This window comes from Algoriphagus mannitolivorans DSM 15301, assembly GCF_000429425.1.
Classification (GTDB): domain Bacteria; phylum Bacteroidota; class Bacteroidia; order Cytophagales; family Cyclobacteriaceae; genus Algoriphagus; species Algoriphagus mannitolivorans.
The window spans coordinates 1-57,671 of the sequence record NZ_AUBV01000007.1 but is presented as its reverse complement, the minus strand read 5'-3'; the positions used below and the strand labels follow the sequence as shown (position 1 = coordinate 57,671).

Annotated in this window: 47 protein-coding genes, 2 tRNA genes and 1 riboswitch; of the genes, 19 read left to right on the top strand and 30 right to left on the bottom strand. The window is 41.5% G+C overall.

The window, feature by feature from the left end; genetic code table 11:
* Positions 1–233 precede the first annotated feature (233 nt).
* The 4 genes from G458_RS0108430 (at position 234) to dprA (ending at position 4,379) form a co-directional block, all read left to right on the top strand.
* Complete coding sequence (locus G458_RS0108430) at positions 234–2,030, top strand: DEAD/DEAH box helicase (RefSeq protein WP_026951516.1); 1,797 nt, start codon at positions 234–236, stop codon at positions 2,028–2,030.
* Between the two features lie 76 nt (positions 2,031–2,106).
* The gene (locus G458_RS0108425; protein ID WP_026951515.1) at positions 2,107–2,811 is read left to right on the top strand and encodes a 16S rRNA (uracil(1498)-N(3))-methyltransferase; all 705 of its coding nucleotides are present in this window, start codon (positions 2,107–2,109) and stop codon (positions 2,809–2,811) included.
* 115 nt (positions 2,812–2,926) lie between these two features.
* Positions 2,927–3,280 carry a MerR family transcriptional regulator gene (locus G458_RS0108420; RefSeq protein WP_026951514.1) on the top strand — a complete coding sequence of 118 codons (354 nt, stop codon included), beginning with the start codon at positions 2,927–2,929 and terminating at the stop codon, positions 3,278–3,280.
* The gene (gene dprA / locus G458_RS0108415) at positions 3,252–4,379 is read left to right on the top strand and encodes a DNA-processing protein DprA (RefSeq protein WP_026951513.1); all 1,128 of its coding nucleotides are present in this window, start codon (positions 3,252–3,254) and stop codon (positions 4,377–4,379) included. Before G458_RS0108420 ends, dprA begins: the two co-directional genes overlap by 29 nt.
* A 7-nt stretch (positions 4,380–4,386) precedes the next feature.
* Here the strand turns inward: dprA and G458_RS20460 are convergent, their stop codons facing one another.
* The 9 genes from G458_RS20460 to G458_RS0108370 form a co-directional block, all read right to left on the bottom strand.
* On the bottom strand, positions 4,387–4,821 hold the full coding sequence (locus G458_RS20460) for a Uma2 family endonuclease (protein WP_322786241.1): 435 nt from the start codon (positions 4,819–4,821) through the stop codon (positions 4,387–4,389).
* Between the two features lie 215 nt (positions 4,822–5,036).
* Entirely contained in the window at positions 5,037–6,077 is a 1,041-nt protein-coding gene (locus G458_RS0108405; protein ID WP_026951512.1) for a BF3164 family lipoprotein, read from the bottom strand.
* 353 nt (positions 6,078–6,430) lie between these two features.
* Positions 6,431–6,985: a PepSY-associated TM helix domain-containing protein gene (locus tag G458_RS0108400; RefSeq protein ID WP_026951511.1), complete on the bottom strand. Its 555-nt coding sequence runs from the start codon at positions 6,983–6,985 to the stop codon at positions 6,431–6,433.
* Between the two features lie 3 nt (positions 6,986–6,988).
* On the bottom strand, positions 6,989–7,840 hold the full coding sequence (locus G458_RS0108395; protein WP_026951510.1) for a hydroxymethylglutaryl-CoA lyase: 852 nt from the start codon (positions 7,838–7,840) through the stop codon (positions 6,989–6,991).
* 95 nt (positions 7,841–7,935) lie between these two features.
* Complete coding sequence (gene metF, locus G458_RS0108390; protein WP_026951509.1) at positions 7,936–8,886, bottom strand: methylenetetrahydrofolate reductase [NAD(P)H]; 951 nt, start codon at positions 8,884–8,886, stop codon at positions 7,936–7,938.
* Positions 8,887–8,974: 88 nt separating this feature from the next.
* On the bottom strand, positions 8,975–11,677 hold the full coding sequence (metH, locus tag G458_RS0108385) for a methionine synthase (RefSeq protein WP_026951508.1): 2,703 nt from the start codon (positions 11,675–11,677) through the stop codon (positions 8,975–8,977).
* Positions 11,670–12,725 carry a homocysteine S-methyltransferase family protein gene (locus G458_RS0108380; protein ID WP_026951507.1) on the bottom strand — a complete coding sequence of 352 codons (1,056 nt, stop codon included), beginning with the start codon at positions 12,723–12,725 and terminating at the stop codon, positions 11,670–11,672. Before G458_RS0108380 ends, metH begins: the two co-directional genes overlap by 8 nt.
* Positions 12,726–12,787: 62 nt before the next feature.
* A riboswitch (SAM riboswitch) is annotated at positions 12,788–12,886 on the bottom strand.
* Positions 12,887–12,983: 97 nt separating this feature from the next.
* Positions 12,984–14,300: a hypothetical protein gene (locus tag G458_RS0108375; protein ID WP_026951506.1), complete on the bottom strand. Its 1,317-nt coding sequence runs from the start codon at positions 14,298–14,300 to the stop codon at positions 12,984–12,986.
* 54 nt (positions 14,301–14,354) lie between these two features.
* Positions 14,355–18,659 (bottom strand): PAS domain S-box protein, encoded by a 4,305-nt coding sequence (locus G458_RS0108370; protein WP_026951505.1) that lies wholly within the window; start codon positions 18,657–18,659, stop codon positions 14,355–14,357.
* 215 nt (positions 18,660–18,874) lie between these two features.
* Here G458_RS0108370 and G458_RS0108365 point away from each other — a divergent pair, with 215 nt between their 5' ends.
* Positions 18,875–19,195, top strand: coding sequence for a YbjQ family protein (locus tag G458_RS0108365; protein WP_026951504.1), 321 nt, complete (start codon positions 18,875–18,877; stop codon positions 19,193–19,195).
* A 17-nt stretch (positions 19,196–19,212) separates the two neighbouring features.
* On the opposite strand, the gene G458_RS0108360 is transcribed toward G458_RS0108365, so the two are convergent.
* Genes G458_RS0108360 through G458_RS0108345 form a run of 4 tightly spaced genes read right to left on the bottom strand, consistent with a single transcriptional unit; the run spans position 19,213 to position 22,074 of the window.
* The gene (locus G458_RS0108360; RefSeq protein ID WP_026951503.1) at positions 19,213–19,455 is read right to left on the bottom strand and encodes a (2Fe-2S) ferredoxin domain-containing protein; all 243 of its coding nucleotides are present in this window, start codon (positions 19,453–19,455) and stop codon (positions 19,213–19,215) included.
* Entirely contained in the window at positions 19,455–20,708 is a 1,254-nt protein-coding gene (locus G458_RS0108355) for a DUF819 family protein (RefSeq protein WP_026951502.1), read from the bottom strand. Before G458_RS0108355 ends, G458_RS0108360 begins: the two co-directional genes overlap by 1 nt.
* Positions 20,709–20,767: 59 nt before the next feature.
* The gene (locus tag G458_RS0108350; protein WP_026951501.1) at positions 20,768–21,400 is read right to left on the bottom strand and encodes an NUDIX hydrolase; all 633 of its coding nucleotides are present in this window, start codon (positions 21,398–21,400) and stop codon (positions 20,768–20,770) included.
* Positions 21,401–21,402: 2 nt separating this feature from the next.
* On the bottom strand, positions 21,403–22,074 hold the full coding sequence (locus G458_RS0108345) for a hypothetical protein (protein ID WP_026951500.1): 672 nt from the start codon (positions 22,072–22,074) through the stop codon (positions 21,403–21,405).
* Between the two features lie 328 nt (positions 22,075–22,402).
* Here G458_RS0108345 and aceK point away from each other — a divergent pair, with 328 nt between their 5' ends.
* The 4 genes from aceK (at position 22,403) to G458_RS0108320 (ending at position 27,985) form a co-directional block, all read left to right on the top strand.
* Positions 22,403–24,127 (top strand): bifunctional isocitrate dehydrogenase kinase/phosphatase, encoded by a 1,725-nt coding sequence (aceK, locus tag G458_RS0108335; protein ID WP_026951498.1) that lies wholly within the window; start codon positions 22,403–22,405, stop codon positions 24,125–24,127.
* Between the two features lie 80 nt (positions 24,128–24,207).
* Positions 24,208–25,326, top strand: a complete 1,119-nt coding sequence (locus tag G458_RS0108330; RefSeq protein ID WP_051287145.1) for an alpha/beta hydrolase — start codon at positions 24,208–24,210, stop codon at positions 25,324–25,326.
* An 18-nt stretch (positions 25,327–25,344) separates the two neighbouring features.
* On the top strand, positions 25,345–26,766 hold the full coding sequence (locus tag G458_RS0108325) for a leucyl aminopeptidase family protein (RefSeq protein ID WP_026951496.1): 1,422 nt from the start codon (positions 25,345–25,347) through the stop codon (positions 26,764–26,766).
* 4 nt (positions 26,767–26,770) lie between these two features.
* On the top strand, positions 26,771–27,985 hold the full coding sequence (locus tag G458_RS0108320) for an ATP-grasp domain-containing protein (RefSeq protein WP_026951495.1): 1,215 nt from the start codon (positions 26,771–26,773) through the stop codon (positions 27,983–27,985).
* A 46-nt stretch (positions 27,986–28,031) separates the two neighbouring features.
* On the opposite strand, the gene G458_RS0108315 is transcribed toward G458_RS0108320, so the two are convergent.
* From G458_RS0108315 to G458_RS0108285, 7 genes are all read right to left on the bottom strand, one after another.
* The gene (locus tag G458_RS0108315; protein ID WP_026951494.1) at positions 28,032–28,592 is read right to left on the bottom strand and encodes a 1-acyl-sn-glycerol-3-phosphate acyltransferase; all 561 of its coding nucleotides are present in this window, start codon (positions 28,590–28,592) and stop codon (positions 28,032–28,034) included.
* Between the two features lie 12 nt (positions 28,593–28,604).
* Positions 28,605–29,399, bottom strand: coding sequence for a patatin-like phospholipase family protein (locus G458_RS0108310; protein ID WP_026951493.1), 795 nt, complete (start codon positions 29,397–29,399; stop codon positions 28,605–28,607).
* The gene (locus G458_RS0108305; RefSeq protein ID WP_026951492.1) at positions 29,389–30,228 is read right to left on the bottom strand and encodes an MBL fold metallo-hydrolase; all 840 of its coding nucleotides are present in this window, start codon (positions 30,226–30,228) and stop codon (positions 29,389–29,391) included. Before G458_RS0108305 ends, G458_RS0108310 begins: the two co-directional genes overlap by 11 nt.
* A gap of 151 nt (positions 30,229–30,379) precedes the next feature.
* Positions 30,380–31,327 (bottom strand): acetyl-CoA carboxylase carboxyltransferase subunit alpha, encoded by a 948-nt coding sequence (locus G458_RS0108300; RefSeq protein ID WP_026951491.1) that lies wholly within the window; start codon positions 31,325–31,327, stop codon positions 30,380–30,382.
* Between the two features lie 135 nt (positions 31,328–31,462).
* Positions 31,463–31,536, bottom strand: a tRNA-Asp gene (locus tag G458_RS0108295).
* Between the two features lie 30 nt (positions 31,537–31,566).
* Positions 31,567–31,640: transfer RNA gene (locus tag G458_RS0108290), tRNA-Asp, on the bottom strand.
* Between the two features lie 133 nt (positions 31,641–31,773).
* Positions 31,774–32,484, bottom strand: a complete 711-nt coding sequence (locus tag G458_RS0108285) for a 6-phosphogluconolactonase (RefSeq protein WP_026951490.1) — start codon at positions 32,482–32,484, stop codon at positions 31,774–31,776.
* A 167-nt stretch (positions 32,485–32,651) separates the two neighbouring features.
* On the opposite strand from G458_RS0108285, the gene G458_RS0108280 reads away from it, so the two are divergent.
* Genes G458_RS0108280 through G458_RS0108270 form a run of 3 tightly spaced genes read left to right on the top strand, consistent with a single transcriptional unit; the run spans position 32,652 to position 34,815 of the window.
* The gene (locus G458_RS0108280; RefSeq protein WP_026951489.1) at positions 32,652–34,103 is read left to right on the top strand and encodes an amidohydrolase; all 1,452 of its coding nucleotides are present in this window, start codon (positions 32,652–32,654) and stop codon (positions 34,101–34,103) included.
* A gap of 17 nt (positions 34,104–34,120) precedes the next feature.
* Positions 34,121–34,579, top strand: coding sequence for a DUF4440 domain-containing protein (locus G458_RS0108275; protein ID WP_157359736.1), 459 nt, complete (start codon positions 34,121–34,123; stop codon positions 34,577–34,579).
* Positions 34,576–34,815, top strand: a complete 240-nt coding sequence (locus G458_RS0108270; RefSeq protein WP_026951487.1) for a hypothetical protein — start codon at positions 34,576–34,578, stop codon at positions 34,813–34,815. Before G458_RS0108275 ends, G458_RS0108270 begins: the two co-directional genes overlap by 4 nt.
* 35 nt (positions 34,816–34,850) lie before the next feature.
* On the opposite strand, the gene G458_RS0108265 is transcribed toward G458_RS0108270, so the two are convergent.
* The 4 genes from G458_RS0108265 to G458_RS0108250 all read right to left on the bottom strand — a co-directional run bounded on the left by G458_RS0108265 (position 34,851) and on the right by G458_RS0108250 (position 38,006).
* Positions 34,851–36,518, bottom strand: coding sequence for a DUF6909 family protein (locus G458_RS0108265; protein ID WP_026951486.1), 1,668 nt, complete (start codon positions 36,516–36,518; stop codon positions 34,851–34,853).
* A gap of 69 nt (positions 36,519–36,587) precedes the next feature.
* Positions 36,588–37,172 carry a peptide-methionine (S)-S-oxide reductase MsrA gene (gene msrA / locus G458_RS0108260; protein ID WP_026951485.1) on the bottom strand — a complete coding sequence of 195 codons (585 nt, stop codon included), beginning with the start codon at positions 37,170–37,172 and terminating at the stop codon, positions 36,588–36,590.
* 18 nt (positions 37,173–37,190) lie between these two features.
* Entirely contained in the window at positions 37,191–37,454 is a 264-nt protein-coding gene (locus G458_RS20455; RefSeq protein WP_051287141.1) for a DUF3253 domain-containing protein, read from the bottom strand.
* Positions 37,455–37,463: 9 nt separating this feature from the next.
* Positions 37,464–38,006: a class I SAM-dependent methyltransferase gene (locus G458_RS0108250; protein ID WP_026951484.1), complete on the bottom strand. Its 543-nt coding sequence runs from the start codon at positions 38,004–38,006 to the stop codon at positions 37,464–37,466.
* A gap of 77 nt (positions 38,007–38,083) precedes the next feature.
* Between G458_RS0108250 and G458_RS0108245 the strand changes: the two genes are divergently transcribed.
* On the top strand, positions 38,084–40,090 hold the full coding sequence (locus tag G458_RS0108245) for an LTA synthase family protein (protein WP_026951483.1): 2,007 nt from the start codon (positions 38,084–38,086) through the stop codon (positions 40,088–40,090).
* A gap of 6 nt (positions 40,091–40,096) precedes the next feature.
* On the opposite strand, the gene G458_RS0108240 is transcribed toward G458_RS0108245, so the two are convergent.
* The 5 genes from G458_RS0108240 to G458_RS0108220 are packed head-to-tail and all read right to left on the bottom strand — an operon-like array spanning position 40,097 to position 45,873.
* Positions 40,097–41,266, bottom strand: a complete 1,170-nt coding sequence (locus G458_RS0108240; RefSeq protein WP_026951482.1) for a hypothetical protein — start codon at positions 41,264–41,266, stop codon at positions 40,097–40,099.
* Between the two features lie 11 nt (positions 41,267–41,277).
* Positions 41,278–42,498, bottom strand: coding sequence for a YaiO family outer membrane beta-barrel protein (locus G458_RS0108235; RefSeq protein WP_026951481.1), 1,221 nt, complete (start codon positions 42,496–42,498; stop codon positions 41,278–41,280).
* The gene (locus G458_RS0108230; RefSeq protein ID WP_026951480.1) at positions 42,498–43,958 is read right to left on the bottom strand and encodes a glycosyltransferase family 2 protein; all 1,461 of its coding nucleotides are present in this window, start codon (positions 43,956–43,958) and stop codon (positions 42,498–42,500) included. The genes G458_RS0108235 and G458_RS0108230 overlap by 1 nt, the downstream gene beginning before the upstream one ends.
* Positions 43,951–45,507, bottom strand: a complete 1,557-nt coding sequence (locus tag G458_RS0108225) for a hypothetical protein (protein ID WP_026951479.1) — start codon at positions 45,505–45,507, stop codon at positions 43,951–43,953. Before G458_RS0108225 ends, G458_RS0108230 begins: the two co-directional genes overlap by 8 nt.
* Positions 45,508–45,513: 6 nt before the next feature.
* Positions 45,514–45,873, bottom strand: a complete 360-nt coding sequence (locus G458_RS0108220) for a response regulator transcription factor (protein ID WP_026951478.1) — start codon at positions 45,871–45,873, stop codon at positions 45,514–45,516.
* A gap of 225 nt (positions 45,874–46,098) precedes the next feature.
* Between G458_RS0108220 and G458_RS0108215 the strand changes: the two genes are divergently transcribed.
* The 6 genes from G458_RS0108215 to G458_RS0108185 all read left to right on the top strand — a co-directional run bounded on the left by G458_RS0108215 (position 46,099) and on the right by G458_RS0108185 (position 57,336).
* A complete protein-coding gene (locus G458_RS0108215) occupies positions 46,099–47,796 on the top strand; it encodes an amidohydrolase family protein (RefSeq protein ID WP_051287139.1) in 1,698 nt (565 codons plus the stop codon).
* A 3-nt stretch (positions 47,797–47,799) separates the two neighbouring features.
* Positions 47,800–49,194 carry an amidohydrolase gene (locus G458_RS0108210; protein ID WP_035467953.1) on the top strand — a complete coding sequence of 465 codons (1,395 nt, stop codon included), beginning with the start codon at positions 47,800–47,802 and terminating at the stop codon, positions 49,192–49,194.
* Positions 49,195–49,214: 20 nt separating this feature from the next.
* Positions 49,215–50,516, top strand: a complete 1,302-nt coding sequence (locus G458_RS0108205) for an amidohydrolase family protein (RefSeq protein WP_026951475.1) — start codon at positions 49,215–49,217, stop codon at positions 50,514–50,516.
* Between the two features lie 229 nt (positions 50,517–50,745).
* Positions 50,746–52,839, top strand: coding sequence for a M28 family peptidase (locus G458_RS0108195; protein ID WP_026951474.1), 2,094 nt, complete (start codon positions 50,746–50,748; stop codon positions 52,837–52,839).
* Between the two features lie 195 nt (positions 52,840–53,034).
* The gene (locus G458_RS0108190; RefSeq protein WP_026951473.1) at positions 53,035–56,850 is read left to right on the top strand and encodes a class I SAM-dependent DNA methyltransferase; all 3,816 of its coding nucleotides are present in this window, start codon (positions 53,035–53,037) and stop codon (positions 56,848–56,850) included.
* A 33-nt stretch (positions 56,851–56,883) separates the two neighbouring features.
* The gene (locus G458_RS0108185; protein ID WP_026951472.1) at positions 56,884–57,336 is read left to right on the top strand and encodes a hypothetical protein; all 453 of its coding nucleotides are present in this window, start codon (positions 56,884–56,886) and stop codon (positions 57,334–57,336) included.
* 17 nt (positions 57,337–57,353) lie between these two features.
* Here G458_RS0108185 and G458_RS20450 read toward each other — a convergent pair.
* Positions 57,354–57,671, bottom strand: a 318-nt coding sequence (locus G458_RS20450; RefSeq protein ID WP_035467951.1) for a transposase, incomplete at its 5' end; no start/stop codon positions are given.

The following is a 57,671-nucleotide window of genomic DNA, read 5'->3' as shown; positions in this document are numbered from 1 at the left end:
CTGAGGATTTATGGAAGAAGAGCTATTTAGGATAAAGTATCCAAATATTTTTTGCTTTTCCCCCTTGAATTATAAAGAATATTCTAAAATCTTTCTGAGCAAGCTTGCTTTTCGAAATTTATTCTTCTACTTTTGCAACGTCAAAATCGACACAGCATTTTTCTGAGCCGTGAATCCTTACTGTCGCTTGTCTGGGATTTAGGAAGCATGGCAAGAAAAGTAAGGACACATTCATGGAAAACACAATCAAATTCTCAGACCTGGGGATTTCAGCTGAAATCTTACGGGCCGTGGAAGAGATGGGCTATACCCAACCTTCCCCAATTCAAACTCAAGCTATTCCTTTCGTTCTAGAAGGCCGCGATGTAATCGGTCAGGCTCAAACCGGAACTGGAAAAACAGCAGCATTTGCTATTCCGATCATCGACTTGGTTGATCCGGAATTCAACAAACCTCAAGCTATCATTCTTTGCCCTACCCGTGAGCTAGCGGTTCAGGTGGAAGGTGAAATTCATAAGCTTGCAAAATATCACAAGAAAATTTCCTCAGTAGCTATTTACGGTGGAGAATCCATAGACAAGCAGATTAGAACGCTTAAAAAAGGGGTTCAAATCGTAGTGGGTACTCCAGGCCGTGTTCAGGATCACATCAACAGAGGAACCTTAAAACTGGAAGAAGCCGGAATCATCGTTTTGGATGAGGCGGATGAAATGCTGGATATGGGCTTTAGAGACGATATCGAAGCTATCCTTCAGGAAATGCCGGAAGAAAGACAAACCGTTTTCTTCTCTGCAACAATGGCCAAGCCAATCCTGGATTTGACCAGAAAATATCAGAAAGATCCTGAAATCATCAAAGTCGCTAAAAACGAACTTACAGTTTCTAAAATCGAGCAGGTATTCTACGAAGTAAAACCTTCTTTGAAAATGGAACTGATGGCTAGACTGATGACCATCAACAATTACGCACTAAGCGTAGTCTTCTGTAACACCAAGAGAATGACAGACGAAGTAACCGAAGCTTTGGGTAGCAGAGGTATTTTGGCGGAGGCTCTTCACGGTGACCTTTCTCAGGCTCAGCGCGACAAAGTGATGAACAAATTCAGAAAAGGGCTTTGTACTGTATTGGTGGCTACAGATGTAGCAGCAAGAGGTATTGACGTGGACAACGTAGAAGCTGTTTTCAACTTCGATATCCCTTTGGACGAAGAATATTACGTACACAGAATCGGTAGAACCGGTCGTGCTGGAAAATCTGGAACAGCGATCACCTTTATCACAGGTCGACGTGAGTTTATGAAACTTAAGGATCTAGAGCGCTACACCAAGGCAACTATCACTAAGATGACTCCTCCATCTGTATCAGAATTGGTAGAGTTGAAGAAAGCTCAATTGGTGAAGGATGTGTACAGGATTCTAGGTAAAGAAGAAGATAATCAAATCTTCGAAGCCACTATCGGACAAATGTTGACCGAGGGACTTACAGCAGAACAAATTGCACTTGGACTATTGAAAATGGTCATGGGTGATGCTGTGAAAGAATTGAAAGATCAGGATTTCGGAATCGAGACCTCTTACAACGACCGCAGACGTGATGATCGTCGCGAAGGAGGTAGAGAAAGTAGATTTGGTCGTGGAGAGCGTGGATCTGATAGATTTGGCAGAAGCGGTGACCGATTTGAAAGAGGCGGAAGAAGCGAGAGAGGCGATAGATTTGAAAGAGGTAGCAGATTTGGCGATCGTAAAGAAGGCAGTAGAGACTTTGCTCCAAGAACAGAAAGAACTCGTGATGCCAATATGGCTAGATTGTTCTTAAATCTGGGCAAGAAAGATAGAATCCGTCCTAACGATATCGTAGGTGCAATCGCTGGCGAAACCGGAGTGCCGGGTAAGAGCATCGGAGGCATTGACATCTTTGACAATTTCTCTTTCGTGGATGTTCCTCAGAAGGACGCAGATCATGTGATCCGAGTGATGAAGAACAACACCATCAAAGGGAAAACTGTTAACATGGAAATCTCAAAAGGTTAATAAGGTTATAGGTTAATTTGGTTAAAGCACATTTCTTCCAGGAATGTGCTTTTTTTGTATTCAAAAATAGAAGTACATGCAGCTGTTTTTTCAGGAAAATATCACCGAACCCATCACCTACCTATCGGAGGATGAATCCAAGCATCTCATCAAGGTTTTGCGAAAAAAACAAGGAGACGCAATCACTCTAACTGACGGAAATGGGAAAATATTCGAGGCAGTAATAAATCAGGCTAATCCTAAAAAAGCGAATCTTACTATTCTGAATTCCAGAATCATAGAGCCTGATCCTTTCCATGTTCATTTAGCAATTGCGCCGACCAAGAGCCCTGATCGAATGGAATGGATGGTTGAAAAAATCACTGAAATCGGCTTTCATGAAATGACACTTTTGGAAACCATGAATTCTGAGAGAAACTTTCTCAAAACCGACCGGCTTTACAAAAAAGTGATTTCAGCCTGCAAGCAAAGCTTAAAGTTTCATACCCCCAACCTCTATCCTACAACCAAGCTTCCAGAATTCATCTCTTCCACAAGGTTTGGGGATTATCAGAAATTCATCGCCTATGTAGATGAAGGCCACACCCACCATTTATTGGACATCGCCAAGCCAAATGGAAAATATTTGATTTTAATTGGTCCTGAAGGCGACTTTGACCCAAAAGAAATTCAAGAGGCCATCGCTCATGGATTTCAGCCTGTATCACTTGGCAAAAGCAGACTGAGAACCGAAACAGCAGGATTGGCAGCAATCCAAATGCTTCAGATACTAAATCGCTAATAATTATCGTTTTTTCTGCGAATGACTTGAAGTCCAACTTGAAGTCAGATGGGTTTTTCCTATTTTAGAGGTCTCATTACTTTTCAAGAAGTCTAAAGAACAAATTTTCACTACTGTGCCGTACAAAGAGCGAGAAATAGAGAAGAAGTATTATTCCATCGGGGAGGTTGCTGATATGTTTAAAGTTGCTCCTTCACTGATCCGCTATTGGGAAGGAGAATTTGATATTATTAGACCAAAGAAAGACAAAAAAGGAAACCGCCGTTTCACCAAAGAGGACATCCAGAAAATCAGGTATGTGTACCATTTGGTTAAAGAAAAGGGCTATACCCTTCAGGGGGCCCAAGAAGTCATTGCTACAGGCAAGCAGCAAGGATTTGATAAAGTAGCGGCAGTTCAAAAACTTCAGGAAATCAAGGACTTTTTAATCAATCTGAAGCATGAACTCCAATCCAGAAAAGGAACATGAAAATCTAAGGTATCATTTGGCTTTGGCCCTGGCTCCCAAGATTGGCCCCAGCGTATTCAAAGCCATTTTAGCCTATAGTGGCTCTCCCAAAGATTTTTTTCAACTCACCAAAGGCAAAGCCTCAAAAATCCCTAGAGTCGGACAAAAACTGCTGGAACTTCAAAGACAGGCTGAATCACTTTTGAGAAATGCTGATGAAGTTATTTCCCAATGCCTTAAAAAAAATTACCAAATCCTTGTCTCTACTTCTGAATCCTTTCCTAAGAGACTCAAAGCAATTGAAGACGGTCCCATTATCCTTTTTTCCCAAGGAAAGGGAGATTTAAATTTTGAACGAAGCGTGGGTATCGTCGGCACACGCAGTGCTACTAACTACGGTAAATCCATCACTCGAAAGATCGTAGAGGACCTTGCTATTTTTCAGCCTGTTATCATCTCAGGATTGGCGTATGGGATTGATATTGAAGCCCATCGGGCTGCACTCCAAGTCGGACTTCCTACCCTAGCGATTATGGGTTCACCCTTGAACCAAATCTATCCTGCAGCTCATAAAAACACCGCCATTCAACTGCAGGATACCGGCAACTTACTCAGTGAATATGCTCCTGGGAGTAAAATGATGCCGGGAAATTTTCCAGCCAGAAACCGAATTATCGCAGGACTTTCTGATGCCTTGATTGTCGTGGAGGCCGCTGAAAAAGGCGGGGCATTGATCACAGCGGAAATCGCCTTTAGCTATGATAAAGAAGTCTTTGCCGTGCCGGGAAACCTCCAATCTACATTTTCTGAGGGCTGTAATCATTTGATCAAAAAAATGAAAGCCAGCATTTACACGGGTCCTGGAGATATTGCGGATGCTTTATTTTGGAGCAAACCGGGTGAGGAAAAGATCAAAAAACCAATATTGGATCTATCTGGAAGAAATGAGGAAGAAAAAGCCATTTTATCGCATTTGCAGACAAAAGGCGAATCGGAAATCGACCTGATCTCCTATGCTACAGAGATACCACTGGGAATTCTTTCCTCCAAATTGCTTTCTTTGGAGTTTGAAGGAGTCGTCAAATCACTACCTGGAAAAAAGTTTAAACTTTTGGTTTAATTCGGATTTATCCTTCAAAAATCTCTTCCAAATTGAGGCTAAAACCCGCTATACAAGAAGAATGGACTACATCACCTGAAACAAATAATCGTGAAGGATGATAGTGCCCTTCCTTGAGTGTATAGATCTGTAAAGTCTGTTCATTGGGATGAATCACCCAATATTCTTTCACCCCAGATTCCTCATAAATCTTGTATTTCACTTTCAGCTCCTTTCTGTTATTTCCTGTTGACAGGATTTCGACCACCAAGTCAGGTGTACCTATGGAACTTGCTTCATCCAACTTGCTTTCATCACAAATCACACACAAATCTGGCTGGATAACAAAATCGATATCCTTGTTCTTTTTTGATTTTACAGGAAGTCTAACGTCAAATGGAGCCTGAAAGACTTGATAAGGCTTCCCTTCAAAAAAATTAAGAACGCTGGTCCAAGCCTCAATGAGACTTTTTGATGACTCATACTTAGCGCTGCAGCTGCCCTTTTATACACATTAACACGGATCAATTCGACCATCTCATCCATCTGCCAGGTAAGGTCGTCAGCATAGGAATAGCGATCGTATTCGATATCGGGCTCATTTACTGTATTTAATTTGTCATCTTCTATAGATTTAAAATATCACAAATAAATAGGATTTTAAATAGACTATTTAAGTTACTTAATTATTGGAAGCTCAAATTCAACTATACCTGGATCAGGATCAGTCGAAATCCCATAAATCTTGCTTAAATCTTTATTAACTGCAATACTTTTAACAGATCTATCCAAACTGTATTTGGCAATGATTTCACCAGCAAAAGAAAAAACATACACAGTTTTAGCAATGTCTGATTCAGTTTGAATTTTGGCTTCACTTATTCCACCATAAAGGGCAAATATTCTATCCTCTGTCACAACGACATCTCTGAAGTGATAGGGAGAACTTAAATCCCAATGCACAGAGTAACCTGAAGATTCTGCGATAAGGTCAAATTTCATATATTCTTTAGGAGAGAGATAGAACCGGTCAAAAGTCAATTTATCTCGGTCAAAAATTTCGATTTTGTTAGAAAAAAGATTAGCAATTACAAAATGGGTTTTGGAAAAGTTCCCTGCGAACCAGCCCATATTCATTTGCGAAAGATTAAAGTAGTCTAAATCGGTGCGTTCAGAAAAATTTTCCAAATCTCCAAAGCCAGATAATGAATCCCCTGATGCCGAGAACTCTACCAGTCTTGATGGGGAATCAACTGTCAACCCTAAAAATGTTGAGTCACCAGATCTAAGTACTGAATAAGCTTTAAAAAAATCACCTTTTTGCTTAACTTGATGGATAGCTAAGTCAGTATTTAAGAAAGAAAATTCGCTGATCTTCTTGTCAATTGAACTATATATATAAAAAGAAGAGTCATTACTTCCAAACTCAATAGAGCTGGCATCTGAGATTTCTCCAGGCCCAAAACCAATTGTACCAAAAGATTTTAAATAAGAATTGTTGCGTGAATCAATTACATGAATTGGAGAATCCATGGCATCCATAGAAGGGCTTTCTAGCACATAAAGATTATTACCGCTTACCCGTACTTTGTCGGGGTTAAGTAGCTCTTCATACACCCTCTTTTTACCTTTGAGATCAAGCTCAACTAGCTTTTCTCCTTTTTCAGTACAGGCGCAAAAAAAAAGTGATAAAAAAAAAATAGGAAGTGATCTATTCATCGTTTTTGATATTAATATGTGATTAAGTGGCCTGGATAATTTACTCCAGGCCAAATACAACTAAAGACTATTGATTCCCACAGCAGGGAGGCAACCCTTTTATGTCTTTGGGATAAAATGTACCAAATCGATCAAAACATCCGATCGAATTTGCTTGCATACAATCCGCTGCTGATGAAATCAGCGGAAGTCCAAACGATAATCCTAAAACGAGGGAGAAGAAAAGAATCCCTTTAAAACTGGTTTTTTTCATTAAAGATAAGTTAAGATTAAAGATTTTCATATTTAACTAACTTAATTGATTTGAAAAAATAAAAAACAAACGGCATTATTTTTACATAAAAGGTAAATATTTAGTTTTTTATTTTTAAATCCCTTATCAGCTTGGGATAATACCAAAGGTAAAACCCACTGACCGCCAGAAAGATCAATCCGATCGAAATAAAAGTCGAATAGGTCAGCTTAGCCCCTTCATCCCCAGTGGTGTAGAAATCAATAATACTCCCATCATGGACCTTCTCGATCCAATCAGAATGCCTTGTTTCAATGGAAAGCACTTCTCCTGAAAATCCGTCCAATTGAACCTCGGTAAAATGAGTTTTGAAAGTAACCTTTGCAATCCCTTTGTCTGGACGGATATCAATTCGATCCACCTCAAAGTCCAAACCCTGCTTTCTCATCTCCTCCTCTCCTATTTTCACCATTTCGGATGGTAAAATCCAAATACCGTTTTCCACTTTGGTTTTCAAGGTAGGTGGCAAAAGTTCCGCCTTTTTTTTCCAGGCCAATAGAATGGAGGTAATCCCTATCAAGAGAAAAAATAAGATCAAAGGAATTCCCAGCCACTTGTGCAAACGGCGGTAAATTCGAATGGATTTTACTTTGGAAGGAATGGAGGATTCAGACATGAATCAGGGATTGAATACAAACTTGGCTAGCTTCATAGCCTCCTGAAGTTCTGATTTTTTCAAGTCCAAATCATATCCTTCTTGTTCAAGGGTCTGAATCATGAGTTCAGTGGCCATATTCCCTACCAAATCATCCTTTGCCATAGGACATCCTCCATATCCCATGATAGCTCCATCAAAGCGCTTGCAGCCCCCTTTCAAGCCGGCGATCACCTTTTCCCCAATTGCTTCCGGGCGACTGTGGAGATGTGCTCCAAATTCAATTTGAGGAAAAGCCTGGCTTTGAACCTCAAATAATTTCTGAATCAATTCTGGAGTAGCGACCCCAACTGTGTCGGAAAGTGAGATGATTTCTATCTGAAGCTGGGCCAATATTTCCACAAACTCGGCTACCATCTCTGGAGAGTAAGGGTCACCATAAGGATTCCCAAACCCCATGCTGAGGTACACCACTTGCTTTTTCCCTTTGGATTCACAAAGATTTTGAACTGCTTCTACAGTCTTTAAAGCCTCGGCTATGGAGGCATTGGTGTTTCGCTGCTGAAATGTCTCGGAAATACTCAGGGGAAAGCCCAAAAAATCAATCTCCGGAAAACGCAGCGCATCCTCAGCACCCCGAATATTGGCTACTATGGCCAATAGTTTGGATTTCGATTGGTGCAAATCCAAAAGCTCCATGACCTCTGCAGTATCCCGCATCTGTGGGATAGCCTTAGGACTCACAAAACTTCCAAAATCTACCGTATCAAAACCTACTTCCAACAATTGGTTGATATAGGCAGCTTTTATGGCGGTATCTATAAATTCAGGAATGCCCTGCATGGCATCTCGTGGACATTCAATCAGCTTAATCATGCCCGAAGATAAAAAGGCAAAGCTTCATTCTTAACCAAAAACAAAAAAACCTGCCCAAGAATGGGCAGGTTAGGGAATAGGTTAATAGGTAAGATTTAAAATACTTCTTTGGCAATCTTATAAGTGGTATCTGCCTTACTCATGGTATAGAAATGCAAACTAGGCACACCTGCTTTTACCAATTCTTTGGACTGTTGGATAGCCCAAGAGATTCCAACTTCTTTGACTTCTCCGTTGGTTTTACATTTCTCCAGTTCGTCCATCAAGGCATCTGGAAGATCCAAAAAGAAAGTCCTTGGAAGCATGGTGATCTGACCTAGAGTAGTAATCGGCTTTAATCCCGGAATAATCGGAACCTCAATTCCTGCTTCACGGACTTTTTTCACGTAGTCAAAATACTTCTGATTATCGAAGAACATCTGGGTAACAATGTACTCGGCTCCCTTATCCACTTTCTCTTTCAGCTGCTTCAGGTCAAATTTTAGGCTTGGTGCTTCAAAATGTTTTTCTGGATATCCCGCTACCCCAACACAAAAATCTGTGTGAAAATTATTCTCCGTTTCTTCGTGCAGATATTTGCCTTGATTCATTCGGATAATTTGCTCCACCAATTCACCTGCAAATGCATGCCCTTCCCGCTCTGGGGTAAACTTTTCTCCCTTTGGCGCATCTCCACGAAGTGCAAGTACATTTTCAACCCCAATGAAATTCAGATCAATCAGGGCATTCTCTGTCTCTTCTTTGGTAAATCCACCACAGAGCAAATGAGGCACTGCATCCACTTGGAAGCGGTTCATGATCGCAGCACATATTCCCACAGTTCCTGGACGCTTCTTGGTACTTACCTTTTCCAAAAGCCCATTGGGATGTTTCTTGTAAATAAACTCTTCCCGATGGTAGGTAACATCCACAAACGGAGGGTTAAATTCCATCAGAGGTTCTATTCCTTCCAAAAGTTCTTTCAGACTTTGGCCTTTAAGGGGAGGCAAAATTTCAAAAGAAAAAAGAGTCGATTTAGCGTTTGCTAAGTGTTCGGTTATTTTCATGTGATTACAATTTGCTTTTCATAGGCCACAGGGAATCTCATTTATGGAATCGATATTCCTTGTATTTGCACTAATGTCAAGCTCAATTTCATAAGGTTTGATTCGCAAGTTGATTGGAAGGTGTATAAGCCAAGTTGGGAGAAAGTAATCGTTCCGCATCTTGCAGCGAGATCCCTTTTCTCATGGCATAGCTTGCTACCTGATCTTGGGCAATTTTTCCTAAGCCAAAATATTTGGAATCAGGATGTGCAAAGTAAAATCCAGAAACGGAGCTTGTTGGATACATTGCATAGCTTGAGGTTAATGAAATTCCTATGGATTTTTCCATATCCAACAAGCTTGCAAGAGTTTCTTTTTCAGAATGCTCTGGACAAGCAGGATATCCTGGTGCTGGTCTAATTCCCTGATATTCCTCTCGGATCAAAGAATCATTGGTCAGACTCTCCTCCTTGGCATATCCCCAATAATTTTTCCTCACTTCTTCATGGAGAAATTCTGCTGCAGCTTCAGCCAAGCGGTCTGCCAATGCTTTGAATAAAATATCATTGTAATCGTCCCCTGCGGCTTGAAATTCAGCCAATTTGGATTCCATTCCCAATCCTGAAGTCACTGCAAAACAACCCAGGTAATCCTGCTTTTCAGGATGTAGGTAATCTGCTAAAGATCGGTTTGGAACGCCTTTTCCTTTTTTTCCTTGCTGACGCAAAAAATGGAATTGACCAATCTTCAACCCCGAATTATCAGGCTCAAAAACGATCGCATCATCTTCCTGCCGCTGCACAGGATAAATCCCAAAAACAGCTTTAGCGGTCAACCACTTCTCTGAAATGATTCTATCCAGCATCGTTTGGGCATCTTGATAAAGTTTTTTGGCTTCAGAGCCGACAATCGGATCTTCAAATATTTTAGGATACTTCCCGCTCAACATCCAGGTGCTAAAAAAGGGTGTCCAGTCTATGTATTTCCGAAGGGTTTCAAGATCCAACTCTTCAATAATCTGCTTTCCAAGAACTTTTGGCTTGACTGGCTGAAATGAACTCCAGTCAATTTCAACAGGGTTTGCTTTCGCTTCTTCATAGCTCACCATCTGCTTCACTGATTGCTTTGCCTCATGCTCTTCCCGAAGTTGACGGTAAGTCTCCTTGATTTGAAGTTTATACGCTTGTCGAGTTTCTTCTGAAATAGCCTCTCCTGCGATAGGTACAGACTTACTGGCATCGGTCACATGTACGACTGTCCCAGAATAAACAGGATCTATTTTGACTGCAGTATGGATTCTGGAAGTAGTCGCACCGCCAATTAAAAGTGGGATCTGCAGACCTTGACGTTCCATTTCAGAAGCTACATTGACCATTTCATCCAATGAAGGGGTAATCAAACCACTCAACCCGATAATATCTACTTTGTTTTTGATGGCTTCGTCGATGATTTTTTGAGCATCAACCATCACTCCCAAATCGATAATCTGATAGCTATTGCAAGCCAAAACGACCCCAACAATATTTTTTCCAATGTCGTGAACATCACCTTTTACAGTCGCCAGAAGAATTTTCTTTAAAGAACTTTCTTCCTGACCTTCTTCAGGCAAAGGCATGAAAGGTTCAAGGTAGGCGACAGCTTTTTTCATCACGCGAGCTGATTTGACCACTTGGGGAAGGAACATTTTCCCCTCTCCGAAGAGATCTCCCACGACGTTCATTCCATCCATCAAAGGCCCTTCAATCACCTTGAGAGGATTTACCAATTCCAGCCTTGCTGCTTCCGTGTCTTCTACGATATAATCCAATATTCCTTTGACCAAGGCATGCTCAATCCGCTTGGCAACCGGATCGGATCTCCAGGCTTCATTGGCCACCTCTTTTTTGCCAGAAGCTTTGACTGTATCCGCAAACTCCAAAAGTCTTTCGGTCGCATCCTCTCGTTTGTCGAAGAGTACATCCTCGACTTTTTCAAGTAAATCTTTAGGAATGTCGTCATAAACCTCCAGCATCGTTGGATTGACAATCCCCATGTCCATTCCATGATGGATGGCATGATACAGGAACGCAGCATGCATCGCTTCACGAACCCGGTCATTTCCTCGGAATGAAAAGGAAACATTACTAACTCCCCCGCTGACTTTGGCACCGGGAAGGTTTTCTTTGATCCATTTGGTGGCTAGAAAAAAGTCCAATGCATTCCTTCTGTGTTCCTCCATACCGGTGGCAACAGGAAAGATATTTGGGTCAAAAATGATGTCCTGAGGATTAAACTTCACCTGATCAACCAGGATTCTATAGCTTCTTTCACAAATCTGAATTCTTCGTTCATAGGTATCTGCTTGGCCTTTTTCATCAAAAGCCATCACTACCACGGCTGCTCCGAATTTTTTGATGGTTTTGGCTTGAAGAATAAACTCTTCCTCTCCGTTTTTTAAGGAGATAGAGTTTACGATGCCTTTTCCTTGGACACATTTCAATCCTGCCAGAATGATGCTCCACTTGGAACTGTCAATCATGATAGGAATTCGGCTGATTTCAGGTTCGGAAGCAATCAGATTCAAAAACCTAACCATGGCTGCTTCGCCGTCCAGCATGCCTTCGTCCATACAGACATCCAGCACCTGAGCCCCACCTCGCACTTGATCCAAGGCCACTTCGAGGGCCTCGTCATAATTTCCGTTCAATATCAGTCGGGCAAACTTCTTGGATCCGGTGATATTGGTACGCTCACCGATATTGACAAAATTGATATTAGGCGTGAAAACCAAAGGTTCAAGCCCTGATAATTTTAAATAATCCTGCTTAGGCATTGTTTTCCTCCTCTTCTAGTTCCTCTTCAATTTTTCTAGGCTGGAATTCTTCCGCCATTTTGGCCAATGCTCTGATGTGATCTGGAGTGGTTCCGCAGCAGCCTCCCAAAATATTCAGCATACCCTCTTTAAGAAAATCTCTTACCTGATCAGCCATCTCATTCGCCCCTTGGTCATATGCGCCAAATTCATTGGGAAGTCCTGCATTGGGATAAGCGGATACATAAAATGGAGATTTTTGAGACAATACTTTCAGATAGGGCCTCAACTCCTTTGCTCCCAGTGCACAATTAAGTCCAACTGAAAGTAGAGGGACATGAGAAACTGAAATCAAAAAAGCCTCTGTAGTCTGCCCTGAAAGGGTTCTTCCTGAAGCATCTGTAATCGTTCCAGAAATCATGATAGGAATTCCGCCTTCTCTCGGGTCCAAAGGAATATTTCTTTCCTCAAAAACCTCTTGAACCGCAAATAATGCAGCCTTTGCATTCAGGGTGTCAAAAATGGTCTCAATCAATAAAATGTCTGAGCCTCCATCCAAAAGACCTCTTACTTGCTCAGCATAAGCTGTCGCCAGTTGATCAAAAGTAATGGCTCGATAGCCTGGATCATTTACATCAGGGGAAATGGAAGCCGTTCTGTTGGTTGGTCCCATGGCACCTGCCACAAACCTAGGTTTATCAGGATTTTGAGCAGTGATTTGATCCGCGACTTCCCTTGCAATTTTTGCAGAAAAGAAATTGATATCATAGGCCAAATGAGACAGTCCATAGTCTTCTTGGGCGATACTGGTCCCTGAAAAGGTGTTCGTTTCTATGATGTCCGCTCCAGCTTCAAGGTATTCCAGATGAATTGCACGGATGATGTCAGGGCGACTTAAAGAAAGTAAATCATTGTTGCCTTTGAGTGCCTTAGGATGGTTTTTAAGTTCTGAGGTTCTAAAATCTTCCTCAGAAAGCGTATAGCGTTGAATCATTGTTCCCATAGCTCCATCCAAGATTAAAATTCGTCTCTGAATGGCTTGAAGTAGGGATTCCGTTCTGTTTTGCATTTTCGTAGTTTTAACCAAAAAGCTTAGCGAGCAAAACACGGGGAAAAGTAAATATTCTTTTCCGCTCATCTTTTTCCTCATATTCGGAACGGGAGTTAGCACCTTGTCACCAGGTTGCTAAGACGTCATAGGGCCCTTCCCTCGGTCTTTCTCGATAAGCTTTGCCAAAAGTAATAGCAATAATTCAAATTATAAGGCTTTGAATTAAAGAATTCGCAAATAATCTCAAAAATTCCTGTCCTTTTTTATTAAACGCCCTTAAGGCCTCACTCCTACCCCAAAGGTCAAAAAACTTCCGGTCATAAAACCTTTCATCCCCAAGTCTCCTAGTTTGTAGTTGGGAAGTCCAAGTTCGTAGCCTGCAGAGGCCATGAGAACGAGGTCAAAAATTTTCCTACGGGTCATCGGAATTCCATATTCAATCAAAAATTCCGGTTTAAGCATCAATCCAGAGCTTCTGAGATAGCCGTCGAATTTGCGTTGCTCGAAAAGTTCAGGGAAATCAGGCTTTTCATTTTGAGCGAGGGTATATCTAAGATTTCCATACCCTAAACCTCCCATCATCCCCAAAGCGAAGTTATTATATTGGAAAAATTTCAAACCTCCATTTGCATAGATTCGCAAGCTATTCAAAGTATGATTTTGAAAGTTATTAGCAGAACCCACCATGGCTAGGTTGAAGACATCGAGCCCATAAAGTAGGCCTTCCGTCTCTCCCAAAATCCTCATCCCCCAATTAGAAGGGGTTCCGTTCAAAGGCTGATAATTATTCTCTTTCAGAATTTCATTCAGTTTATCAGGCTTATTGAAATGAATACCCCGAATCAGAGACAATGAGATTGTGGCATCTTTGTAGAAGAAATTATGTTCTGGCAAGGTAATTCCTGCACCAACACGGAAAAAAGCCCCCGCCTGTGCATTATCAAAAGCTATCCCATTCATTTTCCAACTACCCTCAAAAGGACTGAAAGAATACCCGCCTCTGGCTCTAATCTGAAGGCCCTCTTTTCTCCCGGGTATGTCAAAATCATAGCTCATCTGAAAACCAATCTCTGTCAGGAAATCTCCAAAATTCTGGGTTCCCTTTTGGATGTCGTTTTTCCTAAGGATAAAACCTTCTCTGGGATCCTGGAGGAACAGATTCAGGTCTTCACTCTGCTTTTCAGGAAGCATCTGAAAATTAATATAGCCCAAGCCGAGTGCCATATAGTGAATCAACTGAAACCTTCCCTCTTCGGTCATGGAGTAACCCACATTGAACATCGCTCTGGAGGTTCGATAACGGATTTCAAAATCATCCAATTCACTGGTTTTGCTTTGGTGCTGAGACACCTCAAATCCGAGGATAAAATCATTGATTCGGGTCTGGTATCCTAAACCATAGCTTCTGTAACGATTTGGGGTTTTGGAAAGCCCTCGGTCCTCCAGCAATTTGTTAAACTGGGTCAAGTTTGCTCCGGAAACGCCTGAGAAAAAATATAAAGTCGGTCTTTTTTGAATCAATCCTTGAGCGTGGGATTCAAAAGAAAAACTAAAAAGAAGAAAAAGAAAGAGTAAAGATTGCCTTGGGGTCATGAATTCGAAATCTACAACATAAAGAGATCAGCCGCTTCCAAGGCAAAATTAATGCTAAACCTCCCCGAACTCCTTTTCTTTTCCGTGAAGAAACTTGATAATTTTTTCATAAAGCTCTTCTGGGGAAAAGGGTTTGGGGATATAATCATTGAATCCAGCCCCTTCCAGTTCGGGTTTGACTTCATTAAGTGAAGCAGCTGTCAATGCTAAAATTGGTAGATTCCTCTTCTCTACCTGAGCATGATTTCGTATAGCTTTAGCCACTTCAAAACCATCCAATTCTGGCATTTGAAGATCCAAGAGTACTATGTCAAACTCTCCTTGGTTGAAGGATTCCAAGGCTTCTTTTCCATCACCTGTAATGACTAGGTTTCCTACATTCCACTTCGTAAGAAATTTTTTGATCAAAATCTGATTGACAGAATTATCCTCTGCGACAAGAATGGAAGATTGCCCAAGGGACTTGAAAGTGGCTTCTTTATATTGATCGAAATGAGACTTCTTCTCTTCAAGAAATTCAAATACCAAAGAAAATTCAAAGATGCTTCCACCTCCGGGTCTGGCTTTTACTTCTATTTCCCCTCCAAATAACTCCACAAGCCTTTTCACAATCGCAAGCCCGAGACCTGTTCCACCATATTTTCTGGAAGTAGAAGATGAAGCTTGGGTGAAGGCTTCAAATATTGATTTCCGCTTTTCCTCCGGTATTCCAATCCCAGAATCTTCAAACTGAAACTTAATCTCCACATTGTTCTGGTGGATAGACTCACAGGAAAGACCGACTTTAACCACACCTTTTTCAGTGAATTTGATGGCGTTGGACAATAAATTATTGACAACCTGCCCCAAACGTAGTGAATCTCCAATTAAAATCTGTGGAATTGACTCATCTACCAAAAGGCTCAATTTCAGACCTTTTTCCTTAGCAAGAAAACTATGAGAATGAATGGTTCTGTGAACCAGATTTCTGATTTCAAAATGAGCCATTTCAAGCTCTACTTTCCCTGAATCAATCTTGTTGAAATCCAAAATATCATTGATCAAAGCCATCAAATTCTCTGCTGAAAACTGAAGCGTTTTGAGATTTTCAAGCTGATCAGGTCGAGGATTTTCTTCCATTAGAAAATGAGCCAGACCGATCACCGCATTCATAGGAGTACGGATTTCGTGGCTCATCACCGACAAAAACTGCGATTTCACCTGAGAGGCTAGCTCTGCATTTTCTTTGGCAATCAAGAGTTCCTTTTGTGCCTCTTTTAGTTTGGAAATATCTCTGGCCACACCGGTATAGTACCTGTGAATTCCATCCTTGTCTTCAATCAGTTTTCCGTTAGAATTGAAAACTCGATATTCTCCATTTTTATGTCTGAGCCTAAATTCCAAGAATTGATTTTCTGCGAGGAAGTTTTGGTTTTCAGACAGCAATTGTTGAAATACACCGAGATCATCCAAATGAATGAAATCAAAAATACTCCGGCCCATTACCTCTTTGGAGTCATATCCCAAAAACTGCTTCACGTTTGGCGAAACATAATGCAATAGATATGCTTCGCTTAATGAGAAAATAATCTCGGTAGATTCCTCAACAAGTCTTCGGTATTTCTCCTCAGATTGGAGCAAGTCATTTTTCGCCTTATACTCCTCGTGGATATCCCGTACAATACTCAGGGCAAACTTCACCTTTCCATCCTCAAAAATAGGCCGAACGATGCGCTGGTAATATCTTCCATGGAGGAAGAATTGGGATTCTACCACCTCTCCGTCATGAAAGACCCGATCCAAAATTGCGTTAATTTGGGGATAGGGGGTCAGTTGAAGATCCTTCAAATACTTTCCTTCAAAATCTTCTCTTTTTAGACCCCATTTATCAAAATTTGTCCCTTCTGCCAACACGTATTTTCGATCCTCGTCCACCAAGAAAATGTTGGTATCCGGGATGTTTGAGGCCAGCATCCGATACTGATGATCTTTTGCAGATTTGACTTCTTCGAGACTTTTCCGATCGGAGATATCCTGAAAAATCCCTTCGTGGAGAATGACTTTTCCTGCAGGCCCCACCACATCTTTGGTTTTATCTTCCACCCAAACTAAGGTCCCGTCTGCTTTTTTGATTCGATACTCTCCTGAAAATGAAACTATATCATTCAGATCTTGATTGGATTTGGAACCTTGGATGATTTTTTCGACATCCTCCAGGTAAACTAAATCCAAAAAGGAAGCCCCATTGGCAATCAATTCATCGGCGGAATATCCGAACTGACTGATATTCTGAGAAATATAGCTCAACTTATAGTTATCCTGGGGATTCACCCGAAAAAGTACGGCCGGACTATTCTCCACAATATGCTGTGCTCTTTTTGCTAATTCTTCAGAGCGATATTTTTCTGCAAGTCCCCTAAAAATGAAAGAATAACCTATGTTTTCATTTATTTCTGAGTGGATAGATTGAATGGAGATTTCATAAGGTGATGTGGATACCTTCTTGGTGGACATCGTATGGATTTTCTTCCAAACTTTTCCGAATTCAAGACTTTTGACCACATAATTCAAATTTTCCCCATCTTCCCAATTTATTTCCAACAGCTCATCCAGCCTTCCTGAAAAAAACTTTTCATCCTCAAGTCCACACAACTGGAATGCTGCTTCATTGAGGTAAATGACCCCAAGATCCTTTCCCGTTACGATGATCGGATCTGCAACTTGGGCAAGTATTTGGGATTGAAGTTTTAGATAGTTCTCAGAGTTCTTCTTATGCGTGACATCCACGCAAAAGCCGTAAACTTCCACTCCCTTGGAAAAAACTTCTTTTCTGCCTTCAATTTCATAGCTGAAATACCGCACTTGACCAGATTCATCAGTCATGCTGAATTCTCCAGAAGTTCGGCAATGCTCAGAAGAAGATTTTTTTAGATTTTGGATAAAATCCTGCCGGGTTTCCTTGTCTAACTTATAAATTAGTGTAGAAAAATCCATGGTCCTCTCCTTTTCCCCCAAACCGAGAAGTTTGGAAAAGCCACCGGAGAAATAAAACAAATTTTTGAATTCGCTATACCTCCAAGAACCAGACAAAGCGAGCTGCTCAGTACTCACCAAAAGACTTTCATTTCTTTCCAGCTTGCGAGTCATAAGACTTGCCAGGTAAGCTCCTGCGAAAATATCCCCGAGCTGTTTGAGAATCTGAAGTTCCTTTTCTTCCAAATCAATTTTGGTGTTTAGGAATTCAAATTGAATGATCCCCATCAATCGGTCTTCATAAGCCATGGGGATAAAAATAAAGTGACTTGGATTTTCACTCTCTCTACCAAGTCCGAGTACATTCTTCAAGACCTTGACCTTGGCTTTTTCAAGATCTTTCCGAATTGAATTTACGAGAGAAAAATATTTTGGGCCCTCGGGAGCAGGGAAGGAATTTTTCTCTTCGTCCTCCCAAAAGCTGATTATCTCAAGCTCTTTTGTTTCCCGATTGATAATTGAAATCTTACCGTTTTTGGCTCCGAAAAATTTCCCAAACTTGGATAGGGAGAGATCAAACTGGTCTTCTAAATCTGAAAAATTTCCGTTGATCAATAAAGTTGAAACCTGGGTGATAAGGTTTTCAATTTCATATCGTTTGGAAAGAGATTTTCCGGTTTCTATAAATTCAGTAATATCTCTGGAGCTAAAAAGAATACCTTGAATCTGGGGGTGATCCAAGAGGTTTTTTGCAAAACTCTCCAAATAGACCCGTTCTCCATTTGATTTTTTCAGCCAAAAATCAATGGCAATTTCTTTTTTGGAATTGAGTGCATCTTTAAAATCCCCTTTGACCAATTCAATAATTCCTCGATCCACCAAATCATTGTAATTGCTGCCCAAGATATAATCAGGAGTAAACCCAAGCTTATTGGAAACTGATTCACTGATGTATTTATACCTACCCTTTTCATCCAAGATAGCGATCAAGTCATGCCCATTGCTGATGATACTCTGTAAATAGGCCAATTCTTCCATCTCTATATTTTGGTTGGAACTAGTTTCTCGGTTTGGATTTACTTTGATTCCTTTTGAAATCAAAAACCGGGAGGAATAAGAAGAAGGCAATGGAATAAAACTCCATTCATAGGACTCTTTACCTGAATTGAAATTTTCTAAGGGGATATGAATGACAGATTCAGGTATTTTTCCGGAATCGAAATATTCATTTAGCTCAGAGATTAGATCAGACTGCTTGAAAAAATCTTTCCATTTGTCTTTAGGGAGCTTAAAACTCTCCTGAAAAAATCTGTTAAAAAAAAGTATTTCAGTGGAATCCATCAAAAAGAGAGGTTCTTTCATTTCATTGAGAAAATCGGAAATATCAAATTGAAGGAATTGTTTCATAAATGGGTTTACAGTCTGATTTTTAGACAGGTGCTGCTAATTCAACACGCTAGTCTAAAAAGAAAATTTTAAAGGTAAATCTGATTACTAAAAAATTTTTAGAATATTTTTCTGTCAAATACAGATAAAATAGAACCTTGTTTTCCTAACCAAAGCTAAACATTCCTCGTGTTCTATATTCGAAAAACAACAATCTATTTACAAACTACATTTCTATGATTATTACCACCACAAACCAATTGGAAGGATATCGAATTGATCAATATTTGGGGATCGTGTCCGGAGAGACAATCATTGGCGCGAATGTTTTCAAAGATTTCTTTGCAAGCATCACTGATATCGTCGGAGGAAGATCCTCCGCTTATGAGCAGGTTTTGAGAGAAGCGAAAGCCACTGCCATGTCGGAAATGGAAATGCAAGCCAGACACTTTGGAGCCAACGCAGTGATCGGAATCGATCTGGACTACGAAACCATCCGAGACGGTATGCTCATGGTCACTACGAGTGGCACAGCAGTCAAAGTGACAAAACTATAAGCTAAAGTCCTGAGCAATCAGGACTTTTTTAGTTGCGTAATAATCTTTTGAATTGTGGCATGCTTGCAGAAATGATCACCGACAATGACCACTGGGGCTGTTTTACACATGTCAAGGCATTTGGTAGATATTAGCTTGCACTGTCCTTTGAATTCTCCATGCTTGAAATTTTCTTTCAATTCCTTTCGCAGAGCTTTGCCTCCGGATTTTTTACAATCCGAGCCAGAACAAACAAAAACCAATTTCCTTTTATGTTGCATTACATTCCATATATCCACTGCATCATCAATCCACTCAAATAAGCTCCATAAGTACCGACGGCATATCCCAATACGGCCAAGAGAACACCCACTGGAGCAAGTGAGGCATCAAACGCTGAAGCGACAATCGGGGCTGATGCAGCTCCTCCCACATTTGCCTGAGAGCCTACTGCAACGTAGAAAAACGGCGCCTTGATCAGCCAAGCTACCAAAGTCATGATCAGAATATGGAAAAACATCCAGCAGATTCCAATCAGGAAAAATACCGGATTATCGAGAATCGCTCCAAGATCCATTTGCATTCCAATGGTAGCAACCAAGACATAAAGTAGAACCGATCCCATTCGAGAGGCACCCGCTCCTTCCAGCTCTCTCATCTTTGTGAACGAAAAAATCAGACCTAAGGTCGTAGCGATTACCACAATCCAGAAAAACGAAGAGTTGAGAGAGTATTGATTTAGCTCAGGATAATTTTCCCCAAACCAAGGGGCAAGAAAATCTGAGGCAAAATGAGAAATCCCGGTGATTCCAAATCCAACTCCCAAAATCAACATGGTATCACCCAAGCTGGGAATTCGCATGATCCCCTCTCTAAACTTGGTAATCCTGTCTCGAAGTTCGATGATTGCTGAGGTGTCGGATTTTAGAAGTTTGTCCAGTTTTTCAGGTTTGGCAGCCCAATAAAGTAAAAATGCCATCCAAAGGTTTGCCACCAAAACGTCTACGGCAATCATTTGTCCAAATAGCACTGGGCTGGCACCAAATACTTCCAGCATGGCTGTCTGATTAGCTCCTCCTCCAATCCAGCTACCGGCAATTGTAGAAAGACCTCTCCAAAGTTCATCTGGTCCAGTACCCATGTAAATATCCGGAAAAAAGTATCCCACTGTGATTAAAGCTAAAGGCCCTCCAAGTACAATCCCTATTGATCCCGCCAAAAACATCGTCAAGGCTTTTGGGCCAAGCTTCAAAATCCCCTTCAAATCAATGCTGATAGTAAAAAGGACCAAAGATGCTGGCAAAAGATATCGGGATGCTACGAAATAAAGTTTTGAACTTTCACCGGAAATCCACCCCAACGAATTGAACACAGCAGGAATAAAATAACAAAGCAATACCGTGGGAACGTAGGTGTAAAACTTAACCCAAAAGGGATGCTTTGAGGCCGAGGTTGCAAATACAAAGGCCAAGGTCATCATTAAGAGACCAAATACTACTGCATCATTGGTAAAGAAAGGTGTAGAATCTTCCATTAAAATCTTATTTGAGGGCTACAACAATACCAAGAAAAGGTAAAAAATCCCAAGTCAATTCACTCGGAAGAAAGCAACCAAGTCAACTCACTCAGAATCATAGCAGTAGCCCCCCAGACCATTTCCCCATCTATTTCGAAATAAGGAGTATCCAATTTTAGACTTGGATGAATGTCCAGATTCTTTCTTTTCCGGATACCTAAATCCAATACCTGAGATACCTGGGCAGAAATTATTCGTTGCACTTCTTTTTCTTCAGGAGTCATTTCAGGAACCGACGTCACATAGCCTACCACAGGGCTGACCAAAAAATTACTAGTCGGTATATAGAGCTCAGTCATTTTCCCCAAGATGTTGATTTCATCTCGGCCTATTCCAATTTCTTCCTCAGCCTCCCGAAGAGCCGTCTGAATTACATTTAGGTCTTCAGGCTCCATTTTTCCGCCAGGCAAAGAAATCTGCCCACCATGTACCCCGGGATAATCCGGTCTTTTGATTAATGGGAAAAAAGTATTCCGAGAATCCGGATAAAAAAGCAGCAAGACACCGCTTTTTCGATGATGAGGAGGTAATTTGGGCTCAAATCGCCTCAAATCAATCGGCTGGGGCGCCATCAGCAAATGTGCCTCCTTCCCGGGAAGTGGTTCTTTTAATTTCTTTTCAAGGATAAAAATCAACTGATCAAAATCCATTATCAGGAGAGCTTGACAGACTTCAACTTTTGATCTAAATACGAGTCGGCTTGATAGTTTTCAGAAACCTTATCCAACCTAAACTGCCTAAAAATGTGATTTTCCACATCAATGATCCATGCCATAGGCGTATATCCCTCGTCTTCATGAAAATACCCCAATACCAAAAACTCCTGTGCATTCACCCACATACCATCTTCAAACATCCCTGAGGGCCCCATAAAAAGTAAGCGTTCTCTCATCCCATCTTCTTTAAACCATATCACCTCAGAATCTGGATTTAAAAAAGGCTGCTCCAGTCCTTCCTGAGCCTCAACTTTATAGAGATAAATATCCACAGTCCCTTTTCCCTCTGGATGGGGAAATTGATATGGGAAAAGAGGATCTGAGGGTAAAATAGGGTTGGCCTCTGGCATCTCCATGGGATTGATGGAATCAGTGAAAACCAATTGGAAATTTGAGGATGAAAATGATCCCACCGAAGAACCCCAGTGTTTTGCCCAAGCCTGATTCTTGCTTAGGCCTATCTCGATTAAATTTTGATAATAGGAGATCTCCTTTGAATAGGATTCCCCATCTGAGAGGTTGGTTTCCTTTTCTGATTCATTACTACCACAAGCCCAAACACTTAGGACCATCAGAAGAAAAATCGAGTTCTTTAAAAAGCTTTTCATGGGTTACTGTTGAATAGGAAAGCTAAAAAATTTTGAATTTCGATACATGAATACACAGGAATAAAAATAAAAAAGGCCGGAATATAACTCCGACCTTTTCCTGCTCTCAAACCTATTAAACCTATTGTAGATATTCAATTCATGAATACACTCGAAAAGTAGAAAATGTTTTCATTCTGTCCAAACAATCGATTGCGAAAAATTTTCAAAATTTTATTCTGTGGCAAAAAACCAAGCCTAATTCTCAGATTATCAAGGAATTTATTTCTAAAAATATTTCCTAAAAACCCCAAAATCCCCCATTTTCCTACCTGATACCAAATTTTCGATGCCAAAAAGAGCCCTACCTCTCGCAAATAAGATTTTTGAAGGATTTAATACCTATATCCAAACATTTCACACCTATACCCGCTTGGCCCCTCTCTATTTTGCTCAAAGAAACTGGCCAGCTATGCAGCTCAATCACCGACAGAGATTGAGGTTATACAAAGATTTATTATTTCAATTGTCTGATGTGTTTAGGGAAATGTTGGGAGAAGATAGCCGCAACAGAGAAATCTGGAAACTGATTAGGCAAGAATATCAGGAAATGATCGCCGATAGACCGGATGTAGAACTAGCCGAGACCTTTTTCAATTCGGTTTTTAGAAAAGCCTTCCCGGAAAATCCCCTTGATGAGGAACTCATGTATGTCATGGAAGGCTATAATTCCTGTGAAATCAGAGAAAACTCTGATATTCTGCTCACCTACCCTGCTTCGATGGGGCTGAGCAAAATCATCCGTCAAATTTTAGATGATTTTGATTTTGGAGCTGAATTCATGGACAAGGAACAGGATATCCAGTTTTTGATCAAAAGTGTAAAAGAGGTGATCCTAACCAGATACAGAGTTGAGATCGGCACCAAAACCCAGCTTTTGAAACCAGTCTTTTATCGGAATAAAGCAGCTTACCTGATTGGAAGGACCTTCGTCGGTAAAAAATGGATGCCTTTCATTATTCCCATCCTAAATGGTCCAAAAGGGATTTACGTTGATACCCTGATCTTTGACCCGCATTTGATGAGTCACTTATTCAGCTTTACGAGGTCTTATTTCATGGTGGAAACCGCGGTTCCGTCCCATATTGTCGGTTTTCTACTTTCGGTCATTCCTCACAAAAAGACTCACGAGCTTTACAATGCCATTGGGTTCAACAAACATGGCAAAACTCTTTTTTATAGGGATTTTCTCCACCATCTGGAAACAAGCGATGACAAGTTTGAAGTAGCTCCCGGTATCAAAGGCATGGTAATGACAGTGTTTACTTTGCCCTCTCTGAATATTGTATTCAAGCTGATCAAAGACCATTTTGAACCTCCAAAGAATATGACTCGACAGGAGGTCCGGGAGAAATACAAACTGGTTTCCTTACATGACCGTGTGGGCAGAATGGCTGACACGCACGAGTTTGAGTATTTCAAAATACCCCTCTCAAGAGTAAGCGATGACCTTCTCAAGGAACTTCGAAACACTACCAATTCCCTTTTAACCATAAAGGATAACTACCTGATCATAAAACATCTATACACCGAGAGGAAAATGATTCCCTTAAATATATTTCTGGAGTCTTGTAGCTCTGAGGATGGCAAAAGAGCGGTCGAGGATTATGGCAGAGCTATTCTTCAGCTAGCTCAAGCGAATATTTTCCCAGGTGATATGATGACCAAAAACTTTGGACTCACCCGCCAAAAACGAGTCATTTTTTACGACTATGACGAAATTGAATTCTTGGTGGACATGAATTTCAGGGTCAAACCAAAGCCGGAAACCTACGAGCAGATTTATGCTTCAGAACCTTGGTATGAAATCAAAAAGAATGATGTTTTCCCTGAAGATTTCAAAAGATGGATGATCGGGAGATCAGACCTTAAACCCCATTTTCTGGAATATCACCGAGACTTATTTGATCCATTTCATTGGAAATCCCTGCAGGAAAGAATCTCAAAAGGTGAACTCATCCATGCCTTTCCCTATCCAGACGAAATCCGGTTCCGACCTGGAGAACCTAACTAAGAAGCGAACTTTTATTTCATTCTTAGTATTACAAAGAGTATTTTTGGCCGCACGGGTTATCTCCAGATTCCCTACAACCCATGATATCAGAAGCCTCTCCTATAGTGATCACCAAGCCCAAAAAAATCATCCTGCATACCCCAGATGACGATGCGAGGCCGGTGTATATCTCTGGAAATTTCAACAATTGGCATACCCAGGATTTCAGATTTAAAATGAAAAAGCTGGAGCCCGGGAAATATGAATTCACTTTTCCGGAAGGTGATGAATTTAAGGGTGAGTTGATCTACAAGTTTACCAAAGGAGATTGGTCAGAGGTTGAAATCGACAAATTCGGAAACCGAACTCCAAATAGGCACTGGAACGATGACAAGGAGGTCAAAATCGAAAAAGTAGCCAAATGGAGAAAAAATTGGTTGCCTCACAGACCCTCGCAGCTTCCCCAAATCCACCTGATTTCAGAGGAATTCGAAATTCCTCAGTTGAATAAAAAGCGAAAAATATGGGCGCTTTTACCCCATGATTATGAGACCAGTACGGAGCATTATCCTGTATTGTATCTTCAAGATGCTCAAAACCTATTCAATGAAAATGCCGAATTCGGAAATTGGCAGATCGACAAAAAGCTGGCGGTAATGTCAGATTATGGCATAGGTAAAATTATTATTATTGCCGTTGAGCATGCCGAATCTGAAAGAATTCAGGAATACAATGTCGGAAATACCCTTTTAGGCAAAGGACATGGAAAACAATACATTCGGTTTGTCGTCGATACTTTAAAACCTTTTGTGGACAAAACGTTTCGAACCAAATCAGACCGGGATTTTACAGGAATCGGTGGAAGTTCGATGGGTGGCTTGGTCAGTATTTTCTCTGGATTAATGTACCCTGAAGTGTTTGGAAAGCTCATGATTTTCTCTCCTTCCCTTTGGGTAATCCCAAAAATAAAACTGGGTTTTCTGGACTTTTTTGAGCCCCAGGAGACCCGGATTTACCTCTATGCCGGAGGGGATGAGAGTGAGACCATGGTAGATCATGTTCTCAAATTCAGAAAAAGACTGCTCAAAAGAGAAAGTCTCCAGGGTAAAATGAAAGTTCGGCTTTCCATCAATGAACATGGAAAACACAATGAATCCTATTGGAGCGATGAGTTCCCTAAAGCCATAGAATGGCTCTTTTTTAGTGATAAACCGGAGTAAAATCCCATATCTTTCCCCATGCAATTCAAAACAAACCCCAAAAATCTCTCTGAATCAGGATTGAGAGTTATTCCTGTTTTCAAGAATTTGAGAGACGAAATTCTGACTCAGAAAATCGGCAACATCAAACTTTCCTCCAGTCTTTTTTCAGGCGAGAAGGACAGTCACTATTTTTTCCAATCTGAAAAGCAACTGGTACTACTCTTGGGACTTGGTGAGAATCCAACTTACAAGGAATTGGAAACCAGTTTCCGAAGAATTCTTTCCAAGCACTCAAGCCTGATTGAAAAAGAGATTTTACTTGATTTCCCTCAAGAATTATCCCCAGAACAAGTCGAGCCAACAATTGTGGGCTTCATTTTGGGTGGATATTCCATAGGCTTTTACAAAAAAAATCAGCCTAGAGATTATGGAAAGCTGAAAGTAGGGGTATTAACCTCTTTGGAAAAATCTAAAAGCCTAATCGAAAGGGCTGAAAAAATCGCTTCTGCAAAAATCGAAGCCTTCAAACTGGTAGATCTTCCACCCAATAAAATCACACCCTCCAATCTTGCCGATTGGGCCAAGAATCTGGACAAAAAAGGATTGCTTCACACTAAAGTATTTGACGTAAAAAAAGCCAAATCTGAGGGACTGGAAGCTTTTTTAGCAGTGGGAAGAGGTTCCGCGAAAGAACCGAAATTCATCATTTTGGAGTACCGAAGTGCTAATCCGAAATTCCATCTAGGATTAGTGGGCAAAGGTGTGACCTTTGATACCGGCGGTCTAAATATCAAAACTCAGGGCATGCACCACATGAAATCAGACATGGGCGGTGCAGCAGCGGTCTTGGCGACTACTCAGCTGATCGCGGACCTTAAGTTACCCATCAACTTGACAGCTATAGTTCCGGCAGTGGAAAACGCCATCGACAAGGACGCCTATCTTCCCTCAGAAGTAATCGGTAGTCATGCTGGCTTGAGTATTGAAGTTGTAGATACTGATGCCGAGGGTAGATTGATTTTAGCAGACGGACTCTCCTATTTGGTAAAAAACTATAATCCAGATCAGGTGATTGATCTCGCTACCCTGACGGGAAGCAGCATCGGAACCTTCGGATACGAATGTGCGGCTTTGTTCTCGAATGAAGGGGATTTGTCCCATGGCCTTCAAAAAGCAGGTGAAGAAGTCGGTGAAAAATCCTGGCCTCTTCCATTATGGGATTCCTATGCCAAGGAAATGGACTCTGAGATTGCAGACATCAAAAACTATCATGGGAAACCTTTTGCCGGAGCAATCACTGCTGCCAAATTCCTTCAGGCCTTTACCCATGAGCATCCAGCCTGGGCCCATTTAGACATTGCTGGAGTGGCATTTTCCGATTCAGAATTTTCAAAAACCAAAACAGGGACAGCGTATGGTGTAAGTTTATTGCTTAAGTTTATTGAAAACCAGCTTTAAACTTATGGAAACAAGCAAGACTTTTCTTTGTATTTCAAACTATTTCAAAGGCAATGCATTTTTAACTTCTCTGAAGAAGCAAGGTAATCGGGTTTTTTTGGTCACCACTGAGCAGCTAAAAGACAAACCTTGGGCTTTTGAGCACATTGATGAGATTTTTTATATGCCCGGCCAAGATCTGGATTGGGATATGGACCTTTTACTCAAGGGAGTAAGTGGCTTGATGAAAGATCATAAAATCGAAACCATTATTGCTTTGGATGATTATGATGTGGAGAAAGCTGCATTTCTAAGAGAAAACCTAAGAATCCCCGGAATGGGACAGACAACCGGGAGATATTTCCGGGACAAGCTAGCCATGCGCATGCGTGCTAAAGACGCGGGAATACGTGTTCCGGCTTTTTCCTCTTTGTTTAATAACGAGGACATCAACAATTTTGCAGACACAGTCTCCCCTCCTTGGGTGCTCAAACCCAGATCTGAAGCCTCAGCTCATGGAATCATTAAAGTGCATGATAAAGCTTCCCTTTGGCAAAAGATCGACGAACTTGGTGAAAACCGAATCTACTATCTGGTGGAGCAATTTAAACCCGGGGATGTCTTCCATGCAGATGGATTGCAATTGGATGGGAAAAATATATTTCTGACTGTCTCCAGGTATTTGGCCACCCCCATGGAAATCTCACAAGGCGGTGGAATCTTCCGCTCTGCAAACGTGAAATATAATTCTGCAGATGACAAAGCCATCAAGAAGGTCAATGAGCAAATTATGAAAGCTTTCGGCCTGAAAAATGGAGCCTCACATACGGAATTTATCAAAGGAAAGGAAGACGGAGAAATCTACTTTCTCGAAACAGCCTCACGGGTCGGTGGCGCGCATTTGGCAGAAATGGTTGAGGCTGCCACGGATATAAATCTTTGGACCGAATGGGCCAAAATAGAAGATGCAGTCACAAAAGGAAAAAAGTATGAACTTCCCAAAGTGGCAAAAAACTACGCTGGTATTGTCCTGACCCTTTCGAAATACGAGCACCCGGATTTAAGCAGTTTTGATGATCCGGAGATATGCTTTCGAGTTCCATTAGACTATCATGCAGGATTGATTGTCAAATCTCCCAAAGCCGAACGAGTGCTTGAATTGCTGGATCACTACGCTGACCGCTTTGTGAAGGAGCTTTCCACCAGTGCGGAGGCCCCTGAAGTAAAGAAGTTTCATTGACCCAAAATAAAAAAGGGTGAAGTACATTCACCCTTTTTTATTTTAATTAAATAATTCCCTTTTCAGGATGCTTTCCTGTAACTGTTCTGCCAAAGGCCTTCAACTCTTCAATCTGCCCATCAATATCCCCGTTGGGATAAACGGCAGGCCCAATACCAGCCTCTTTCTTTTTATAGTCCAAATACCCGACGATCACTGGAACATTCGCCTCCAAGGCGATGTGGTAAAAACCTGTTTTCCATTTCTTCACAGCACTTCTGGTTCCCTCTGGAGTCACCATAATCACGAGTTCTTCTCGTTCTCTGAGCATCTGAGTCATCGCCTCGGTGTAAGTTTGTTTTCTTCCTCCCGGGATTCTTTTCCGGTCAATTGAGATTGCACCTAAAGCTGAAAGTAGCCAGCCCAATGGACCTACCATCACTTCTTTTTTGATCGTAAATCTTACCGGAATATCCATTAGGTAAAAGGCTGCCCGTGCATAAAGAATATCCCAATTGGACGTGTGTGGTATCGCTATCAAGACAGCTTTCTTTACTCCTTCAGGCCATTGCTTATTCAATGACCATCCAGAAATCCAAAATATAAACCGAGACAATAACTTCATCATAAATACACGCTATTAGGGAAGGGTTGATTTTTGCATTAATTCCATCATGGAAGGATTTTCTTCCATGACTTTAAGAGTCTGTTCATAGCCAGCTTGAAAGAGCTGTGGTGCCTTTTTGATGTCAAATACGCCATATTTTCCCAATCCGGGGGATTCAATAAAGTAATCGCATTTAGACATCCTGCTGTAAACATTATAATTCATCGACATGATCACGGACCTTTCGATGAGACTTTTCATATTATTGAAATTGCTATCCTCTGGAAGGTGATTGCAATTTACACCAATAACAACCTCGCAAACTCCTTCCAAAGGCTCTACGGGCAAATTATTCAACACTCCTCCGTCCACGAAAAATCTATCTTTCACCTGTACAGGTACAAACATTCCGGGAATACAAGAAGAAGCTAAGATCGGTTTGATCAATTCCCCTTCATCGAAGTACACCACCTTACCTTTTCTGATATCCGTAGCAGCTACTGCCAAAGGAGTTTTTAATTTGGAGAAGTCGTTATGAGGAAGGTATATCTTGAAGAGGTCCCAAAGAGAATCCATTTTCAAGATTCCTCGAAGGGAAATCGCAGGTCGCATGAACCTGAAATAGTTGGTTTCAACGATTATTTTTAAAACCTCCTCGGGAGAATATCCATGACAATACATTGCGCCAGCGATAGCTCCGGCTGAAGTTCCGGAAACTTTGCTTGGGTAGATACCAGACTCATTGAGGGCCTTCAATACTCCCAAATGAGAAATTCCCCGGATTCCTCCGCCGGAAAGTGCCAGTCCGATTTTAAGTTTAGAGTTCATCCAGTCTAAAAGTTTGATCCAAGCGAACTCCTTTTTCTGTCATCTTTACCGTGCAGCATTCATTGACCGGGTCATGCTCTAAGAAGAGAACATAGCCTTCGCGAGCAGCTTCTTCGAGAAACAATTGCTTCTCCTGCATCGTGATCAGTGGCCGCGTATCGTAGCCCATTACATAGGGCAATGGAATATGGCCGACGGAAGGTAAAAGATCTGCCATAAAAACGACAGTTCTACCTTTATAAGACAATTTTGGAAGCATTTGCTTATCCGTGTGACCATCCACGGTGATGAAATCAAATCCCTCAAACAGGGACTTCTGTTCCATATCTACAAACTTCAGGACACCATGGTCTTGCATTGGTAGAATATTTTCCTCCAAAAAAGAGGCCTTTTCTCTTGGATTTGGCATAGTCGCCCAATCCCAATGTTCTGCATTAGACCAGTAAGTAGCTCTAGGGAAAGTCAATTCATATTGTCCATGTGATCCATATTTGATTCCGCCCCCACAATGGTCAAAATGCAGATGAGTCAAAAACATATCACTGATGTCTGTAAAATTGACCCCAAGTCGATTTAGATTTTTCTGAAGAGAATCATCCCCATGTAGGTAATAGTGACTAAAAAATTTGGCGTCTTGCTTGTCTCCTATTCCATTATCAATCAGTGCTACCCGATTTCCATCCACGACAAGCAAACTTCTCATGGCCCAAGTACAAAGATTGTTGTCATCTGCTGGGTTGGTTCGTGACCAGAGGGTCTTAGGAACCACCCCAAACATTGCACCGCCGTCAAGTTTGAAGAATCCGGTATTTACGGTATATAATTCCATTTGTAGGTTATCATTTAGGTTAAAAAACCAAAAGCAACCTTATCCGCGGAAAGATTGCTTTTTGGTATTAGTCGGTTTCTGCGTCTCCGCAATATTTTCCCACCATTTGGGAGAACTCAAATCTCAGATTTCAAATCTCAAATTTCAAATCTTATTCTACCACCACTCCCATGGAGCAGAATTTTTCAATTCTTTGTTCGATTCTTTTCTCCGGCTTGATTTTATCCAATTCTTTCAAGGACTGAAGAATCACCTCTTTGATGGTTCTGGACATCCATTTTAGGTCTTTATGAGCCCCACCCAGTGGTTCTGGGATAATCTCATCCACCAATCCATTTTGCTTCATGTCTTTGGCAGTAAGCTTCAAAGCCTCTGCTGCTTGCTCTTTGTAATCCCAAGATCTCCAAAGAATGGAAGAGCATGACTCCGGAGAGATCACAGAGTACCAAGTATTTTCCAACATGAAAACTTTATCTCCGATTGCAATGCCCAAAGCACCTCCGGAAGCACCTTCACCAATAATGATACAGATGACAGGAACTTTCAGCATAAACATTTCTTTGAGGTTTCTGGCGATCGCTTCACCCTGACCTCTTTCTTCAGCTTCCAGACCTGGAAATGCGCCCGGAGTATCAATCAGGGTTACAATTGGCTTACCGAATTTCTCGGCCATTTTCATCAAGCGAAGCGCTTTTCGGTATCCTTCAGGATTTGCCATCCCGAAATTCCGCTCTTGTCTTTGCTTGGTGTTTCTACCTTTTTGCTGACCGATGAACATAACCGTACGTCCATCAATATCACCCAAACCGCCAATCATTGCCTTATCATCCTTGACCGTACGATCGCCATGAAGCTCTACAAAGTCATTGGTGATTTCATAAATATAGTCCAAGGCATAAGGTCTATCAGCATGTCTAGAAAGCTGCACCCGCTGCCAGCGCGTGAGCGTTTCAAAGGTCTCTTTTTTCAAGGCGAGGATTTTTTCTTCCAAAGACTCAATATCACTACTTAGATCAATATTTCGGCCTTTGGCCAAGTCTTTCATCTCTTGGAGTTTTTGCTCTAAATCAGCTATGGGTTTTTCGAATTCTAATACCATTTTATTGGTTTTTGAGAAAAGCAAAGATAACGGAATCTACTAATCGACTGCAAAATGCTAACCTTGAAAAGCATTTCAAAGTGAAAAATCCTCCTTTAAAACAAAAAAGTCCCGAATTTCTTCGGGACCTCGATGCGGAATGGACGGGACTCGAACCCGCGACCTCCTGCGTGACAGGCAGGCATTCTAACCAGCTGAACTACCACTCCTAATGGATTTGTAAATAAATTTAAACGATGCGGAATGGACGGGACTCGAACCCGCGACCTCCTGCGTGACAGGCAGGCATTCTAACCAGCTGAACTACCACTCCGTGACCTTCTCTTTTGAAGTGGTGCAAAGGTATAAAAATGAACATTAACAGCAAGAACCAATTTCGTTTTTTTTACTACCTAGGCTTTATCTATTTCTATTTCAAACAAATAATTTTATCTCTTCCTCTACGTTTAAACCGCACTTTCATCTACCAGCACCTCTACGTCGGGATGAAGCCAAAGAAAAGATGCTGGTAAAGCCATGGACACTTCTTTGGTAAGGAGTTTTTGAAAAGCTTCTTTTTTCCCTGATCCGGCGATAAACAGAAGTATCTTTTTTGATTGAAGAATATTCCCCATCCCCATGGTCATTCCAAAACTTGGTGGTTGTTGCAAGGATTTTATCATGCCATTATTCAACGTCGAGGGAGCTAATTCACATTTATGAAAACCTACCTGAAAAGTATATGAGGGCTCATTCAGGGCTATATGCCCGTTGGTACCAATTCCCAAAATGCAAATATCCAAGGGGCCTTTCTGTTGAATCGTATTTTCCATGACTAAACAGTCTCTTTCAGGGTCATCTGTAAAAGGATCGATCGTCCAGTATCTTTCTTGAGAAATGCCCAGAGGCTGAATGAATTTTTTCTGGACGTCTAATTCTGAGGTAAAGTCTGATCCAGGCTCCAAACCACCCCATTCATCCAGTTTAATCACACGAAGCCGGGAGCAGAATTCTGGATTCCTGCTTTTTTCACTAACCATCTCTGCGTATAGCCCAGAAGGAGATCCTCCGCTTGCCACACAAAACAGTAAATCCGGTTTTAATTCGATTTCCTTTTGGACAATGTGAAATGCCGCTTGGCTCATTTTATTGAAATCAGAAAAATATTGGATGTTCATGGCTATTATTTTAACCCAAAAGTATTCATTATTCAGACTTTGGGTTAAACCATTCAAAAAATCATCAGGAGGAATTCCCGATCACTTTTTAAAGCTTTTGAGCTCCTTTTCAGGATCCTTAGTATCTTTTGAAATTAATACCAATCAAACTAATCAACCTTACGAATATGAAAAACCTTGCTTGGGGATTGACAGCAGCCTTGCTTCTGACCAATTCCAGCCTTTGGGCTCAAAAGAAGTCCGCAAAGCCTGATCCGCTAAAAGCTTCCGTGCAGCAGTCTGTGGATTCAAGATTTGAAAATCTCACAGAACTAAGCGACAAAATCTGGTCTTTTGAAGAAATCGCATTTCAGGAAAGCAAGTCGGCAGCTGCTCTTTCTGCTTATGCCGAGGAGCTTGGCTTTAAGGTAACTCGGGGAGTTGGGGAAATCCCCACCGCTTTTGTGGCTGAATACGGTTCAGGAAGCCCTGTAATCGGGATTTTAGGAGAGTTTGACGCATTACCTGGACTTTCCCAAAACAAAGTCCCTTTCAAAAGCCCCTTAAATGACGGAGCCCCTGGTCACGGCTGTGGACACAACCTCTTTGGTGTGGCTTCCTTGGGTGCAGCTGCAGCGATCAAGGATTTGATTGCAGAAGGAAAACTGAAAGGAACGATCCGTTTTTACGGTACTCCTGCCGAAGAAAAATATTTTGGCAAACTTTGGATGATCCGGGCAGGGCTATTCAATGATGTAGATATCGTCATGGATTGGCATCCTGCCGCAGAGACCAAAGTTGCTGTGCAGAAAGGATTGGCTTTGGTGGATTTTATTGTTGAATTCAACGGTCAGGCTGCTCACGCTTCTGCGGACCCTTGGAATGGCCGTTCAGCCTCTGATGCTTTAGAACTTTACACCACTGGAATCAACTATTACCGAGAACATATCAAACCCACTGTAAGAATCCACTATCATATCCAAGACGGTGGACAGGTAGTCAATGTAGTCCCTGATTACAGCAGACTTTGGGTGCGGGTGAGAGATACCAGCCGACAAGGACTCGAACCTGTTTGGAAACAAGTTGAGAAAATGGCTGAAGGAGCAGCCATCATGGCAAATGTAGAGCATAAAGTGACTTTAGTTTCCGGAATCCATGAAGTTTTGGTAAACCGAACTGGTTCTGCCGCCATGCAGAAAAACCTCGAAATGCTGGGGCCAATTTCCTACACTCAAGAGGAGCAGGAATTCGCAAAGAAAATCCAAGAAGCAACTGGAAAACCACAAATTGGATTAGTCTCTGAAATCACTCCAATGGAAGAAACTGAAGAACACAGCATGGGTGGTAGCACCGATGTCGGCGACGTCAGCTGGGTAGTTCCGACCATTCGTCTGAGTGCGACCACTGCTCCAAACGGCACACCTTGGCATTCCTGGGCTGTAGTAGCGGCAGGTGGAATGTCCATCGGGCACAAAGGAATGGGGTATGCTGCCAAAGCTTTAGCCATGACCATGGTGGATCTTTACCAAAATGAGGCTTTAAGAAATGAAGTGAAAGCGGAGTTCAAAGCTAAAAAAGGAGACTATGTCTATAAAGGAATAGTCCCAGATGGTCCTCCGCCTTTGGATGCTGGCTATTAATTCCTCTGAGACAGCAAATGAAAATTATTAGAATATACTTGTTGGGACTGGCGCTGTTAACCAGTCCCACCCTTTTTGCTCAAAGCGAGCCGAAATCAGATGAGGAGCAAATAAAATCGCTTGTGCAGAATATGTTTGACGGCTTGTTTTCAGGATTTGATTCTGAAAAAATACCGCTTTACCTCACAGATGATTTCATCCTTTTGGAGGATGGTGAGATTTGGGACAATCAGGTCATCAAAGAATACTTGGATGGACAAAAAGCTAAAGGAAATCTCCCTTCCCGTGAAAACAGCTTTGAATTCATCGAGATCAAAATCTTTGAAAACCGGGCTTGGGCCGCCTATAAAAACTGGGCAACTATACGTCGGGATGGAATAATCATCCGACAAGCACACTGGCTTGAAAGCATCACAGCCATCAAAACCGAGTCAGGCTGGAAAATGGAAATGATGCATTCTACTCCGGTTAAATGACTTTGATAACAAGAATCGATAATGGTGGAATATGGATTATTGAGTTGAATGAAAAATGGGAGTTGACCCCGGATATTTCTCCTTCATTAGACGCAAAAGTAATTTTAGACCCAAATGTAGCTTGGAAGCTTTTCTCCAAAAGCCTAAGGCCTGCCGAGGTAAGGGATCAAGTGAGTATAGAAGGGGACGAAAGACTAGGTAACCAAGCTTTGAATCTTTTAGGGTTTATGGCATAAAAAAAGGAAAGCTTTTCGCTTTCCTTTTCTATTTCTTATCCAAACAGCTTTTCCAGAATCTTGTAGGTAATCAGGTAAGTCGGTTTGACGCCATCCATCCCCAAGGCTCCCGAAGCTAAAGTACTTCCGGTCTCCAAAGGATTATCTGATGCGTAATAGGCATACAAAACCTTGACATTGGAACGGATATTTCCACGAATCTTAGAAGCCGACTGAATTGCTTTTTGGTAATGAGCTCCCTCCATCTCAAGTCCTACTGCATTCCAGGAAGATTCCATAAAGTAAGTCAAGATATCTCTGTTTTGGAGTGAAGTCCCCAAGACAGTGATCATGGAACCTTGATATACTCCCAATCCATAGCCCTCAAAATCGGATTTTTTCAGTTCGTTTCGGAAAGGATAATTATCTGCCGTACCCTCGAACACATGGGAAGTAGGTACCATCAGATCACCCTTTCCTCCATGTAGAATCCCTGCTTTACCCATGATGGAAGTCGAAATTACATTCAATGGATATTCTTTACCCTCTTTTGAATAGGGCTTCAAAAGCTCGTCAAAACACTCATAAGCCTGCTCCCCGAAGGCGTAATCCATCACGACAAAAACTGGTCTTTTTTCCTTTTCCTCAGGAAGATTCACTCCCGGGATCAAGGTTTTCTTTTCCAAATGGGCTGTATCAATGATCTGAGCACCGATATTGGTTCCGGATTCGTCAGGCAAGTCTATGAAGCCATGCTTGGCAGCAAAGTCCTGGATCTTTTTGCCTTGATGATTCTTATCCTTTACAGAGATTGCGGTTGCTACTGCCTCAATTTCCTCAAAGTTATTGCAACCCAAAGCTTGATGAGCATAAATGGTATTCACCACACTGTGAAGATTGGCAGAAATGATGTGAATCGGACGCTTTAGAAGATCATGTTTTAAAAGAGTTTCTTTGATCCTTTTGGCCCAAAGATCTCCATAAACGTGATGGCCGATTCTTTCTCTTAGAGTAGCTGAGAAGCTGATCTCCCGATCTTGTCCCGTGGTCGCCTCTTCGATGGCAAGTTTTCCTAAATGATAAACAATGGAAAATAGGCTATTCACATTGGAAGATTTCTCAAATCTTTTGACCGCAGCTATGGTCTCCTCAAAGGTCCGCCCGATGATATGACTTAGGTAGGCAGAAGCACACTCAATATCAAGCTCCTCTCCTGCTCTCTCCTTTCGGACAAATTCTTCCAGCATCATCCAGTTGGAAGAAATTCTTCCCTTTGGATCCGTACTGTTCCTTTGGATTTTTTGAGACTCGATATACAAAAAAGTAAGGTGCGTCAGGATATCATAAATATCAGATCGTCCCCTTGTCATTTCCACATACATAATCTGCTCATCCAGGCGATAGCAGTTTCTTTTTCGTTTGGGTGGAATCAAAGGAGTCAAATGGGAGGTTTCATAGCCTTCTCTACTGATCAGACGGACGAATCTACACTCCTCAATTCCTCTGGGAAGGCGCTCCATTACATACAACAGTCCATCCAATTCTAATTTTTCAGGATCGGTCACTGAGCCATAAATTTCCGGACTAAGGGTCATCAAAGCGCTGATCAGGCCTTCGCCGGAAACCCCCATAGGCTTGTAGCTACCCCGATTAAAAAGATGGCGCATGGTGATGTAAAGTCGCTCAATGGCTGCTCTGGACTCTTGTGCTCTGGTTCTCTTCATGTGTTTGCAAAAGGTTAAATTCAGCAAATATAGCCATTTCTGGCCAATTGGGAGTGATTTCTTAAAACATCACTGAGATTTGAGCTTCTCAGCAAAATGCTTTTTCAGTTTATCTACTTTAGGTTTGATCACGAATTGGCAGTAGGGCTGCATTCCATTGAGGTTGAAATATTCCTGATGATAATCTTCGGCAGGATAAAAGTTGGAAAACGCAGTGATCTCAGTAACAATGGGTTGCTCAAAAACTCCTGCTTCATTCAGTTCTTTTTTCAACTGCTGTGCAACTTCCTTTTGGGATTCTTGAGTGTAAAAAATCGCGGATCTATACTGAGGCCCAACATCAGCTCCCTGCCTATTCAAGGTGGTGGGATCATGCGTTGCCCAGAAAACTTCCAAGAGCTCAGCAAGACTTATCTTTTGGGGATTATAGTAAACTTGGACCACTTCTGCATGTCCGGTAGTCCCTGTACAGATTTGACGGTAGGTGGGTTGTTTAATGATTCCCCCGGCATAGCCAGAAACCACTTTTTCTACTCCTTGAAGTCGCTGGAATACGGCTTCAGTACACCAAAAACATCCTCCACCCAAAGTAATCATTTCCAATCCTTCGGGTATCTCGACAGTGGTCTGGGGTAAATTGAGAGATTCGCTCATAGTATTTTCTTTAGAAGCCTAACCTTTCTTTTTGCCTTCAGGTTTCGAAACCGGCAGAATCTCCTCTTTTCCAGTGGGAAAATGTTTAGGAAAAATATCTCTTCCATCCAAAACTACCTTGATCAAGCCCTCTGAGTTCATTTGCATCATTACTTCCAAAATTTCTGGAACAAAGCTCTCCCAGCTTTGAGGATACATTTGTCGGATTACTTCCAGAGGTGAAAATGGATTTCCTTTTTTCCTCCAGACCCAATCCAATATTGCCGTCCTCAATACCTCCATCTCCTTAAATTACTTGCAGATCATCACAAATGCCGGAGGGAGATTCTTAAGTGTAAACTTTGCCTCAACCCGATCAAAATATTTCTTGAAAAGGTTTTTCAACAAATAGGAGTAGCAAATCTGAATATACTTTCCGGAAGGGGTAAGAGACTGCCTGGACTTTGCCAAAATTTGATCTGTTGCCTCTTTTGGAATAAAACTAAACGGCAAGGAAGAAAGGATATAGTCTGCTTCTCTGCCATGAAGGTAGAGATCAATATTTTCTGCGGAGTCATTGATAATTCTTACATTCTCCTGAGGGAATTGCTTTTTCATCGCCTCACAAAAAGATTTGTTGATCTCAAAAACAAGGAGCTCTGCATCAGGACTCATTCTGTCTATTATCCCTTGGGTGATACTACCATCTCCCCCACCTAATTCCAAAATTACTTTTGCATGGGATAAATCAGTGAATGACAGCATTTTGTTCACTAATGACTTAGAACTAAAGGTAAGGGCTCCGGTAGTTCCGATATTGGAGTATAGCTCCAATAAAAGGTTTGATTTACTCATAATCTAAAATTGACCCTTGAAGATACCTGATTTTGATTTATCTTTTCTGCGTCATCCTTTATTGATTTTCCGAAAATATGGCCCAGAAGGCTGAAATACGTTCCACATTTGTCGATAGAGTTACACGAGTACTAGGTGATTTCTGGGGTATGTCCTTGATTTTCATCTTACTCATGCTGCTGATTAGAGGCCTTGAAATCATTTTGGTATTTAACACTCACGTGTTGGACTTTAATAAGCAAGAGCTCCTTGCACCAAGTTATTTCCAGGATCTGAATTGGATTCTTTATTTTTTAGGATTGCTTTTCATCATTCATTTGGTGATAAGTATGCTATCAGCAAAATTTTCTAGGTATTTGATGCAAGTCATGCTGACCATTGCTTTGGTGATCCAGGCTGCCTTGGTATTTTACTTTGTCAAAACATTATTGCCCCTTGGAAAAGACCTTTTTGCCTACAATTTCAATGACCTCTATTTGACCATCAGTTCCTCTGGGCAATTGAATGCTGTCAATTTGATTGGAGGAGCTATTGTCTTGGTACTAATCGCCGGTTTACTGTATCTCGGAATTCGGATTTTCCAATTTGGCTTAAAAACATATGTGACCTTTACAGGAGTTTTTCTGAGCCTATTAGTTGGAATCGCCATTTTTCCTAATCCGCTTCCTGAAGCAGCCAATGAAACCAAAAGAAATATTGAGCTGAATAAATCCAAGTATTTAGCGGAGCAAGCTTTTGATCACTTTATGTATGGAGGAGAATACTATTTCGACTTTTATCTACGCAGTAGTGACTTAAATTTCTTTGTCAAAAAGGAATACACCAACACCGAATACCCATTCCTTCACCAAGGGGATTATCCTGACGTTTTAGGCCCATTCTTCGATTCTTTGACCCAAGCACCGGATATAGTTTTCATCTTGGCAGAAAGTTTTGGGAAAGCTTATTCCGGGAAGGATGCTTACCTAGGGAGCTTTACTCCATTTTTGGATTCTCTTGAGCAACACAGCTTAGTCTGGACCCATGCCATTTCTTCCACCGGACGAACTTTCGGTATTCTCCCCGGAGTGTTGGGAGGAATGCCGTTTGGAGAAAAAGGATTTTTGGAGCTATATCCCGAATATCCCAATCATGAGTCTCTTCTAAGTATTTTGAGAGACAATGGGTACCAATCCCGCTTTTTTATCGGATCAGATCGCAAATTTGACCATGAAGGAGATTTCTTGGAATACCATGAAGTAAGCCAAATCGAAGATCAGGATACATTTTTACCTCAATTCAGCAAAACTCCCTCCAACAATGGTTTTTCTTGGGGATATCCTGATAAGGAATTGTTTCGAAATGCGATGCTCAAACTTCCTAATGAAAAGAATGGCCCTGAGCTAAGAATTTTTCAAACCCAAACCTCCCATGATCCTTACATTGTACCCGAACGGGAGCTATATGAAACGAAATTAAACAACCACCTGAGCAATGTTCTCAGGCTCAATTCTGCGAAAATTCAGGAATACAATTCCTACAAAGACATTTACATGACCATCCTCTATGCGGATGATGCAATTCGTTTGTTTTTTGAAGAATACAAAAAGCGTCCTGAGTTTGCCAATACCATCTTCATCATCACCGGGGATCACAGACTTCCGGAAATTCCGATGACCACCCGGCTTGACAGGTTTCATGTTCCGTTGATTATATATTCCCCTTTGCTGAAGGAAAATGCCTATTTCAAAGGTCTTACCAGTCACTTTGAAATCTCTCCTTCCCTATTGGCCTTTTTGCAAAAAAATGTGGGAATCAAAGTTCCGGAGCAAGTTACCTGGATTGGTCAGGTTCTGGACACTGCAAGAACCTTCCAGGCAAAAATCAATATGCCATTGATGCGGAACAAAAACCAACTGATAGACTATCTCAACGGGGAATTTTTCTATTCAGACGGGCAAATCTATGTAATCAGTGAGGGATTAAATATTGATCCAATTACTGACGCGGAAGTTTTGACCCGATTAACAGGAGAATTTGAAGAATACAAAAACAAAAACTCCTACACAGTTCAAACTCGCAAACTTCTTCCCGCTGAGAATTAAGTCAAATTATTTTTTGGACCGGTGAACATCCTCGAAAATCTGCGAGATTAGAGGTTGATAATAGTTCCAAAAAAAGCTTTGCCGGTTGGTATGGTCAGCTACTACATAAAAACCTCTCCAGAGATACGGAAGTCCGGCATAATAAGGAGATCCCAAATTATTTTCCATATCCGAAAAATCCCCTGAAAAGTAATATTGCTTTCCTCCATTGATTTCTCTGTAAATAGCCGCAGGGAAAAATCTCGGTAGCCCCATACTTCTTAGCCTCTGCAATCCTTCATTCGTAGGTCCAATATCGTAGTACGAAATCACCTGATAATCCCGCTCAATCAACACTACATCAAACCAATCCGGATAAGGTACTACCTGAGGAAGTTTATAGCCATGTTTATTGACTTTTTGGGTACGAATGGTGGGAGTCTTACTTTCAAAGTCTTTACCGAAATTAAAAACTTCGATTTCCCCTGTATCTTTTACAAAGACTAACCCCGGTCCAGAGAAGTTCCATGATCTTCCGTTTTGCTTGTACTGCTGGATCAGCCACTTTGGTATTTCAGCATCCACGATCGTGTCCATTTCATCAAAATGTCTTCCGATCCAGCCAGTCCATTTGATGCCCATCTGATTTTCAAATTCAGATCTCAAAAAATCGGTCGTAGGAGAAGCCATACTGTTAAATTCAGCGATCAAAACTTTTCCTTCTTCCTTAGCTGCTCTGATGATTTCAATATCACTTTGATTTAAGCCCCCATAGATTTTCTTACCCGCACGGAAGTCTTTTTGTTTTTTGAAATCATTTTCAAAAACCCCGTAAGTATCCGCAAAGAATATGACATCCTTTTTTTTGACCTCCTCTTTAATCTGGGCAGGAGTTTTTTCAGAAAAATCCAATTTGGTTCCTAAGTCCTCTTTTCCTGATGGAAAAAAACCAAGATAATCTTTATCCACTGAATACATCTCTCCAGAGGATGGGGTGAATTTATCATGATTTAAAGCCCATATGATCCCGGCATGCTCTCGGTAATTACTGAATGGGACAGTTTTATCTATGACTAAAACCTCCAAGTTTTTGGAAGGGAACAAGGTCCAGATTCCAAAACTGAGCAATGGAACTCCAATTACTAGCAATAGAACCGGCCAAAATCTAGAAAGGACAAGTTTTAATTCTTCTTTCATTTCTACCTGATTTAAAACCTGTATTCTGTTCCCAGAGAAAGGTTGAAGTTGTTTCTGAATTTATCAGCACTCAATTCATCTCTACTAAACCCGGTAAATCCATAAATCATGAATTTGGGTGAGATCAGCTGCTGATAGCCTACCCTCAAGCGATAGGAGTTGAGCAATTGGCTTTGGTCTCGGGTTTCCTCGTCTGGGGAAACTCCCGAGCCCACTTGTATACTGAAAAAGTCCTCAGCAGTCTTGAAATAGTATCTCGCCTGAAGCTGACCGGATGTGCTTACCTGCCCTTCAGAGGGAATTACATTGGCTCTGAAGTTAATCCACCAGTTTCCTACATATTTCCCTACCGAACTGGTAATCATATGGGTAGCTTCTGAAAATCCGAGATATCTATATCCCCCTTCGATTTCCCACGCCTTAGGGAGATTATGGTAATAAGATGCTCCAAACCTCAGTTTTGGAAAAAAAGTGGCGCTGGAACCTCCAAGGTTTAAATAGGCATATCCGTTTTTTCCGATAGAAGGATAGGCATCCAGTTCATACAGCGTACCAAAGCCATCAAAACGAGTGGACTGAGTCACTCGGGCGATAAGAGCTCCTGTCAGATCAGTCCTGGTTCTACCGTAAAAGGACCAGGTATTCCAAATCCCAATGTCTCCGAAAAAAGTATCGTAATCATAGGTGGCTCCTATGGCATTGGTTTTTCGAAGTCGTTGGAGATTTTGCATATATCCTAAAATCCCTTCTATCTGAAAGCCTTTTTCGAATAATGGCTCGACCACTCCGTAGGCCTCATCATATTTCTCCTGATAGTAGTAAATCCGGGATTCACGATAGGCAATCTCATTTGGCAAAGGATTGAAGTTAGATTTGGCTTTGGTAATGAGAGATTCTGCCTCTGTCAATTGATCTGACCAAAGAAGGTTATCCAGACTGGCAACATAGGCATCTGCATAGGTTGGCGAAGCCAGAACGGCTTTGTCCAAGTAGATACTAGCTGAGTCATTTTTACCTTCCCAGGCATAGCTCCTTCCCACCAGAATCAGAATATCTGCGTAGGTCGGATATTGATTCAAGGCCCGAAAGGCAATTTTTCTACCTTCGCTGTATTTACCGTCAAGGATGAGCTTTCTAGCTTGCAGAAGTAACTCATCCGGATCAAAGGAATCCTGAGCTTTTACCCCAAAGGAGCCAAAAACCACTAAAAATATCAATGCAATCTTTTTCATCAAGATGTAGATTGGGTGCTTAAATTCCTTTTATCCTCGGCGGTCTTGAAGCCTTTTCGAATCATAGAACCCCATCCGCCTTTCCCTTTAATAAAGTCCCAATGGCCCTTCAATCCCCACCAAACTACCATCGGATGCATCCATAATGGCTCGGTAAGAATCATCCAAATTAGCTTTCTTAAATCTTTTTTGTCCTTGTAATGGTTGAATGCGATCTGTTCGTACAACACACTGAAAGAGGATACTAACAGAGATAGCAAATACATCATTATCAAAAGTGCGATAAAGTAGACTGCACTGAAGTCCCCCACAAAAATCAGAATGGAGGTATAGATCAATCCGGTTATTTCCAGAATTGGTGCATTTTTCTCAAACAAAGACCAGAAAGGATAGGTCACAGTCCCAATTATTCCATATTTGGGATTGAGTTTGATTTTGCGGTGGAGTTGTAAGGTCTCGATAGTTCCTCTCATCCATCTGTTTCTCTGACGGGCAAGAACATCTTTGTTTTCAGGAACTTCAGTCCAACATAGTGGGTCAGGAACGTACCCTACCTTGTAAGGGATTTTTTCCTCGCACATAAATCGTCTCATTCGGACGATCAATTCCATGTCCTCGCCTACTGTTTTTGGAAAATATCCCCCAACCTTTCGGACAATATCTGTTCGGAAAAAACCAAAAGCCCCTGAGATCAGCATCAAGCCATTTACCCTAGCCCATGCCATTCTACCCATTAGGAAAGCTCTGAAATATTCAATTACCTGAAATCTTCCCAAAGTAGTATCCGGAACTCTGTAGGTCGTTACCGTACCGTCTTGAACATCACAGTTATTGGCAATACCGATCACACCGCCAACGGCAATGACTTTCTTATTGGTCTCCTCCATGAATGGACGTACCATTCTGGAAATGGAGTCACTGGAAAGAATACAATCCACATCTATACAGGCCAAAAGCTCCATGTTGGCAACATTGATCCCTGTGTTCAGAGCATCTGCTTTGCCGCCATTTTCCTTATCAATGACAATCAATCTACGATATGACCTGTTGGGAGATTTGTAAACTCCACGTACAGCCTGTGTATCAATGTCTGGATGGTAAGCAAAATCACTTTTCTCCAGTTCAAAGGAGGTTATGAGCTTTTCCAAAGTATCATCCTTGGAACCATCATTGATGACAATCACTTCAAATTTTCCATAATGGAGTGACAGCAAGCTTTTTACATTCTGGACAATGGTCTGCCCCTCATTGAATGCAGGAGCTAGGATGGAAACTCCAGGCGCTATGGGAGAGGTGATGATATCTCCATAATCTGCAAATTGATTTTTGCGTAGGTAATCTCTCATTTCCAAGGAACTGAGGATCATCATGACCATATTGACAGAAATCACCAAGAAGCTAAGGATCAAAAACATCCATCCCACCACTTCTAATATCAGGTAAAACAGAAAACTATACATAGACTAGCTTGGGATCTAAAACGTGGTTTCTGATTTTTAACCGAGAGGAATCTTCCTTATTGAGAGTCATCTCATCAAATTTCCCTTTGTCCAATTCATAGATACTCTTCAGAATTAATAGCTGAGTAGAAAAGTCATCGGTATTTTGAAATAACTCCGAAAGTAAAATCACTGAATTCTCGTCACCTAGGGACTTTGCGGTCTCAATGGCCTGCTCGACAAGCTCCAAATCCTCTTCCTGAAGGCATTGGTTGATAAAGTCCACCTCCATATGGGCACCGATTTCTTGATAGGCCTTTAGAATTTCTATTTTTTCTTCCGTGCTTGCCTGAGATGCTATTGAAGCCAGTCTTTCCAACAAATCCACTCTACCCAGGATTCTAACCAGCTTTATTCCAAAAATCCGGATACTCTTGTTTTTGGAATCAAAAAGCATCTCAATTTTGAGTTGCTTTTGAGCACTGACAAACTTGATGATTCTCAGATAATTCATCTGCTGCCAATCCGATAATGGATAGGTCTGGTCTCTCAAAAAGGATAAATCTGATTTTTCAGAAAGATTAAGAAGGGCAGAGACAGCCAAAGATCTCACATGGAAGTTGGAAGAATCAGACAGCTTTTTGACATCCTGGAGACATTCTACCAGATCCATTTCGTTGATTTCCACTAAACCCTCAGAGACAATATGCCATTTGGATTTTCTGATTTTCGCCGCCGAGACCTTGTCAAGGCCAAGTTGATGATAAATAGCCTTCAGTTTTTCCTTGAATTCGCCCTTCATTTTCTTGTTGAGACCGATAATGCTATGGATCAACACATCTTGATAAAGAGGCTTGGACAAATAGTTTAGAGGAAAGAACGGATCATAATCGGCTTTTTTCATTTTTGAAAGCTCCTCCAGTTCTTTTTCAAAAAGTAAGTTGGTCAATGGATCCACGATCATCTCCTCGTATTCTTTCTTCAAAATCTCTCGACGGTTTTTCCTTGCTTTTAAGATCAACATCGAAATGATCATCAGGAGGGCTGTGATAAAAAAGAACCCAATAATCAAAGTAACCACAAAGAGCTTCAAGTCAGCAGTAAAAGTATAGCGATTGCCGAATACTGGAGCGTAGGGGGATTTGACAGCCAAAGCTACCAAATCTTCTTTGGGTTTTACTTTTTGAGTGACAGGATCAAAATCCCCATTTCTCATTAGGTTGGAGATATACTCACGGACTGCCTCTTCTGAGTTTTGAGACGAAAAAATAAAATATAAAAGCTTGAAATTGACCCTATCAGACTCAACTTGAGCCAGAAGACTGAAGTCCTCCCTGATTCCGCTAACCCATCCAGAATCAGACTTAGTCAGATCCAGCTTGAGAGTTTGTACTTCGAGGCTATCCAAACTTGGAGGGAAAACAAGTTGATAGCCCAAACCTGGGATTTGATTTTGGATTTGCAGAAAATTAATCCATTCAGAACTATCCTTGGGCAGAATGTCCTGAGCCGATAACTTCCCAATGGAAATGCAAAATCCCAGAAGAATGGAAAGTAAAGTTTTCTTCATTCAGTATTAGCTTAAGGCCCGTTTGACCCTTATCGCCAATTCATTAGGGTTGAATGGCTTCGGGACAAAATCAGCCACCCCAAGATTGAAAGCCTCCAATACGACCTGTTCCTCTTCTCCCAAAGAGCTCAGAACGATAATCGGCGTATGAGGCTGTGATTTTTTTGCATGATGGATGATCTCGATACCACTTCTGAACGGCATCATCACATCAGTGATTATTAGGTCTGGGTTTAGCGTGTCGATTGCTTTGATGCCTTCATTCCCATCTTTGACCAAATGGGTTTCATAGCCATCTTTTTTTAATCTAAACTGTACCAGACTGGAAATCAATAAATCGTCCTCGATAATCAGGATTTTCTTCATAATAGGGTGAAACGAATGATAAAGATACTATCCCATTCAGATTTACAAGCGGTTTTTGCCATTCAAAGAAAGAAAATAAAATTACCATGCATCACAGACTCAACAAATCGCATTTCAAAATTTAAATACTGCCATTGATCAAAAAAAAAGTTTGAAAAAATAATTGTCGCTAGATGGTAAAAAGCCTTTTGTTAGCTTGCTGATTGAAGAATAACCATCAATCGCATGAAAAAACAAATTCTGAAAGCTGGCTTGCTTGGCTTGCTGGTTGCCGGATTTATCACCCAAGCTTCCTGGGCACAAAGTGACCCCACGGGAAAGCGAAGAGTGACCGGCACCTATGCAATTACCAATGCCACCTTGTTTTCTGCTCCAGGTCAGGCTGGTGTCAAAGGCACAGTTCTGATTAAAGACGGCGTGATCCAGGGAGCTGGATCTGGAGTCCAGATTCCCAAAGAGGCACAAATAATTGCAGGTGACTCCCTATTTATCTATCCAGGCTTCATTGACGGAGCTGGCAACATGGGCGTGACCCGTCCCAAAGATCCGGAAAGACCAAAAGACATGGTCAATTCCAATCCTCCCGATGAAATCGCCGGAATCACCCCTTGGAGATCTGTCACAGATCAATATTCTTCCAACGCAAGTCAGGTAGAAGATTGGAGAAAAGCCGGTTTTACGATGAGCCAAATTCTCCCTGAAGGAGGAATGATTCCCGGAAAAGCGGCGATCATGGTATTGGGTGACCCTCAATCTACCAACCTTCTCCAACTTAATACCGCTCTTGCAGCCAACTTTAGAGGTTCTAGAGGTATGTATCCTGCAACTGCCGTTGGGGTAATGGCCAAGTTTAGAGACGTCTATCAAAATTCCTCCTATGCCTTAGAGCATGAAAAACTCTTTGCTTCTACCACTGGCGTTAGCAGACCACAGACTACTCCTACCGAATCAGGAATGGCTGCTGTGGTACAAAAGCAAATCCCTGTGATTTTTAGTGTTACCAATGATTTGGAAATCCGTAGAGCAATTTCCCTTCAGAAAGAACTTGGGTTCAAATTGGTGTTGACTGGTTTGGAATATTATGAACCTGTGATCGACTTGATTAAGTCTTCCAATGTTCCTGTGTTGATCAAACTCTCAATTCCTGACGACAAGGCTTTGAAAGCACAAAAGGAAGAAGGTGTTCCTGAAGCGACCAAAGCTCAATATGCAAGAGTAAAAGAAGCTTACGATCAAGCATTGAAGCAGGCTTCTTTGTTGGAAAAAGCAGGTATTCCTTTTGCCTTCTCTACTATCGATGCAAAAGCCGGAGATGCTCACAAAGCCTTGAAGGCGATGGTTGAAAATGGATTGAGTGAGAAAGCTGCCTTGGCCGCGTTGACCACCAACCCCGCTTCAATTTTGGGCATCAACAGAGTGGCTGGCACCCTTGAAAAGGGAAAAATGGCCAATATGGTGATCTTGACCGATTCTCTTTTCAAAGAAGGAGCACAGGTAAAGCACGTGATTGCTGACGGTTTTGTATTTGACTATGAGATCAAGAAAAAAGCTGCTGCCAGCAATGGTAAATCCGAAAATGGCGGAACTGTTAAAATTGAAGGCACTTGGGAATACACCTCCGAAACTCCAGCAGGATCGAATGGTGGAGAAATAATCCTGAAAAAAGAAGGCTCAGAGTACTCCGGTTCTATCACCTATGATGATCCATCCGGATCCGGAAAGATTTCTTCCCCAATCAAAAATGTTTCATTCAGCGGTAATAGACTATCCTTTGATTTCAATGTAGCAGCAGAAGGAATGAACCTGACCGTAAATATCTCTGGAGATGTCAATGGAAGCTCCATGGAAGGAACCATGTCTGTGGCACAATTTGGGTCTTTCCCGATCAAAGCAAAACTTGCCTCACCAAGCCTAAATGACTAAAAGATGAAAAAGCTAACTCTAATACTTTCGGCTTTCTTGGGCTTAGGAATGAACCTGACTTTTGCCCAAGCACCTAAAGGAAATATCTTAATCAAAAACGCCACTGTACTCACAGTAACTCAAGGGACTCAGGAAAATGCTGACGTCCTGGTACAGGATGGTTTGATCAAGCAAATCGGAAAAAACCTAAATGCTCCTGCCGGGGTCGAAACCATCGATGCCACAGGCAAATTCCTGATGCCGGGAATTATCGATGCACACTCCCATGTGGCTCTGGACGTGGTCAATGAAGGTACCTCTCCAATCACTTCTGAAGTTCGAATGAAAGACATGGTAAACCCCTATGAAATTGGAATTTACCGAGCTTTGGCTGGTGGAGTGACGGTATCTCATGCCATGCACGGTTCTGCCAATGTCATTGGTGGACAAAATGCCACCTTGAAGCATCGTTGGGGTTCTTCGAATCCAGCAGACATCATCATGCAGGACGCTCCTCGCACCATCAAATTCGCATTGGGTGAAAACCCAACCCGTGTTCATGGCAGAGGAAACGGAATCCAGCCAAGAACCCGAATGGGAGTTGAGGCGGTAATCCGAAATGGCTTTAACGAAGCTATTCAATACAAAAAAGCCTGGGAAGCCTACAATGCAGGAAAAGCCCAAAAAGGAAACACCCTTACTCCTCCTGCATACAATGAGCGTCTGCAGACTTTGGTGGATATTCTGGATGGAAAAATCATTGTACACTGTCACTCCTATAGAGCTGATGAAATCTACATGATGATCAATGTATTCCGAGACTTTGGAATCAAAAAACTGGTCTTCCAGCATACCAATGAAGGATTTAAGGTAGCTCCAGAAATCGCTGAATATACGATGGGAGCCTCAGTCTTTGCGGACTGGTGGGCTTACAAAATGGAAGTTTACTATTCCACTGCATTCAACGCTGCGATTTTGCAGAAAAATGGAGTGATCACATCCATCAATTCCGATTCAGCTGAATTGATCCGTCACTTGTACCATGAGGCTGCAAAAACCCAACGGTATGGAGGATTGACAGATGAAGAAGCCTTGGCAATGATCACCATCAATCCGGCCAAACAATTGGGATTAGATAGCAAAATCGGTTCTATCGAAGTTGGTAAACAAGCTGACTTGGTCATTTTCGACCATCATCCACTTTCAGTATATGCCGTGCCTCAGATGACCTTTGTGGACGGGGTGAAATACTTCGACATCCAAAAAGACAAGGATGACCAGAGACAAATTGTTTCTGCTACAGAAATGGTAGAGCCAGTTTACCTGAGAAATGCCGAAGAAGACGACCACAGATGTATGCAAGATTTGGATGCTTATTATGAAGCATTCCAAGGCGCATTTATGGGTCACAAACATTAATTACCCCAACGAATAGGAACATGAACAAAATCATAAAAACCTTTTGTGCTGCACTCTTGGCAACCTTGCCTTTTGCAGCCATGGCCCAAATTGACGGGGAATTTGTAAAACCCCGCTCCGGGAAATTTCTCCTGCAAAATGCCACTGTGGTTACGATCACCAAAGGCACTTTGAATAACACTTCTGTTTTGATTGAAAATGGAAAAATCGCTCAAGTAGGCAGTAATATTGCCGCCGGAGATGCCGAAGTGGTTGATTGTACTGGAATGTTTATCTATCCGGGTATGATTGACGGCGGTACTCGCTTGGGAATGGTCGAAGTGAGCTCTGTAGCTGAAACCGTTGACTACGCCGAAAACGGAAATGTCACGCCAAACATGCAGGCCTTAACTACAATCAATCCCAACTCTGAAGCAATCGGAGTGACTCGGGTGTCCGGTGTAACTACTGCCCTGGCAGTACCTACCGGAGGCCTTTTCCCTGGAACGGCCGCCTTGATTAACCTCAATGGCTATACCCCAGATCAGATGTACGGTGGCTTCAAAGCCATTGTGATGAACTTCCCCAGCTCAGGCAGACGAGGGAGATTTGACAGAAGATCCGACGAGGATGTAAAAAAGGATGCTGAAAAAGCCATCAAGGAGGCCAACGATATCTGGGAGAAAGCGAAAAACTACTGGGAATTGAAAAAATCTGGAGCTCAGCTTCAATATTACCCTGAGATGGAGCAGCTTTCCAAGGCTGTGTCAGGAGAACTTCCTTTGCTGATTGTAGTAGATGCAGCCGCTGATATCCAAAGCGCCATCAAGTGGGTGGCCGACAAAAAAATCAAGGTTATCTTCTCAGGGGTAGCTGAAGGATGGAGAGTAGCTGACGAAATCGCCAAAGCTGGAATTCCAGTCATCACTGGACCTGTGCAGGACCTCCCAACGAGGGAATCTGACCGATACGATGCAGCTTATGCCAATGCCGGTAAAATGGCCAAAGCAGGTGTGAAAGTAGCTCTCAGAACAGACGAAGAAGAAAACGTGAGAAACCTTCCTTTCCATGCAGCATATGCAGCAGCCTATGGTTTAGGCAAAGAAGAAGCTTGGAAAGCTGTAACGATTAATACCGCTGAAATTCTAGGAGTACAGGACCAATACGGTTCTGTGGAAGCTGGAAAACGAGCTAACTTGATCGTATCGACCGGTGATCCTTTCGAGACTAAAACCCAAATCATGCATGTGTTTATCGATGGATATAGAATTCCATTGTCCAACAGACACATTCGCTTGTATCAGGAGTTCTTGGAAAGATCTCCAGGTCTGAAGGCAAACTAAATTCACCAAAAGCCATGGGAGATTATCTCATGGCTTTTTTTAGTTTATTGAAAAATTGGAAAATTTGAAAATTGAAAGGTTAAGCCCCTGTTGGTTTTGGTACGAAAAACTGTCCAAGTTTCTTGCATCGGTGACCAGATAATCTTTCAAAAAATCCAGCAAATAGTATTGCTTGTTGCTATACTCAATTTTCCAATATTCCAATCTTAAAATTTTCCAATCTATCCCTATGAAAAAACACCTATTTGCCTTCTCCGCTGCAACGCTCCTATTCGGGACAGTCGCAGCTCAGGATGGTTTTTTGAAATCACAAATCCCACAGGAAAAAGCTTTTGAACAGGCTTTTCTCCAATCCAATCAATTCGGAAGATTCAAAACTCACCTCTCCGAACTCACCAAAAACCCGCATATCGCCGGGACTCCGGAGAATGAATTGGTCAAAGACTACATGGTCAAGATCATGTCCGATGCCGGCATGGAAGTCAAAGTATGGCCTTACGATGTCTATTTGCCGAATAATCCCGGAAAATCGGAACTTCAGATCGTCTCCCCTGTTCAGATGACCCTTTCCCAAAAGGAAGGGGAAATCGCCGAAGATCCTTTTTCCAATGATCCAAGACTTCATTTGGGGTTCAATGCCTTTTCCGGAAGCGGTGACGTGACTTCCGAGGTGGTGTATGTGAACTACGGGACACGGGAGGATTTTGAAAAATTGGCTGAAATGGGTGTAGAACTCAAAGGAAAAGTAGCCATTGCCCGCTATGGAGGGAACTTCCGAGGTTACAAAGCCAAATATGCGGAGCAGTACGGCATGATTGGATTGGTGGTCTATACTGATCCCAAAGATTCCGGATTTTCCAAAGGAGAAGTGTATCCCAATGGACCTTTTTTCAATGAAACAACCATCCAACGAGGCTCCATGCTGACCTTGGATTTTACCGGTGATCCATTGACGCCCAACCGCCCTGCCCTGCCTTTGGATGGCTCGAAAAAGGTAAAAAGAGACGATCCGGCAAGTGTAGATTTCCATACCATCCCAGTAACTCCGATTGGCTATGGTGCAGCCAAAGAAATCCTTAGCCGTATGAAAGGCTCCGAAGTACCTGCGGGATGGCAAGGAGGCTTTGATTTTAAATATCGAATCACCGGAGGAGAAGATCTCAAAGTAAGAGTGATGGTGGATCAAAAGCCGGATTTTATTCGTGCCAACAATGTGGTGGGAACATTTGTCGGAAAGGACTTCCCTGATGAATGGATCATTTTAGGTTCGCACTACGATGCCTGGAGCTTCGGGGCCACTGATCCCAACTCCGGAACTGCGATGCTTTTGACCTTTGCGGAAGCCCTTGGAGACCTGTATAAAAATGGCCAAAAGCCTTCCCGTTCTATCTTGATCGGACATTGGGATGCTGAAGAGCAAGGCGTGATTGGTTCGACGGAATGGGTCGAGCACCTCAAAAAAGAATTGGGTGCCAAAGCGATTTCTTATATGAATTTCGACGGAGGTGCTTCAGGGAGAAATTTCGGAGCTTCCGCCGCCCCTACCTTGAAAAAGCTGATTATCGATGCTTCCAAGGAGGTAAGCTATCCTGATTCTGCCAAAACTGTGTTTGAAATTTGGGCTGGACAAAATGAGGAACCTCGCATCGGGAATTTGGGCGGAGGATCTGACCACATCGCATTCTACATGCATGTCGGCGTTCCATCGCTCAGCGGAGGTTCCGGAGGAACTACTGCTTATCACTCCAACTATGACAACTTCCACTATTATTCCAAGTTTTCAGACCCAAGCTTCAAAATGGGCGGAGCGGTAGCTCAAGTTTTCGGTTTGGTAGCGATTCGCCAGGCAAATGCCGCAGTCATCCCATACGATGTGCCTAGATATGCCCAGGATTTGAAAGGCCATTTTGAGCAAGCGGTAAAGAATGTGAAAACCATTGAGCCAAATTTCCAGGGATTTGATCAGGTGGAAGCCGCCTTGCAGAAATTAGAAATGAATTCGGCTGCTTATCAGGTAGCTTTGGATAAATCTTTGGAAAGGGAGTCATTAAGCTCCAAAGAACTCGCAAAGATCAACAAAGGCTTGATTGGACTGGAGAAAAGCTGGATCGATCCTAAAGGCATGTATTATGGAGAATGGTACAAATCTCTCTATGTCTGCAATGATCCGTTCTCAGGCTACGCTTCCTGGATCTTGCCGGGTATCCAGTACGAAGTCGCGATCCGAAACACTTCCCGTCTGGAAGAATGGGATACACGCTATGCCAAAGCCATTCTGGATTTGAGTAAAAAAATCGAGAAGCTGACCCAAGTGATGGAATAGGCTTCAGGCCCTTTTTGGATTTTCAAATTAAAAGCCCTTGGAAAGTTTGACTAGCTCGCTTTCCTGGGGCTTTTTCATTTGAATCTACACTCCTTATAACATTTCGATGATTTTTTTTAACAGCCAAAAAAAAGACTGTTTACACATTCGCTTTATCTTATATCTTTAGGGATAAGTTTTTGATTTTCTTTTTAAATGACTAGCGAAATACTACTCAAACCCAGAAAAGCCCTTAACCCCGCATACCTAAAGGTAAAACCCAATCGAATTGATATTGAAAAGTTCAAATTCAATTTGATTGCTCTTTTGGATCAATCTAATGACAAGGAGTCTGAAGAATTTCATAAAAACCTGGTTTCTGATTTTTTGAAGAAAACCTGGTATGATCCCAACCATTTTATCAACACCAAAGGGAGAAATGACCTCGTCATTCACAATGGAGCCAAATCCAATACAGAAGTTGGGGTAATCATTGAGGCGAAAAAGCCAACCAATAAGGCTGAAATGCCTTCCAAAACCAATTTAAATTCCAAGGCTTTTCAGGAATTGATTCTTTATTATCTAAGGGAAAGGATTACCGAGAAAAATACCTCTGTCCGTCATTTGGTCGTCACCAATATCTACGAATGGTACATCGTGGATGCGATTCATTTCGACCGACTCTTTGCACAAAACAAAAAGCTGGTCAAAGACTTTGAAGAGTTTTCAGCAGGAACCAAATCAGATACTCGTACTGATTTCTTTTACAAATCCATTGCAGAGCCCGAACTCGAGAAAGTCAAAGACAGTATTCCTTTTGCCTATTTTGATTTTCGGGAATACGATAAACCGCTTCGGAATTCGGATAAAGCAGACGATTCCAAACTAATCGCTTTATTCAAATTACTTTCCCCTGAGCATTTGTTGAAACTCCCCTTCGCCAATGATTCCAACAGTCTGGATAAGAGATTCTATTCCGAATTACTTCATTTGATTGGGCTGGACGAAAAGAAGGATGGAGGCAAAAAGATCATCGGAAGACCCAAAAAAGAAGACCGGAATCCCGGTTCCTTGTTGGAAAATGCGATCAATCAACTCAAAACCATGGACCTGGTCTCCCGTTTGGATAGACCCTCCCAATACGGAGACACGGAAGAGGAGCGCTTGTTTGCAGTGGGTTTGGAATTGTGCATCACGTGGATCAACAGGATTCTCTTTTTGAAATTGCTGGAAGCCCAATTGATCAGCTACAATAAGGGAAACAAAGATTTTGGATTTTTATCCAGTAAAAAAATTGGGGATTTTGACGAGCTAAACAGCTTGTTTTTCGGGGTATTGGCTAAGCAATTGGCGGAAAGAGATGAAGACCTGAATGATAAATTCTCACATGTCCCCTACTTGAATAGCAGTTTGTTTGAAGGAACAGAGATGGAATATAAGACTTTGTTTATTTCCAATCTTAAGGATGACAAAATCCTTCCCATTCATTCAAGCACGGTACTGAAAGATTCCAGTGGAAAGAAACTCAGCGGAAATCTGAATACCCTGGAATACATCTTCCGTTTTCTGGATGCGTATGATTTCAGCTCAGAAGGATCAGAGGAAATACAGGAAGAAAACAAAACTCTGATCAATGCCTCTGTGCTCGGCCTAATCTTCGAAAAGATCAATGGATACAAGGACGGCTCTTTCTTCACTCCGGGATTCATCACCATGTACATGTGCAAGGAGACGATTCGAAGGGCCGTGGTTCAGAAGTTTAGGGAGGCTGGGTATCACAAACCCTCCAAGGGTATGGAACCCTTGGAGGGTTCTGAATTGGAATTTGATGACTTGTACGATTTTATCACGGATCGAAATGAAGCCAATTCACTGGTCAATTCTTTAAAAATCTGTGACCCGGCGGTAGGTTCGGGACATTTCTTGGTATCTGCATTAAATGAAATTATCGCCGTCAAAAATGACCTGAGAATCCTTCAAGACAGAAACGGGAAAAGGCTCAAAGAATATCAAGTCACGGTAGTCAATGATGAATTGGTGATCACGGATGAGGACGGAGAACTATTTGAATACAATCCCAACAATCCCGAATCCCAACGCATTCAGGAAACACTCTTTCATGAGAAGCAAACCCTAATCGAAAACTGCCTTTTCGGGGTGGATATCAATCCCAACTCAGTCAAAATCTGTCGACTTCGACTCTGGATTGAACTCCTGAAATCATCCTACTACAAGCCACAAACCCTCCAAGGGATATCAACCCTAGGAGGGTTTCATGGCAGGGAACTGGAAACCCTTCCGAATATCGACATCAATATCAAGTGTGGAAACTCCCTGGTCTCCCGCTTCGCCTTGGATGCAGACCTCAGTCAGGCTCTGAAGAAAAGTAAATTCTCCATAGATGCGTATCGGATCGCAGTAGATACCTACCGCAATGCCCAAAACAAAGAGCAAAAACGGGAAATGGAGCGACTGATTGAAACCATTAAGTCTGATTTTAGAACAGAAATTACCAGTACAGACCCCTTGTATAGAAAATTAGCGGATCGTCGCGGGGATTTAATGAAACTTCTCAACCAAGAAAATCTATTCACCCTATCCAAATCTGAACAAGAGGCCTATGATCACAGAGCAACCTATCTGGCAGGAGAAATCAAGAAATACGAGGAAAAAATAGAGGAAATTAAAAACAATAAAATTTACGAAAACGCATTTGAGTGGAGATTCGAATTCCCGGAAGTGCTGAATGAGCAAGGTGACTTTGTAGGGTTTGATGTGGTAATTGGGAATCCACCATATATCCGTCAAGAAGAATTGAAAGGGTTCAAAAGATTGTTTCAAAATCAGTTTAAAACCTACTCAGGAACAGCTGATATCTATATTTTCTTTATTGAAAAGGGATTTGAAGTATTAAAGGAAAGTGGGCTATTTTCATACATCATGCCTAATAAATTCATGCAGGCTGGGTATGGAAAACCTGCAAGAGGATTTTTGAAAAGTAAACAGCTAGTTTCTATCGTTGATTTCGGAGATATCCAAGTGTTTGAAGAGGCAACAACTTACCCTTGTATTTTGATTGCAAAAAATGATGGGACAACAAAGAATTTTCAAACCATCAAAATTCCTGATTTCCGATTTTTGGAAAATTTTGAAATCAATGTCATCCAAAATATGACTTCCGTTTCTAGCGATATAATTACGGAGGATACATGGGTTATCTCAAATTCTGAGGATCAAAAAATTCTAGATAAGATTAAATCAATTTCAAGGAAATTGGAGGACTACCTCGAAGGGGAAGCCAATTATGGGATTAAAACAGGATTATCTGAAGCATTTTTTATTGATGATTTAAAAAGAGAGGAATTGATAACCCTTGATCCAAAGGCAAAAGAAATAATTAAACCTATGCTTAGAGGTCGTGAAATGGATAAGTGGGTCACTCATTCAAAAGGTTCATGGCTTATTGGAACATTCCCCAGTCTTCAATTGAATATTGAGGATTTTCCTAGTGTTTTTAATCACTTATCTAGCTTTGGGAAGGAGAGATTAGAACAATCGGGAAAGAAAGGATCTAGAAAAAAAACAAGTGGTAAGTGGTTTGAAACTCAAGACGCTATTTCTTACTGGAAAGAGTTTGAAAGACCTAAAATCATGTATCAGGTATTTCAAGTCAAACCTTGTTTTTTATATGACAATGAAGGATTGTACTGTAATAACTCCATTTGGGTCTTGCCAACAGATGATAAGGTACTTTTGGGAATTCTCAATTCAAAATTGGGATGGTGGCTTATCTCAAAGTATTGTACACAAATTCAAAATGGTTATCAATTAATTTGGAAATACTTTAGCCAAATTCCTATAGCAATAGAAAAACCAAAAACAAGAAAGGAAATTGAAGTCAGAGTTAATAAAATAATTGAAACCAAGAAATCTAATCCAGAATTTGATTCTTCGGTCTTGGAATCAGAGATTGATGAATTGGTTTATGAATTGTATGAAATAGAAAAAGAAAAAATTAACATTTTTATCTAAATAATTTTTAAAAATCGAAAAAAAAGAAAAAAAATGAAAATTGATTTAATAATTGAAAAGTATAAAATATTAGAATTAGGACTATATAAAAAAGGGGAAAAGAAACCATACCTATACAATATAGAAGAATTATTTGATGAAATAAACACAAAATTCACCGGAAAAAGTCTAATTAACACAAAAACATTTTCTAAAGAAAGATACAAAAATTTCAACCCTGTATATATTTTAGGATTTATTAATGAAAATGATTACATACTATTTTGCACTTGGAATGAAATTGACTCTGAATCAAACAAAGTAAGAGCAATTAAAGGATCAAGAAAATATGGAGAGGAAATAAAGATTTCAACGACAGATTTTCAGGAAGATGATATTTTAGGCGTACCTGCATTTTTTATAATTGATAAAAAGAAAGAACTAATTTTCTCAATAAAACAAAAAGGAGTACAATATTCCGGAGACACTATCCCGAAAAGTGTGTAAATAGATTTTAGGGTTAGTTAGAGTTTTAGACGGTTTTCAAACATAATCATAAATTGGTTTAGGATCATTCCCCAGTCTCGGATGGGCATGGTCCATTTTTTTGTGGCCTCCATGACTGCTAAGAAGACCGATTTGAGGACGGCTTCATCGGTGGGGTAGGAAAGCTTGTTTTTGGTGTATTTTCTGATTTTTCCATTTAGGTTTTCGATGATGTTGGTGGTATAGATGATCTTTCTGATCTCCAGTGGGAAGTCCAGGAAAGCTGTGAGTTCTTCCCAGTTTTCTCTCCAGCTTTTGATGGCATAGCCGTATTTCTGCCCCCACTTGCCTTCCAG

What these genes read in the sequence shown, in the direction of transcription:
- G458_RS0108430 (WP_026951516.1), top strand. Translation starts at nt 234, where the DNA reads ATGGAAAACACAATCAAATTCTCAGACCTGGGGATTTCAGCTGAAATC.
- msrA (WP_026951485.1), bottom strand. Translation starts at nt 37,172, where the DNA reads ATGAGCGAATCTCTCAATTTACCCCAGACCACTGTCGAGATACCCGAA.
- G458_RS0108315 (WP_026951494.1), bottom strand. Translation starts at nt 28,592, where the DNA reads ATGATGAAGTTATTGTCTCGGTTTATATTTTGGATTTCTGGATGGTCA.
- G458_RS0108405 (WP_026951512.1), bottom strand. Translation starts at nt 6,077, where the DNA reads ATGAATAGATCACTTCCTATTTTTTTTTTATCACTTTTTTTTTGCGCC.
- G458_RS0108285 (WP_026951490.1), bottom strand. Translation starts at nt 32,484, where the DNA reads ATGAACATCCAATATTTTTCTGATTTCAATAAAATGAGCCAAGCGGCA.
- aceK (WP_026951498.1), top strand. Translation starts at nt 22,403, where the DNA reads ATGCCAAAAAGAGCCCTACCTCTCGCAAATAAGATTTTTGAAGGATTT.
- G458_RS0108360 (WP_026951503.1), bottom strand. Translation starts at nt 19,455, where the DNA reads ATGCAACATAAAAGGAAATTGGTTTTTGTTTGTTCTGGCTCGGATTGT.
- G458_RS0108235 (WP_026951481.1), bottom strand. Translation starts at nt 42,498, where the DNA reads ATGAAAAAGATTGCATTGATATTTTTAGTGGTTTTTGGCTCCTTTGGG.
- G458_RS0108305 (WP_026951492.1), bottom strand. Translation starts at nt 30,228, where the DNA reads ATGGAATTATATACCGTAAATACCGGATTCTTCAAACTTGACGGCGGT.
- G458_RS0108330 (WP_051287145.1), top strand. Translation starts at nt 24,208, where the DNA reads ATGATATCAGAAGCCTCTCCTATAGTGATCACCAAGCCCAAAAAAATC.
- G458_RS0108265 (WP_026951486.1), bottom strand. Translation starts at nt 36,518, where the DNA reads ATGAAGAGAACCAGAGCACAAGAGTCCAGAGCAGCCATTGAGCGACTT.
- G458_RS0108370 (WP_026951505.1), bottom strand. Translation starts at nt 18,659, where the DNA reads ATGAAACAATTCCTTCAATTTGATATTTCCGATTTTCTCAATGAAATG.
- G458_RS0108395 (WP_026951510.1), bottom strand. Translation starts at nt 7,840, where the DNA reads ATGATTAAGCTGATTGAATGTCCACGAGATGCCATGCAGGGCATTCCT.
- G458_RS0108250 (WP_026951484.1), bottom strand. Translation starts at nt 38,006, where the DNA reads ATGAGTAAATCAAACCTTTTATTGGAGCTATACTCCAATATCGGAACT.
- G458_RS0108320 (WP_026951495.1), top strand. Translation starts at nt 26,771, where the DNA reads ATGGAAACAAGCAAGACTTTTCTTTGTATTTCAAACTATTTCAAAGGC.
- G458_RS0108230 (WP_026951480.1), bottom strand. Translation starts at nt 43,958, where the DNA reads ATGTATAGTTTTCTGTTTTACCTGATATTAGAAGTGGTGGGATGGATG.
- G458_RS0108225 (WP_026951479.1), bottom strand. Translation starts at nt 45,507, where the DNA reads ATGAAGAAAACTTTACTTTCCATTCTTCTGGGATTTTGCATTTCCATT.
- metH (WP_026951508.1), bottom strand. Translation starts at nt 11,677, where the DNA reads ATGCCTAAGCAGGATTATTTAAAATTATCAGGGCTTGAACCTTTGGTT.
- G458_RS0108375 (WP_026951506.1), bottom strand. Translation starts at nt 14,300, where the DNA reads ATGACCCCAAGGCAATCTTTACTCTTTCTTTTTCTTCTTTTTAGTTTT.
- G458_RS0108240 (WP_026951482.1), bottom strand. Translation starts at nt 41,266, where the DNA reads ATGAAAGAAGAATTAAAACTTGTCCTTTCTAGATTTTGGCCGGTTCTA.
- G458_RS0108215 (WP_051287139.1), top strand. Translation starts at nt 46,099, where the DNA reads ATGAAAAAACAAATTCTGAAAGCTGGCTTGCTTGGCTTGCTGGTTGCC.
- G458_RS0108365 (WP_026951504.1), top strand. Translation starts at nt 18,875, where the DNA reads ATGATTATTACCACCACAAACCAATTGGAAGGATATCGAATTGATCAA.
- G458_RS0108350 (WP_026951501.1), bottom strand. Translation starts at nt 21,400, where the DNA reads ATGGATTTTGATCAGTTGATTTTTATCCTTGAAAAGAAATTAAAAGAA.
- G458_RS0108355 (WP_026951502.1), bottom strand. Translation starts at nt 20,708, where the DNA reads ATGGAAGATTCTACACCTTTCTTTACCAATGATGCAGTAGTATTTGGT.
- G458_RS0108280 (WP_026951489.1), top strand. Translation starts at nt 32,652, where the DNA reads ATGAAAAACCTTGCTTGGGGATTGACAGCAGCCTTGCTTCTGACCAAT.
- G458_RS0108205 (WP_026951475.1), top strand. Translation starts at nt 49,215, where the DNA reads ATGAACAAAATCATAAAAACCTTTTGTGCTGCACTCTTGGCAACCTTG.
- G458_RS0108380 (WP_026951507.1), bottom strand. Translation starts at nt 12,725, where the DNA reads ATGCAAAACAGAACGGAATCCCTACTTCAAGCCATTCAGAGACGAATT.
- G458_RS0108220 (WP_026951478.1), bottom strand. Translation starts at nt 45,873, where the DNA reads ATGAAGAAAATCCTGATTATCGAGGACGATTTATTGATTTCCAGTCTG.
- G458_RS0108275 (WP_157359736.1), top strand. Translation starts at nt 34,121, where the DNA reads ATGAAAATTATTAGAATATACTTGTTGGGACTGGCGCTGTTAACCAGT.
- G458_RS20455 (WP_051287141.1), bottom strand. Translation starts at nt 37,454, where the DNA reads ATGGAGGTATTGAGGACGGCAATATTGGATTGGGTCTGGAGGAAAAAA.
- G458_RS0108190 (WP_026951473.1), top strand. Translation starts at nt 53,035, where the DNA reads ATGACTAGCGAAATACTACTCAAACCCAGAAAAGCCCTTAACCCCGCA.
- G458_RS0108195 (WP_026951474.1), top strand. Translation starts at nt 50,746, where the DNA reads ATGAAAAAACACCTATTTGCCTTCTCCGCTGCAACGCTCCTATTCGGG.
- metF (WP_026951509.1), bottom strand. Translation starts at nt 8,886, where the DNA reads ATGAAAATAACCGAACACTTAGCAAACGCTAAATCGACTCTTTTTTCT.
- G458_RS0108210 (WP_035467953.1), top strand. Translation starts at nt 47,800, where the DNA reads ATGAAAAAGCTAACTCTAATACTTTCGGCTTTCTTGGGCTTAGGAATG.
- G458_RS0108400 (WP_026951511.1), bottom strand. Translation starts at nt 6,985, where the DNA reads ATGTCTGAATCCTCCATTCCTTCCAAAGTAAAATCCATTCGAATTTAC.
- dprA (WP_026951513.1), top strand. Translation starts at nt 3,252, where the DNA reads ATGAACTCCAATCCAGAAAAGGAACATGAAAATCTAAGGTATCATTTG.
- G458_RS0108185 (WP_026951472.1), top strand. Translation starts at nt 56,884, where the DNA reads ATGAAAATTGATTTAATAATTGAAAAGTATAAAATATTAGAATTAGGA.
- G458_RS0108270 (WP_026951487.1), top strand. Translation starts at nt 34,576, where the DNA reads ATGACTTTGATAACAAGAATCGATAATGGTGGAATATGGATTATTGAG.
- G458_RS0108425 (WP_026951515.1), top strand. Translation starts at nt 2,107, where the DNA reads ATGCAGCTGTTTTTTCAGGAAAATATCACCGAACCCATCACCTACCTA.
- G458_RS0108325 (WP_026951496.1), top strand. Translation starts at nt 25,345, where the DNA reads ATGCAATTCAAAACAAACCCCAAAAATCTCTCTGAATCAGGATTGAGA.
- G458_RS0108245 (WP_026951483.1), top strand. Translation starts at nt 38,084, where the DNA reads ATGGCCCAGAAGGCTGAAATACGTTCCACATTTGTCGATAGAGTTACA.
- G458_RS0108300 (WP_026951491.1), bottom strand. Translation starts at nt 31,327, where the DNA reads ATGGTATTAGAATTCGAAAAACCCATAGCTGATTTAGAGCAAAAACTC.
- G458_RS0108345 (WP_026951500.1), bottom strand. Translation starts at nt 22,074, where the DNA reads ATGAAAAGCTTTTTAAAGAACTCGATTTTTCTTCTGATGGTCCTAAGT.
- G458_RS0108310 (WP_026951493.1), bottom strand. Translation starts at nt 29,399, where the DNA reads ATGAACTCTAAACTTAAAATCGGACTGGCACTTTCCGGCGGAGGAATC.